58 protein-coding genes, 1 other RNA gene and 3 pseudogenes (1 of these 62 running past the window's edge) are annotated in these 57,671 nt (G+C 39.7%); 41 read left to right on the top strand and 21 right to left on the bottom strand.

Features of this window, described 5'->3' with window-relative positions:
* Both FTU62_RS06195 and FTU62_RS06190 read right to left on the bottom strand, forming a co-directional pair.
* Positions 1-90: the beginning of a phage regulatory CII family protein gene (locus FTU62_RS06195; protein ID WP_111884574.1), read on the bottom strand. 411 nt of this gene lie to the left of the window's left edge; the window shows 90 of its 501 coding nt (coding positions 1-90); the start codon lies at positions 88-90; the stop codon falls past the left edge of the window.
* A 57-nt stretch (positions 91-147) separates the two neighbouring features.
* The gene (locus FTU62_RS06190) at positions 148-378 is read right to left on the bottom strand and encodes a YdaS family helix-turn-helix protein (protein ID WP_180102179.1); all 231 of its coding nucleotides are present in this window, start codon (positions 376-378) and stop codon (positions 148-150) included.
* Positions 379-502: 124 nt separating this feature from the next.
* Between FTU62_RS06190 and FTU62_RS06185 the strand changes: the two genes are divergently transcribed.
* The 15 genes from FTU62_RS06185 (at position 503) to FTU62_RS17380 (ending at position 9,277) form a co-directional block, all read left to right on the top strand.
* Complete coding sequence (locus FTU62_RS06185; protein ID WP_180007948.1) at positions 503-1,174, top strand: S24 family peptidase; 672 nt, start codon at positions 503-505, stop codon at positions 1,172-1,174.
* 2 nt (positions 1,175-1,176) lie between these two features.
* Positions 1,177-1,392: a KTSC domain-containing protein gene (locus FTU62_RS06180; protein WP_180102178.1), complete on the top strand. Its 216-nt coding sequence runs from the start codon at positions 1,177-1,179 to the stop codon at positions 1,390-1,392.
* A 26-nt stretch (positions 1,393-1,418) separates the two neighbouring features.
* Positions 1,419-1,718 (top strand): hypothetical protein, encoded by a 300-nt coding sequence (locus FTU62_RS06175; protein ID WP_180102177.1) that lies wholly within the window; start codon positions 1,419-1,421, stop codon positions 1,716-1,718.
* 66 nt (positions 1,719-1,784) lie between these two features.
* On the top strand, positions 1,785-2,072 hold the full coding sequence (locus FTU62_RS06170; protein ID WP_180102176.1) for a hypothetical protein: 288 nt from the start codon (positions 1,785-1,787) through the stop codon (positions 2,070-2,072).
* A gap of 276 nt (positions 2,073-2,348) precedes the next feature.
* Positions 2,349-3,011, top strand: coding sequence for a hypothetical protein (locus FTU62_RS06165; RefSeq protein ID WP_180102175.1), 663 nt, complete (start codon positions 2,349-2,351; stop codon positions 3,009-3,011).
* A 1-nt stretch (position 3,012) separates the two neighbouring features.
* Positions 3,013-4,149 (top strand): ImmA/IrrE family metallo-endopeptidase, encoded by a 1,137-nt coding sequence (locus FTU62_RS06160; RefSeq protein WP_180102174.1) that lies wholly within the window; start codon positions 3,013-3,015, stop codon positions 4,147-4,149.
* Positions 4,150-4,331: 182 nt separating this feature from the next.
* Entirely contained in the window at positions 4,332-4,685 is a 354-nt protein-coding gene (locus FTU62_RS06155) for a hypothetical protein (protein ID WP_180102173.1), read from the top strand.
* A 202-nt stretch (positions 4,686-4,887) separates the two neighbouring features.
* Positions 4,888-5,313 (top strand): hypothetical protein, encoded by a 426-nt coding sequence (locus tag FTU62_RS06150; protein WP_257223082.1) that lies wholly within the window; start codon positions 4,888-4,890, stop codon positions 5,311-5,313.
* A complete protein-coding gene (locus FTU62_RS06145; protein ID WP_180102171.1) occupies positions 5,313-6,434 on the top strand; it encodes an ATP-binding protein in 1,122 nt (373 codons plus the stop codon). Before FTU62_RS06150 ends, FTU62_RS06145 begins: the two co-directional genes overlap by 1 nt.
* Positions 6,431-7,600, top strand: a complete 1,170-nt coding sequence (locus FTU62_RS06140) for a hypothetical protein (RefSeq protein ID WP_180102170.1) — start codon at positions 6,431-6,433, stop codon at positions 7,598-7,600. Before FTU62_RS06145 ends, FTU62_RS06140 begins: the two co-directional genes overlap by 4 nt.
* Complete coding sequence (locus FTU62_RS06135; protein WP_180102169.1) at positions 7,597-7,854, top strand: hypothetical protein; 258 nt, start codon at positions 7,597-7,599, stop codon at positions 7,852-7,854. Before FTU62_RS06140 ends, FTU62_RS06135 begins: the two co-directional genes overlap by 4 nt.
* On the top strand, positions 7,854-8,237 hold the full coding sequence (locus tag FTU62_RS06130; protein WP_180102168.1) for a hypothetical protein: 384 nt from the start codon (positions 7,854-7,856) through the stop codon (positions 8,235-8,237). Before FTU62_RS06135 ends, FTU62_RS06130 begins: the two co-directional genes overlap by 1 nt.
* Complete coding sequence (locus FTU62_RS06125) at positions 8,237-8,575, top strand: hypothetical protein (RefSeq protein WP_180102167.1); 339 nt, start codon at positions 8,237-8,239, stop codon at positions 8,573-8,575. Before FTU62_RS06130 ends, FTU62_RS06125 begins: the two co-directional genes overlap by 1 nt.
* A gap of 166 nt (positions 8,576-8,741) precedes the next feature.
* Positions 8,742-9,056 carry a hypothetical protein gene (locus FTU62_RS06120; protein WP_180102166.1) on the top strand — a complete coding sequence of 105 codons (315 nt, stop codon included), beginning with the start codon at positions 8,742-8,744 and terminating at the stop codon, positions 9,054-9,056.
* A complete protein-coding gene (locus tag FTU62_RS17380; protein WP_168377601.1) occupies positions 9,056-9,277 on the top strand; it encodes a hypothetical protein in 222 nt (73 codons plus the stop codon). Before FTU62_RS06120 ends, FTU62_RS17380 begins: the two co-directional genes overlap by 1 nt.
* Here FTU62_RS17380 and FTU62_RS06115 read toward each other — a convergent pair.
* Positions 9,187-10,488 (bottom strand): site-specific integrase, encoded by a 1,302-nt coding sequence (locus tag FTU62_RS06115; protein WP_180102165.1) that lies wholly within the window; start codon positions 10,486-10,488, stop codon positions 9,187-9,189. The genes FTU62_RS17380 and FTU62_RS06115 overlap by 91 nt on opposite strands.
* Positions 10,489-10,709: 221 nt before the next feature.
* On the opposite strand from FTU62_RS06115, the gene FTU62_RS06110 reads away from it, so the two are divergent.
* The 4 genes from FTU62_RS06110 to FTU62_RS06095 all read left to right on the top strand — a co-directional run bounded on the left by FTU62_RS06110 (position 10,710) and on the right by FTU62_RS06095 (position 13,746).
* Positions 10,710-11,399: an HAD-IA family hydrolase gene (locus FTU62_RS06110; protein ID WP_218948593.1), complete on the top strand. Its 690-nt coding sequence runs from the start codon at positions 10,710-10,712 to the stop codon at positions 11,397-11,399.
* Positions 11,392-11,832 (top strand): RNA-binding S4 domain-containing protein, encoded by a 441-nt coding sequence (locus tag FTU62_RS06105; RefSeq protein ID WP_168377604.1) that lies wholly within the window; start codon positions 11,392-11,394, stop codon positions 11,830-11,832. The genes FTU62_RS06110 and FTU62_RS06105 overlap by 8 nt, the downstream gene beginning before the upstream one ends.
* 145 nt (positions 11,833-11,977) lie before the next feature.
* Positions 11,978-13,021: a recombinase RecA gene (recA, locus tag FTU62_RS06100; RefSeq protein WP_078193524.1), complete on the top strand. Its 1,044-nt coding sequence runs from the start codon at positions 11,978-11,980 to the stop codon at positions 13,019-13,021.
* A gap of 80 nt (positions 13,022-13,101) precedes the next feature.
* Positions 13,102-13,746, top strand: a complete 645-nt coding sequence (locus FTU62_RS06095; RefSeq protein WP_180102164.1) for a regulatory protein RecX — start codon at positions 13,102-13,104, stop codon at positions 13,744-13,746.
* 107 nt (positions 13,747-13,853) lie between these two features.
* Here FTU62_RS06095 and ffs read toward each other — a convergent pair.
* An RNA gene (gene ffs / locus FTU62_RS06090) (signal recognition particle sRNA small type) lies at positions 13,854-13,950 on the bottom strand.
* Between the two features lie 291 nt (positions 13,951-14,241).
* Here ffs and FTU62_RS06085 point away from each other — a divergent pair.
* Positions 14,242-15,103, top strand: a pseudogene (locus FTU62_RS06085) (YbgF trimerization domain-containing protein).
* A gap of 59 nt (positions 15,104-15,162) precedes the next feature.
* On the opposite strand, the gene lpxA reads toward FTU62_RS06085, so the two are convergent.
* From lpxA to rimO, 12 genes are all read right to left on the bottom strand, one after another.
* On the bottom strand, positions 15,163-15,951 hold the full coding sequence (gene lpxA, locus FTU62_RS06080; RefSeq protein ID WP_180102163.1) for an acyl-ACP--UDP-N-acetylglucosamine O-acyltransferase: 789 nt from the start codon (positions 15,949-15,951) through the stop codon (positions 15,163-15,165).
* The gene (gene fabZ / locus FTU62_RS06075; protein ID WP_171263789.1) at positions 15,948-16,433 is read right to left on the bottom strand and encodes a 3-hydroxyacyl-ACP dehydratase FabZ; all 486 of its coding nucleotides are present in this window, start codon (positions 16,431-16,433) and stop codon (positions 15,948-15,950) included. Before fabZ ends, lpxA begins: the two co-directional genes overlap by 4 nt.
* A 5-nt stretch (positions 16,434-16,438) precedes the next feature.
* On the bottom strand, positions 16,439-17,509 hold the full coding sequence (gene lpxD / locus FTU62_RS06070; RefSeq protein ID WP_180102162.1) for a UDP-3-O-(3-hydroxymyristoyl)glucosamine N-acyltransferase: 1,071 nt from the start codon (positions 17,507-17,509) through the stop codon (positions 16,439-16,441).
* A gap of 3 nt (positions 17,510-17,512) precedes the next feature.
* Positions 17,513-18,013 (bottom strand): OmpH family outer membrane protein, encoded by a 501-nt coding sequence (locus tag FTU62_RS06065; protein ID WP_180023808.1) that lies wholly within the window; start codon positions 18,011-18,013, stop codon positions 17,513-17,515.
* Between the two features lie 41 nt (positions 18,014-18,054).
* A complete protein-coding gene (bamA, locus tag FTU62_RS06060; RefSeq protein ID WP_373886329.1) occupies positions 18,055-20,517 on the bottom strand; it encodes an outer membrane protein assembly factor BamA in 2,463 nt (820 codons plus the stop codon).
* A gap of 85 nt (positions 20,518-20,602) precedes the next feature.
* On the bottom strand, positions 20,603-21,958 hold the full coding sequence (rseP, locus tag FTU62_RS06055; protein ID WP_180102160.1) for an RIP metalloprotease RseP: 1,356 nt from the start codon (positions 21,956-21,958) through the stop codon (positions 20,603-20,605).
* 3 nt (positions 21,959-21,961) lie between these two features.
* A complete protein-coding gene (gene ispC, locus FTU62_RS06050) occupies positions 21,962-23,158 on the bottom strand; it encodes a 1-deoxy-D-xylulose-5-phosphate reductoisomerase (protein WP_180102159.1) in 1,197 nt (398 codons plus the stop codon).
* On the bottom strand, positions 23,159-23,983 hold the full coding sequence (locus tag FTU62_RS06045) for a CDP-archaeol synthase (RefSeq protein WP_078193533.1): 825 nt from the start codon (positions 23,981-23,983) through the stop codon (positions 23,159-23,161).
* Positions 23,984-24,739 carry a polyprenyl diphosphate synthase gene (gene uppS / locus FTU62_RS06040; protein WP_180102158.1) on the bottom strand — a complete coding sequence of 252 codons (756 nt, stop codon included), beginning with the start codon at positions 24,737-24,739 and terminating at the stop codon, positions 23,984-23,986.
* Positions 24,740-24,745: 6 nt separating this feature from the next.
* Positions 24,746-25,300 (bottom strand): ribosome recycling factor, encoded by a 555-nt coding sequence (gene frr, locus FTU62_RS06035; RefSeq protein ID WP_078188724.1) that lies wholly within the window; start codon positions 25,298-25,300, stop codon positions 24,746-24,748.
* A gap of 79 nt (positions 25,301-25,379) precedes the next feature.
* Positions 25,380-26,108, bottom strand: a complete 729-nt coding sequence (gene pyrH, locus FTU62_RS06030) for a UMP kinase (RefSeq protein ID WP_078193535.1) — start codon at positions 26,106-26,108, stop codon at positions 25,380-25,382.
* Between the two features lie 45 nt (positions 26,109-26,153).
* Positions 26,154-27,497 (bottom strand): 30S ribosomal protein S12 methylthiotransferase RimO, encoded by a 1,344-nt coding sequence (gene rimO, locus FTU62_RS06025; RefSeq protein WP_180102157.1) that lies wholly within the window; start codon positions 27,495-27,497, stop codon positions 26,154-26,156.
* A 352-nt stretch (positions 27,498-27,849) separates the two neighbouring features.
* On the opposite strand from rimO, the gene glnL reads away from it, so the two are divergent.
* Positions 27,850-28,956 carry a nitrogen regulation protein NR(II) gene (glnL, locus tag FTU62_RS06020; RefSeq protein WP_180102156.1) on the top strand — a complete coding sequence of 369 codons (1,107 nt, stop codon included), beginning with the start codon at positions 27,850-27,852 and terminating at the stop codon, positions 28,954-28,956.
* On the top strand, positions 28,946-30,421 hold the full coding sequence (gene glnG, locus FTU62_RS06015; RefSeq protein WP_078188728.1) for a nitrogen regulation protein NR(I): 1,476 nt from the start codon (positions 28,946-28,948) through the stop codon (positions 30,419-30,421). The genes glnL and glnG overlap by 11 nt, the downstream gene beginning before the upstream one ends.
* Positions 30,422-30,491: 70 nt before the next feature.
* Here the strand turns inward: glnG and FTU62_RS06010 are convergent, their stop codons facing one another.
* From FTU62_RS06010 to mnmG, 3 genes are all read right to left on the bottom strand, one after another.
* Positions 30,492-30,818 carry a hypothetical protein gene (locus FTU62_RS06010; RefSeq protein WP_180102282.1) on the bottom strand — a complete coding sequence of 109 codons (327 nt, stop codon included), beginning with the start codon at positions 30,816-30,818 and terminating at the stop codon, positions 30,492-30,494.
* A gap of 114 nt (positions 30,819-30,932) precedes the next feature.
* The gene (gene mhpT / locus FTU62_RS06005) at positions 30,933-32,138 is read right to left on the bottom strand and encodes a 3-(3-hydroxy-phenyl)propionate transporter MhpT (protein ID WP_180102155.1); all 1,206 of its coding nucleotides are present in this window, start codon (positions 32,136-32,138) and stop codon (positions 30,933-30,935) included.
* Positions 32,139-32,481: 343 nt separating this feature from the next.
* Positions 32,482-34,362, bottom strand: a complete 1,881-nt coding sequence (gene mnmG / locus FTU62_RS06000) for a tRNA uridine-5-carboxymethylaminomethyl(34) synthesis enzyme MnmG (RefSeq protein WP_180102154.1) — start codon at positions 34,360-34,362, stop codon at positions 32,482-32,484.
* Positions 34,363-34,615: 253 nt separating this feature from the next.
* Between mnmG and FTU62_RS05995 the strand changes: the two genes are divergently transcribed.
* The 10 genes from FTU62_RS05995 (at position 34,616) to FTU62_RS05950 (ending at position 44,128) form a co-directional block, all read left to right on the top strand.
* A complete protein-coding gene (locus tag FTU62_RS05995; RefSeq protein ID WP_180102153.1) occupies positions 34,616-34,966 on the top strand; it encodes a hypothetical protein in 351 nt (116 codons plus the stop codon).
* A gap of 147 nt (positions 34,967-35,113) precedes the next feature.
* Entirely contained in the window at positions 35,114-35,992 is an 879-nt protein-coding gene (locus FTU62_RS05990) for a bile acid:sodium symporter family protein (protein ID WP_180094476.1), read from the top strand.
* 74 nt (positions 35,993-36,066) lie between these two features.
* Positions 36,067-36,954 (top strand): bile acid:sodium symporter family protein, encoded by an 888-nt coding sequence (locus tag FTU62_RS05985; RefSeq protein WP_180102152.1) that lies wholly within the window; start codon positions 36,067-36,069, stop codon positions 36,952-36,954.
* 126 nt (positions 36,955-37,080) lie between these two features.
* Positions 37,081-37,983 (top strand): 50S ribosomal protein L11 methyltransferase, encoded by a 903-nt coding sequence (prmA, locus tag FTU62_RS05980; RefSeq protein WP_078188734.1) that lies wholly within the window; start codon positions 37,081-37,083, stop codon positions 37,981-37,983.
* An 18-nt stretch (positions 37,984-38,001) separates the two neighbouring features.
* Entirely contained in the window at positions 38,002-38,886 is an 885-nt protein-coding gene (locus tag FTU62_RS05975; RefSeq protein WP_180102151.1) for a DUF3426 domain-containing protein, read from the top strand.
* A 392-nt stretch (positions 38,887-39,278) separates the two neighbouring features.
* On the top strand, positions 39,279-39,548 hold the full coding sequence (gene fis / locus FTU62_RS05970) for a DNA-binding transcriptional regulator Fis (protein WP_001086304.1): 270 nt from the start codon (positions 39,279-39,281) through the stop codon (positions 39,546-39,548).
* A gap of 95 nt (positions 39,549-39,643) precedes the next feature.
* Positions 39,644-41,218 (top strand): bifunctional phosphoribosylaminoimidazolecarboxamide formyltransferase/IMP cyclohydrolase, encoded by a 1,575-nt coding sequence (gene purH / locus FTU62_RS05965; protein WP_180102150.1) that lies wholly within the window; start codon positions 39,644-39,646, stop codon positions 41,216-41,218.
* A gap of 130 nt (positions 41,219-41,348) precedes the next feature.
* Positions 41,349-42,632: a phosphoribosylamine--glycine ligase gene (gene purD / locus FTU62_RS05960; protein ID WP_180102149.1), complete on the top strand. Its 1,284-nt coding sequence runs from the start codon at positions 41,349-41,351 to the stop codon at positions 42,630-42,632.
* A gap of 86 nt (positions 42,633-42,718) precedes the next feature.
* Positions 42,719-43,558, top strand: a complete 840-nt coding sequence (locus tag FTU62_RS05955; RefSeq protein ID WP_180007760.1) for a TIGR02391 family protein — start codon at positions 42,719-42,721, stop codon at positions 43,556-43,558.
* A 12-nt stretch (positions 43,559-43,570) separates the two neighbouring features.
* The gene (locus FTU62_RS05950; protein WP_180102148.1) at positions 43,571-44,128 is read left to right on the top strand and encodes a GNAT family N-acetyltransferase; all 558 of its coding nucleotides are present in this window, start codon (positions 43,571-43,573) and stop codon (positions 44,126-44,128) included.
* Between the two features lie 242 nt (positions 44,129-44,370).
* Here the strand turns inward: FTU62_RS05950 and FTU62_RS05945 are convergent.
* Positions 44,371-44,690 (bottom strand): annotated as a pseudogene (locus FTU62_RS05945) (pyrimidine/purine nucleoside phosphorylase).
* Positions 44,691-45,345: 655 nt separating this feature from the next.
* On the opposite strand from FTU62_RS05945, the gene FTU62_RS05940 reads away from it, so the two are divergent.
* The 9 genes from FTU62_RS05940 to FTU62_RS05900 all read left to right on the top strand — a co-directional run bounded on the left by FTU62_RS05940 (position 45,346) and on the right by FTU62_RS05900 (position 57,440).
* On the top strand, positions 45,346-46,218 hold the full coding sequence (locus FTU62_RS05940) for a MetQ/NlpA family ABC transporter substrate-binding protein (protein WP_180102147.1): 873 nt from the start codon (positions 45,346-45,348) through the stop codon (positions 46,216-46,218).
* Between the two features lie 74 nt (positions 46,219-46,292).
* A complete protein-coding gene (locus tag FTU62_RS05935) occupies positions 46,293-47,318 on the top strand; it encodes a methionine ABC transporter ATP-binding protein (protein ID WP_180102146.1) in 1,026 nt (341 codons plus the stop codon).
* Positions 47,315-48,010, top strand: coding sequence for a methionine ABC transporter permease (locus FTU62_RS05930; RefSeq protein ID WP_078188742.1), 696 nt, complete (start codon positions 47,315-47,317; stop codon positions 48,008-48,010). The genes FTU62_RS05935 and FTU62_RS05930 overlap by 4 nt, the downstream gene beginning before the upstream one ends.
* Before the next feature lie 226 nt (positions 48,011-48,236).
* Entirely contained in the window at positions 48,237-48,812 is a 576-nt protein-coding gene (locus tag FTU62_RS05925) for a hypothetical protein (protein ID WP_257223077.1), read from the top strand.
* 204 nt (positions 48,813-49,016) lie between these two features.
* Positions 49,017-52,589 (top strand): DNA polymerase III subunit alpha, encoded by a 3,573-nt coding sequence (gene dnaE / locus FTU62_RS05920; RefSeq protein ID WP_180102145.1) that lies wholly within the window; start codon positions 49,017-49,019, stop codon positions 52,587-52,589.
* Between the two features lie 51 nt (positions 52,590-52,640).
* Complete coding sequence (locus tag FTU62_RS05915) at positions 52,641-53,483, top strand: RNA methyltransferase (RefSeq protein ID WP_180023821.1); 843 nt, start codon at positions 52,641-52,643, stop codon at positions 53,481-53,483.
* Entirely contained in the window at positions 53,476-54,285 is an 810-nt protein-coding gene (cysE, locus tag FTU62_RS05910) for a serine O-acetyltransferase (protein WP_180088464.1), read from the top strand. The genes FTU62_RS05915 and cysE overlap by 8 nt, the downstream gene beginning before the upstream one ends.
* 105 nt (positions 54,286-54,390) lie before the next feature.
* Positions 54,391-55,305: an ABUW_2363 family tetratricopeptide repeat lipoprotein gene (locus tag FTU62_RS05905; RefSeq protein WP_078193555.1), complete on the top strand. Its 915-nt coding sequence runs from the start codon at positions 54,391-54,393 to the stop codon at positions 55,303-55,305.
* 128 nt (positions 55,306-55,433) lie between these two features.
* The gene (locus FTU62_RS05900) at positions 55,434-57,440 is read left to right on the top strand and encodes a triacylglycerol lipase (RefSeq protein ID WP_180094456.1); all 2,007 of its coding nucleotides are present in this window, start codon (positions 55,434-55,436) and stop codon (positions 57,438-57,440) included.
* A gap of 121 nt (positions 57,441-57,561) precedes the next feature.
* Here FTU62_RS05900 and FTU62_RS05895 read toward each other — a convergent pair.
* Positions 57,562-57,671, bottom strand: a pseudogene (locus FTU62_RS05895) (IS5/IS1182 family transposase); the annotation flags it as partial.

Raw genomic sequence — 57,671 nt, 5'->3', positions numbered from 1 at the left:
AGCGATTTCTTTTGGTGAAATCCCCTTGGTCTGATTAATCATTTTAAAAATTGCCGTCTGTGCTTCACGGCTTAGTGTTATTTCTTGCATTGTGAAATCCTTGTTTTATTTCACGTTTATTTAAAACATTGACCGAGTGATAATTGGTTAAACCGAAAGCTTGTTGAATTCCTTAAGCGCAGGACAAAGATCTGATGCTTTGAATTTTCCATCTGTACTTTTTTCAGCACGCAAAGCTACTCGCTCGGACATTTTTTTGGTGCCGCGTACCCAACCAGACACAGCTGGCTGCTTTACCAGCAAAGCCTCGGCAGTGCATTCTTGGCTACCGAAATGTTCAACAAGTGATTGGTAGAGCTTTGTTTGGCTCTGGATCATGGTTATATCTCCATTAATTTATAACCATATTATAACTATAGTTATCATGCGTCAATAACTATAGTTGTTTGAATAAATATAACCAAGGTTATATATTTATTTTTAGAAATGAGAGTATTGATTTATGTCACTTAAAGATCGCCTGAAAGACTCCCGCCGCAAGGCTGGTAAAACCCAAGCTGAGGTTGCTGAGGCTGTGGGAATGAGTCAACCTGCCTATCAAGCACTTGAGTCTGGCAAAAATCAAAAATCAGCTTATCTACCTTTGATTGCCCAATTTTTTAGCGTAGATCCATTGTGGCTTTCGACTGGCGACTCGCCTGATGCATTTGATGCTAATGAGGTCAAAGCACCAATTGTTGTTACTGATGATCTCCGTGATCAATTCGTTTGGATTGATGTGGTCGAGGCTAATTTTTCATGTGGTACCGGCGAATCAATAGAATTTCATTTTGATGCTATTAATGGAAAAATTCCTTTTCCCCCATCATTTCTAAAAGATCGAAACGTTACAGAAAAAACCATGAAAATTATTAAAGCCAAAGGTGATAGCATGGCTGACTTTATTAAAGATGGTGATTTGGTAGGAATTAATTTGCAGCAAACCGACGTTATTGATGGTGAAATTTATGCGGTTTATTTAGCTGGTGAAGGTATGATCAAGCAGGTTTTTAAAGAAGCTGATGGCTCATTGGTTCTTCACAGCCTTAATGATAAATATAGAGATAAAATAGTCACTGAAGAAAATGGTAAAAACTTTAAAGTAATAGGTCGTCAAATCTGGCGTGCAGGATAAGCATGCAAAGAGTTGATGTAAATTCCAGAAATATCAGCCATGTGCTTTACCAGAACTTCTTATTGACGGTAGTACTAAGGACTGGCGAAAGATTCATTTATAGACTCCTTGAAGCCAGTACATTTAAGGATTTTGTTAACTCAAAAGATAGAGATAAATTTTATAAAACTCATATAGAAGCGAATAAGGAATTTAAGCGGATTCAACTTTTTGGGTGATTAAAACCCTGATAAAGGAAAATATAATGATCGCGACACTTAATAAATCCAAAACCGCGCTAACCATTAACCGTCAAGAGTTTAAATTAGCGCTGGGTAAAATCAGTGATGGCATTGATAAACAAATAGCGTCACTTAAGAAAGCCAAACAAAGCTATGACGCTGCAGAAATGGCACTCGAGGTTATCAGTGAGGCAAATATTTTTGAAGCTATTATTGAGGGCTTTAACGAAGCTGAAGGCACTAATTTGAAACTTGCTGACATAACTAATCTTGATGCTGCTCAAGGCTGGGTGGATGAATTTTTAGAAAAGTTTTCTAGGTAACAAGCCTTGATCCCTTAAATACCCTCAATGCCTGCAAGGCTAATTTTACTAACAATAGGAATGGTTATGTTAATTAAACGCCCTCCAAGACAATTTCCAGATTTGTGCACATATGAGCGCCAGTCCAAGGAGATGCAAGTAGCTATGATGCATCATATTGTCTCTTGTGTGCGTAGTGGTGACGAATTCAATATCACTGCAATAAGTGGTGCTCAGTCCTTTAAATTCGTAAAACTTCAGAGTGTGTGTTTTCACCATAACTCAGTAGATATATCTATCAAAAGGAATACTGGTGAAGTAATCAACATCCCCATAGACCTACTTGTTTCTATTGATTTAGCTAATTATGGATAAAGCTACGCTATTGAAAATGGGTGCCTAATCCTTGGCTGTCGCCATTATGTGGATGATGATGTTGAAATAAATAAAACCCTCGAATTCGAGGGTATTAAAACTGCGAACCCGACGCAGGACTTTGGAAAAGAACCTATATGAATTCGGATTTTTTTTATTAAAAGTTAATCAAAGCGTTTATATAGTCAGATGTTTACTTATTTCAGTCTTCTCTCTTGCCTAGTTAAAGATTTATGTGTTATTTTCCGACTTAGTTAAAGTTGGATACACACATTAATGGATAAACTACTTAAAGATAAAATCATAGATACACTCTCTACGGAGTTTAATTCATCTGATTTGGCTCATTTGCTTAATTGCTTAGATGAGAGTATTACTGGTGCTACAAAATTTGCTGTGGAGCTTTGCCCAACAAGGGAAATACAAAAGCCATTTCTTGGTCAAGCTGAGCATTTTTGTATACAGCAAGCAGTTAAAACGGCTGCAGATCACTCTGGGTTTGATTTTGAATTGCGGGAAACAAACCCTCAGGGTGCTCACTATCCTGTAATATCATCCAACTCCTTTGTAATTGCTGTAAAAAAAGCATCTACACCAGCATCGTGGTCAAAAACCAACTATATTAAGGAACTATCAACGCTGAACCTAATTCACGAGGATAGCCATAGTGATTTGTTTAAGTCATCTAATTCAAATAGCTTAAATACAATGTTTATGATTTTGAATGTGTATGTTTTGCCTGATCAACGTGTTGATGCCACATTACTAATCCCAAGCTCAGATCTAAAAAAAGTTCACTTTGCTATACCACTAAATAATGTAATTGAAGCTTCAGCATCTGTAACTAAAAACAAAGTTGTTATACCTGTTGTTAAATTAAAAAAGCAGTTATCAGAGTTAGACAGTCCTAACATTGTTCAGCAAAAATTTGGTAGTTAAAATGAATGCGAAATTTAATCCATCAAGATTGATTGAAGCGCGTGAAGCTAGAGGCATAAAGCAAACCGCACTTTCCTCGATTATTGGATATTCCACAACCTCCATTTCAAAATGGGAAAATGGACATATTGAACCCGACACACAGTCTCTTGATGCTATTTCTAATGCTTTGGGTTTACCAATGGAATGGTTTTATCAACCATCTCTTATAGCTTCATCTGTATATCATTTCAGATCACACTCTGCAGCAACTAAAACTGCTCAAGAGATAGCAAGAATTAGACTTAGATGGACAGCGGAGTTTGCCAATAAACTTGTTGAATGGGTTGATTTACCTGAAATAAATCTGATTCCGTCACCCTCTAGAGATGAAGCTTTAAATCTTACCAATGAGGAAATTGAATCATACGCTCAAAAACTTCGTGAGCATCTAGGGTTAGGTGTTAACCCAATACCTAACTTAACCCAACTTCTTGAAGCCTCAGGCATAATTATTGTTTATGAGGAGTCAGGTTTTACCAATATGGATGGTGTTTCTGCATGGATAGATGGAAGACCTTATATTTGGACTGCATCAGATAAAGCTAGCTGTGTGAGAAGCCGTTTTGATATAGCTCATGAACTTGGACATATTATTCTACATAAGAATCTAACTGCTGAAGATTGCAACTCAATTAAACACAAAAAGATTGAGGATCAAGCACATCTGTTCGCAGGCTGTTTTCTTATGCCACCAATAGCTATCTCCTCCTTGTTTCGGGTGATTACACTTGACACTCTATTGGCTCAAAAGAAGAAATGGGGAATATCTGTGGGAGCTATGATCTCACAATGCTCCAATGCAAATCTAACAAATGAAGATCAAACCTTGCGTTTACGAAAAAATATGAGCTTTAGAAAATGGAGAACAAGAGAGCCTTATGATGACTCTATGACCCCTGAAAAACCAATTTTATTTGAAAAATCTATAAAATTGTTACTTGAGCATGGTGGGTTTAAAAAAACAGATATTATCTCTAAATTTGGACTACCAAGAGTTGATATTGAAAAAATTGCAGCATTACCCAATGGCTTCCTGACTAACAACACTGATCCAGAATTAGTTCAGTTAAGGAGAGCAAATTTAACATTTGTTTAATACAAGAGATTGACAAGGCTCTCTATCCGCTAAATTAGCGGTTTTATTATGTCAAATCCCTCTACTCTAACCCACCCCAGCGGTGGGTTTTCTTTTATGTAGGTAAATGTAATCCACCCTTCAAATGTCAGTTTTGAACGAATAGTATAAATTTGGATATATTCACTTCAAAGGTTTGCTTAATGAAATACTTACTTGGCGCAATATTACTTGGACTAGCACTTACAGGCTGTACATCAACACCTCAAAATGAGGTTGTACAAGATAAGACGACTAATAATACCCCTGCTAATACTCAAGTGATTTACTTCACTGGACCAATGGATCTTACGCTCGAGCTTAAATCCTCTGACAACTTTGAAACTGCAGAATTAGTAGACAACTCAGGTAAAGTTCATCACTTAAAGCAAACTATTGCAGCATCAGGTGTACGTCTAGCTAATGACCAAGGTGTGTCTATTCACTTTAAACGTGGTGACGGTGTTGTGGAATTCGTTAAAGGTAAACCAATCAGCATTACTGAATACAAAAAATAAGCTGATTTCCAAAAATTAACCCACTTCGGTGGGTTTTCTTTTGCATACTATAACTAAAAATATAAATTAATATAACTATAATAATATTTTTATAACTATTGTATTGACTATAAAAATAACTATAGTTATATTTATCTCACAGACAACAAAAAAGCACATCGATCTTCTACCCCCGATGTGCTTTGCAAACTGCGAGATAAGTATGAACAAAACCTTAACCCCTTTCAATAGCCTCAAGGTAACACTTGTCGCTGCAACCGTAACAATCGGTGCATTAGCATTCGCCTACAAGCCGGAAGCTGCCAATACTCAGGTACTTCACAAAAGCATTCCTGAAGTTGCTACGGTCGCAGCAATGCAACTCACTTCTAAAAATTCAGGTAATGCAGTTATCCGTCTAGATAACTTCACCTTAGACGTTACCTTTGATTTTGAGCCTTTTGAAGACAGCTACGGCGTACCCGGAAGTGAATTTGATACGGCTGAAATTACCCAGCTATCTGTAGATCACATCACCGATGAATACGGCAACCCATTCCCCGACTTCACGGACTACAACGACCACCGCAACATCAATGAAATGTTGGTGCAGCACATGATTAAAAATCGTTTGTTGGGAGAAGTGTGATGACTATTAATATTATTCCGGCAGACCAAGCACTAAATGTCAGTGCCATCATCACTTACATCTATGCCGATCCAGGCCTCGGTAAAACTTCTTTAGGTTTTACTGCAGATAAAGCAGTTTCTTTCGACTTCGACCGTGGCGCACATCGTACCGGTGAACTTCGCCGTGGTGCTGTGGTACCTGTTCAGCAATGGGCAGATGTTGCAGGTTTAACAGCTCAAGACTTGGCACCCTACAACACCGTGGTCATTGATACTGTGGGTGCAATGCTTGAATGCATTAAGACTCACCTCTTGCTTCATCCCAATAACCGCCAGAAAGATGGTGCTTTAAAACTAAAAGCTCAGGGTTTGGCGAATCAAACGTTTAAACAGTACGTAAACACCTTGATCAGTATGGGTAAAGACGTTGTGTTTATTGCCCACGCCTCTGAGGATCAAAATAACGATCAGATTATTTACCGTCCTGACTTGGGTGGTAAGAACAGAAATGAGCTGTACCGTATTGCTGACATGATGGGTTACATGACCACTGTTACAACCCGTGAAGGACAGAATGCTCGAGTTATTAACTTCAAGCCATCACCTACTCACCATGCGAAAAACTCTGGTGCTCTTGGTGGTGAAGCGGGTGAGGTTTGGGTACCGGATCTAAAAGAGAATCCTATGTTTTTAGCTGGACTGATTTCAGATGCAAAGGCTCACATCAATACATTAACCCCTGCGCAATTGGCTTCAGCTAAAGCACTTGAAGACTTGGAAAACTGGAAACAAAGCTGTGATGAAGCGCTATATGCCAATGACCTAAACCAGTTAACTGAGTCTCTTGATAAGAGTCATATGTATTACCAAAACATGCGCCAAGCCATGCTACTAAAAGCCAAAGAACTGAATTGTACCTTTGATAAGCATAAAGAAACATGGATTAGTCCACCTGAATTTAATGGCATATCAGATGCGCAACGTGATGATCTATTAGCCTTCATCGATGAGCGTGGATTAGATACAAAAACTGTATGCGAGCATCTGGGTATAGATTCGCTGATGCAGATCGATGTATCGAAAATTCAAGAAGTAAAACAGGAAATAGATCAAATTGCTAAAGCGGGAGTAAATTCATGATTATCTTAAACGGACAAGAAGCATTTGCTGCCATGGCTGCAGGCCAAAATATTGAATGTCGTCATACTGGATCTGATTTAGATTTTGATAGCATTCGTAATTTCCCTGCGACTGTTTTCTTTGACCCTGATCATGAATTCCGCATTGCTGTCGTATATATGGCCATTGGTACCATGCAAGTTCCAGAAGCAATATCCGAAGCACCGGCAAAAGGCACTCCATGTTTTGCCCCTTCACTTTTAACAGCTGAATTGAGTAAATCATTCAAATGGAAAAACTCTGAATCGGACTTGGAATTACTCACTCGTGGCTTAGTTCATCTATATGAAGATAATGCGGTAGTTCATGCTCAGGCATTGATTTCAGTAAGTGGCGGGTCTTTAAATAAAGAGAAACCTGCCTCTGATACATCATTGCCTTGGGAGGATGAATCGGCTACAGAAGCTAAAAATAGCCAAATTCAAACATCAAATGATGTTGAAGAAAAGACATCGGTTGAACCTGCAGTTGAAGAGATTGAAACAGATCCAGTGAAACTGGTTGAAAAGTTCACTATGCAAATTAATGCATGCACCACCAACGAAGCAGTCTTGGCATTACGTCCGGTGTTCATGGCAAATGGTCATTTAGAACGTGAACACACTCAGCACCTATGTAAGTTAACTGAGGACAAGCTGCTTGAACTAGATCCTGAGCAATATACACCTAAGCCAGAACATACGACTGACAACTTAAGTGTTGAAGAACTCAAACGTTTGCAGATTGAGGCTGAAAAGTTAGTAGCAGATAAAAAGTTAGCGAGTGAATCAACAGATGATGAATATCAAAACCTTTTAAATGATCTACTAACACGTGCAACAAATGCTCAAACACCTAAAGAAGCCACCGCCCTTACCGGCTATACACGCAACTGGACAGAAACACAGCGTAAACCATTGTTGGATGCTATTCATAAGCGCCTACGTGAGCTTGCACCTGCAGAAGCTGAAATTAAAACTCCCCCTTCACTTATGGTTCAGATTCAAAATGCACCAGACTTAACTGCATTGGATGCATTGGAAATTGATGTTTCTGCACGTAGTCCTGAAATTCAACCAAAGTTAATGGACTACGTTAAAAAGCGTCGCTTCGAGCTTGAGAATCAAGCAAATGAGGTGAGCTCATGATTTATCCTAAATCATTAGTCCCGGCCTTCACAATGTTTTTAGCAACTGATGGATATCAATGCGTAATTAATAAAATTGTTGGTGAAGCTATTTTCACTAAAGCAAATAAACCTGGTTTGAAGATTGATAATGCGGGAAACATGAATGGTGCTGCTCAAAAGCGTTATGAGCTTTTTCTTAAATTATGGCTAAAGAATGGCAAAGAATTTATTCTTCGCCTTCAAGCCCAGGCCCTTATTTTAAAGGTGGCGTGATGGAAGATGACAAATTGTGGTGCGTAGGAATCTGCCCTGAAGATGATAGTCCTCATGAGCAGTCACCTGCCGCATCAAAAGAAATTGCTGAACGTGCTTTGGCTCGCTACAGAGCTATGACTAAGGCTGAAGGCAATCAGTTTATGATCGAATCATTTGATGAATACTTTCAGGTTCAAGAATGGGAAGGCACAGCTAAAAAACACCAGGAACAAATGTTTTACACAGAAGACTGGTTTAAAGAGCCAATGTATCAGTGCAAAAACATGCAGCAGGCTGAACAAGCTTTTATGTATGGTGAAATCGTGCACTGCTACAAAGATGATGCTGAGTTGATTACTTCTGATTTTGAAGAAGCCAAGCGCTTCTATAAGGTGGCGTGATGGATATTCAGAATTTTATAGCTGAATTTAAGAAAACATTTGTCTACGACATTCTTTCTCAAACGCTTCCTGATGAACAACTATTTGAGCATGTGGTAGATGGTGATGCGGTGCTTTGGTTTAAAGAGCAAACACGCCAAATGTGGCTAATGTGGGAGAAAGCCAAAGCGAATGCGGTGCCGGAAGGGTTTGTTTTGGTGCCTAAAGATCGCTTAACAAAAGCAGTGGATGGTATAGAAGCATTGTTTGAAGAAGATTGCACATTGGCTTTGGGCCAATTGCTTCCGATTCAACAGGATTTGAATGCAATGATCGAAGCACAGGAGCCAGCAAAATGAATGATTTTTACTGCCCTTATTGCGAACACGGCATGAATAAAGAAGACACTCACATCCATGAAGATGATGTTTTGGGTGAATGGGAAGTTGAGTGCCCGGAATGTAAAAAAAACTTTCGAGCTTACAGCAGAACCCGACATTCTTTATTCAACTACCGAGGTGTCTAATGACTGAAATTCAATTAACAAAATCCCAATTCGCTCAGCTCCAAATTGACAACTTAACTTCTAAAGACATGCCCTACTTTGAAAATTGGGATGCGCATGAAGTTGGACTGTTTAATGCGATTGTGAATGCGGTCGATTACGACAATGAGTTCACTTTCAATATGCGTGGGTGGTCTCGTCAGCGTGTAGTGAATGGCACAGGTGGCATGATCGAAGTAAATGAAATGAACGGGGATGAGCTTTATCATTTATTCAGTTGTTATTTAAGCAGGTTGCCAAAAGCAGTTTTTGAAAGTTTGAAGGAGGTGTCTTGATGGGATTATATATTTCAACGCCTGATTTGTTGAAGCGCTACGGTATTACCAAAGGCACTTTGATCAATTGGCGTGATAAACAGGATTTTCCAGAACCATTGATCAAAGCACATGGGCGCTCATGTAGTCGCTATGGCATTAAGGCTGTAGATGCTTGGGAAAGAAGTAAAGGGTTACTTGAGTCATTAGAAATACAGCCTTTAATATCGAAACGCTCGTGATTGTTCAATATGGTGCAGAGTTTATGGAACCACTTCTCATAAGCCTGCGCCTGTTCATCCATGTATTCATGTAAATCATAGGTTCCCCATACAGCAGGTAACCCATGACCCAGCATAATTTCACAAATATGCGGTGGCGCTAATTCGGATATATGTGTTCTCATCGTCCTGCGCAAATCATGCATAGTCCAATGCTGCATCTCTACATCAAATCGCTTACGCACATTGTCATTCACATATGGTGGAATTGTTGTTTGAAAGCTTTTTGAAAGCTTCGTATATGCTTTACCTTTTAAGTTTGGAAAAGCATATTCACAGCTATCAGGCGACAATGAAAAAACATACTTAATGAATGGCACAATATGCGGAATAAGGGGTCGGATAATCGGCTTGTGGGTACGGTCCCCCATCTTGTGATTCTCTGGTGGTACGTGCCAAATCATTTCCTGAAAATCAAAGTCAGATTTCTTAGCCAATCTTAATTCTGATACACGGCAGCCAAAGAACAGTAGCATAATAATAATGGCTTTGTTTTTTGGTGATATGGCATTGGATCTCAGAGAAGAATGCACCACCCAGAATATTTCCTGTTCTGAAAGATAACGGGAACGCTTCACTTTCTTTACGTTTAAATCAGCTGCTTTAAGATGCTGAATAGGCTGATTCATTAATTTCCCGTGTACACACCCCCAGCGCATAATCATTTTGAGATTACCAAGTATTTTCACTGCTACCGTTTTAGCACCATCTGTAATTTCAAATAATAGCGATGACCATTCTTGTAGGGTGACATCGTCACAAATTCTACGACCTATACGTGGATAAACGTGAATTTCAAATGCCCTTAAATCATATTCTTTTGAGACTTTATTTACGGCAATTGTATTAAACCAGAGGTCACATATTTCTTTGACGGTCAGCTGCTTCAGATAGTCGCTTTCCCCTTTTAGCTTAAGTTGCATTGGGTCCTTGCCTTGATCTAGCTCAATTTTATATTTATGAACCTGAGCACGAGCATCTTTTAGACCTAATAATGGGTATGTACCTAGATCTAGTCTTTTGGCTTGACCACCAAAACGATAGCGATATTGAAAAACGACTTTTCCCCTTGGGGATATTCTGACTGACAAACCATCTCTATCTGTTACAACTTCGACTTTTTCTCGCGGTTTCCCATTATTTGATTTTAGCCAACTATCACTTAAAGACATTTAAATTTTCCAGTCCAAATACTTTATACTCTGTACATATTCAAGCAGAGCAAAAATATGTACACACATATGTACATATTTTTTCTTGAAAGGTAAATAACTTTGTTAAACTTTGAAATTATTTGATCATCGTTAATAAACGCGAAAGTTGAGCAATTTCATTGAATCTAAAGCTTTTCTATATGCTTTGTTAAACTTTGAAAATCTTTGGAGAATCTTGAATGCAAAAACCGACTATAATTTTCGATATGGACGGTACTTTACTCGATCTTGCTTATGATGATTTTATCTGGAATGAGCTGCTGCCAATTCGCTATGCTGAACAGCATCAGTGCTCACTCGAACAAAGCAAGCAAACGCTATTTAGTTTTTATCAACAGCATAATCATACCCTAAAATGGTACTCCTCTCGCTTTTGGACCTCACAAGTTGGCGTTGATGTTCTGGAAATGCAGATAGAACAAAAAGCCAAAGTAGCGAAACGCGAAGGCTGCATTGAGCTGCTTACCTATCTTAAAGAAAATGGCTATCCTATTTGGCTTGCGACCAATGCCGACTATGCAGGCTTACAATTCAAACTTGAAGAAACCGGTCTTCGTGATTATTTTGATGTTATCGTCAGTTCAGAAACGCTCGGTCATGCCAAAGAGTTTATTGAGTTTTGGCAAATATTAGCAAGCAAACACCCCTTCGATGCAAAAAACTGTTACTTCATTGATGACACAGAAAAAGTGCTCAATGGTGCAAAACTTTTTGGGATTGAACAGCTCTATTCGATTCAGCAGCCTTCATCTGCCAAAGCGCCTCGCGAGACTTGTAATTATCCAATGCTGTCCGCATTAACAGATTTAATCCCTATTTTAGAAGCTCAAATGATTGAGCAAGCCGAGGAACAGAAAAAATATGCGTAAATCAAATCTAGCCGAAGATGCTGTTGGTATGCGTATAGACAAATGGTTGTGGGCTGCACGTTTTTTTAAAACACGCTCTATTGCCAAAAATGCGATTGAAGGCGGTAAAGTTCATCATAATGGCGAACGCGTTAAAGTTTCTCGTGAAGTTCGTGTAGGCATGGAATTAACCATTGCACAAGGCCTTGAGAAAAAAACTGTGGTGGTGAAAGCACTGTCGGATGTTCGTGGGCCTGCCCCAACCGCTCAGCTGCTTTATGATGAAACTGAGGTCAGTATTGCAAAACGGGAATTGCTCGCATCACAAAGAAAGTTGCATAATCTAGCTCGGCCAGATCATCGACCAAGTAAAAAAGATCGTCGAGATATTGGTAAATTTAAAAGAGAAAATGATCAACAGTTTGACCAGCAATGGTCTTATAATGATGATTAAGTTAAAGCGTCACAACATGTCGCACCTGTTGTGATTTTCATAGAACAAAAGGATGATTTCTGTCACTATACCCTCGTGGAACAGATCTAAACTGAATACATCCACTTGAGTATATTGTTTCGTGACATCGTATTGAGGTTGTAAGATGGATGATAATAAAAGCAAGGCGTTAAATGCGGCCTTAAGCCAAATTGAAAAGCAGTTTGGTAAAAACACCGTTATGCGTCTTGGTGATAATACTGTACAGGCAGTTGAAGCTGTCTCTACAGGTTCTTTAACATTAGATATCGCACTAGGTATTGGTGGTTTGCCTAAAGGTCGTATCGTAGAAATCTACGGTCCTGAATCTTCTGGTAAAACGACTATGACATTACAAGCTATTGCACAATGTCAGAAAGCTGGCGGTACTTGTGCATTCATCGATGCTGAACATGCATTAGACCCTCAATACGCACGTAAACTTGGCGTAGATATTGATAACTTACTTGTTTCACAGCCAGACAATGGTGAACAAGCACTTGAAATTGCAGACATGCTGGTACGTTCAGGTGCCATTGACCTGATCGTTGTCGACTCTGTAGCTGCACTGACCCCTCGCGCCGAAATTGAAGGCGAAATGGGTGACTCACACATGGGCTTACAAGCTCGCCTAATGAGCCAAGCACTGCGTAAAATTACCGGTAATGCGAAACGTTCGAACTGTATGGTGATCTTCATTAACCAAATCCGTATGAAGATTGGTGTAATGTTTGGTAGCCCAGAAACCACAACTGGTGGTAATGCACTTAAATTCTATGCATCTGTACGTTTAGATATCCGCCGTATTGGTCAAGTGAAAGAAGGCGACGAAATCATTGGTTCAGAAACCAAAGTGAAAGTTGTGAAAAATAAAATGGCTCCTCCATTCCGTGAAGCGATTTTCCAAATTCTTTATGGTAAAGGCGTGAACCATTTAGGTGAGCTTGTTGACCTCGCAGTACAACAAGAAATTGTTCAAAAAGCAGGTGCTTGGTATTCATACCAAGGTGACAAGATTGGTCAAGGTAAAAACAATACCATTCGCCACTTAGAAGAACACCCTGAACTTGTGCAAACTATCGAAAAACTGATTCGTGAACAACTTCTGACTACGGGTACAGCACCTGTAGAAGACAAAGACGAAGAAGAACCAGACTTTTTAGATGCTTAATTACAGCATACTTTAATAGCAGACGAAACGCCCTACGGGGCGTTTTGTTTTGCACTCAAAATTTGTATTAAAATGACCCCATGACTAAAGACCATTTTCCACTCTTGCTTGATTATGAAGCACTGAAACAACAGTTTGCAGAAGCTGAAGAAACTGCCTGCGTAAATCATGCTGCACAAACTGACATTTCACATGACAATACTTCGGTGATCGATCACACTGCGTTGCATTTTGACACCAATGGTAAAGAGGTTCATGCTGAAAAAAAACCAGGACTGCGCGGCTCTCGTCTACGCTCATACGCTTTTGCAGTACTCACACGTAAAGAATACTCAAAAGCGGATTTAATCGAAAAATTAGCACTGTATGCGGATAGTCGTGAAGAAGTCATACACTTGGTGGAAGAACTCGCACGTGAGAACTATCAAAGCGATCAGCGTGTAGCAGAGATGGTGCTATCGAGTCAAAAACGTAAAGGTAAAGGCCCTAATCGTATAAAGCTCGCGTTAAAAAATAAAAAAGTAGACAGTGAATTAATTCAGGATGAATTAAAAGAAACAGATTGGGTCACTGAAGCCTACCAGCTCAAAATAAAAAAATTTGGCAAAGCTGTTGAACGTGATCCAAAACAAAAAGCCAAACAAATACGTTTTTTGCAATATCGAGGCTTTGATCTCGATACGATTTTTAAAGTGATTGCATGTAAAGAATTTGATGACGAATAACAAAGATATAGATCTAAATGAAAAATTAATAAAACTAAAATAAAGAAGAATATAGGATTGAAAAAATGAGAGGACGTTTAATTTATTATTATTGAAACTGGTGGCAACCCTACCAGCAAGACTTCGGCACATCATATTTCTACTACCGTTGCTACCTTCCGGTCCTGGCGGGGTTTATAGAGTACAATTGCGAAGTAACCAGCAGGGCTACCATTGCAAGAACAGAGTATAGAGATTTTTAATAAACATGCAAGCCTAAAACCAAGAATTCCTGAGTAGAAAAAACTGTTTGATTATTTATAAATCAATATGATGGTCGATGATGTAGAAAACATGAAACTTCATCACTATATTTTTACTTTAATACACAGCAAGATTGTAAAAGCTTATTGCAATTCAGATCTTTGGCGTTTTTAATGTGCTTATCGTTTTATCTAAAGCTGTCTGTAATAAAACTATTCTATACGGACATGCTTGTAACTACATGGAATTTTTATGATGTTTAAACAGCATGTATTGTGTGCCCTTACATTGACTTGCTCAGGTGCATTATTTGCCAATATTCCAATTGAATCTCGTGGTTTGAGTGGCGCTAATAATGGCACTGTGTATACAGCAAATAATACGGCCATTCAAACAGGTGCTGGCTCTCCCCCTATTCCAACCAATTTGAATTGGCAGCTTATGCAGAAGAACCAACAGCTCGAAAATGAATTGCGTAACTTACGTGGTAAAATGGAAGAGCAAGACAATATTATCGAACAATTAAAAAGTGAACTTACAAACCGCTATGCAGATTTAGATCAACGTTTAGAGCTACTCCAACAAAAAGTAGATCCGAGTGAAGACACAGAAGCTGCGGAGGATAACCAACAAGGTACTGCACCCAGTAACAGCTAATACAGCGCCTACACCTGTTAAACAACCTACGACCCAAGCAACATTAAGCTCATCTGCAAACCAACCTGTAAATGCAGGTGGTGACTCACTTGAGCTTGAGAAAGCAGCTTATACCGTTGCTTTAGATGCATACAAACAAGGTGGTGCAAAGAAAGCCATTGCACCAATGAAAAACTTTATTAAGAATAATCCTAACAGTGTTTATATTAGCAATGCATATTTTTGGTTAGCTGAGTTCAACCTTGCTGTTGAACCGACCAATTACGCAGAAGCGAAAAAGAACTATAGTATCGTGTTAGATCAATACCCTGAGTCGACCCGCGCACCTAGAGCGTTATATCAACTGTATAGCATTGCAAAAGACGTCGATCGAAATAGTAGTTTAGCAACGCAGCTCAAAAGCAAGCTTATCCAAAAGTATCCAAAATCTGAAGAAGCAGGCTTTGTTAAAAAATAGTCCTATTTTTAATGCAAAAAAAAGACACCTTATAAGGTGTCTATTTTTATTCGCAGTATTTAACGAACGATACCGCGCTTAGACTGCTCAAGTGAGTCAATCAACAATTGCGCTTCTGCCACATCAGGCAAAATTTCAGTACGAATACGCTCAATCGCTTCATTCGTCGTTAAACCATCTTTATAGATCAATTTAAAGGATTCACGTAAACCTTGAATCACATTTTTTGACCAACCTTTACGACGCATGCCTTCAATGTTCATGGCAAAAGCATGGGCTGGATTACCAGATACCATGACATAAGCAGGTACATCTTTCAAAATAAGCGATGCACCACCAATCATACTGTATGAATCGATTTTACAGAATTGATGAATACCAGAGTTACCACCTACGATGACGTAATCACCAATGTGGACATGACCTGCAACGCCGACGTTATTAGCAAAAATATTATGATCACCTACCACACAGTCATGTGCAATATGTGTATTCACCATCAATAAATTGTGACTACCAACTTTAGTTAGACCCTGATCTTGAACAGTACCACGATGTAAACTACAGTGTTCACGAATCGAGTTGTGATCCCCGATTTCTAACCACGTTTCTTCACCAGCATATTTCAAGTCTTGGCAAACTTCACCAACACTGGCAAATTGAAAAATTTCGTTATGTTGACCAATACGGGTATAACCACCCACCACAACATGTGAATGCAGTTTAGTGCCCGCTCCAATTGTGACTTTAGGACCAATAATACAATATGGTCCAATTTGCACATCCGGAGCAATTACTGCTGATGAGTCAATAATGGCGGTAGGATGAATTAATTCGTTATTGCTCATGCTGTCTCTGTTTTCTGATGCGAAACCATAATTTCCGCGGTTGCTGCGACTACGCCATCTACAGTGGCAACACAATTATATTTGTAAATGCCACGCTTTTGCATCACTAATTCCGATTTTAATACAAGTTGATCGCCTGCAACGACTTGTTTTTTAAATCGAACCTTCTCTGCACCAGCAAATAAGAACAGCGAACCCGCTGAAGGTTTCTCATTATTCATGATGAAACCTAAAATACCCGATACTTGCGCCAATGCTTCAACAATCAGCACACCCGGCATAATTGGGTATTCAGGGAAATGGCCTTGTAAAAATTCTTCATTAATCGTTACATTTTTATAGCCTACAATCCCGTTGTCAGTCACTTCAACAACACGATCAACCAATAAAAACGGATAACGATGTGGCAAATATTCACGAATAGTCTGAATAGTCATTGGTAATTCAGGTTTTGTGAAAGCTGGGGTATTCGACTCTGTCATCATAATTATTTACGCAATTTAAATGTTGATTCAAGGGACTCAATTTGAGACTGCATATGATCAAGTCGTTTGACCAATTGGGTCAATGGCACATCTGCTAATTGTTTAAAGCGGATTGCTGCCTTTTTCCAAGAACCACTTTCAAGCATTGGCGTACCTGAAGAATAACTCCCAGCAACGGAAATACTTTTTGTGACCATTGACATACCGGTAATTGTCACATTATCTGCAATATTAATGTGACCTACGATACCAACAGCCCCTGCTAGCACACAATTTTTGCCAATAGTTGTACTACCGGCAATACCACATTTCGCAGCCATTGCCGTATTTGCACCAACTTTGACGTTATGCGCGATTTGCACAAGGTTATCAATAATGACACCATCTTCCAAAATTGTGTCATCTAAAGCACCACAGTCGATACTACAATTTGAACCAATACGCACATCATTCCCGATACGTACAGAACCTAATTGAGCAATACGATGCCATTTCCCTTGATAAGGTGCAAAACCAAATCCTTCACCACCGACCACCGTATTTGCATGGATACGTACACGATCACCTAACTTGGCTTCACCGGTAATCGTCACATGCGAATCGATAAAACAATCTTTACCAATTTCAACACCATGATCAATCTTCACTTGTGATTCAATGCGCGTTCCTTCACCCACCACACTATTCGCACCAATCACCACATAATGCCCAATATAAGCAGTATCAGAAATGATTGCGGAAGGATGAATTTGGGCAGTACTTTCAATTCCTATTTCTACAGATTTCTTTTCAAAAACATGCGTTAGAATAGCGAAAGCCAGATACGGATTGGGTACAACAATGAAGTTTTGCTGTGAAGGGATTTGTGACTGCATGTCTGCAGTCACAATCAGCGCACCAGCCTTAGACTGTTGAGCTTCATTCAGATATTTATCTGCGTTTAAAAATGCAAGCTGATGTGGTTGAGCACTCTCCAAACTTGCCATTCCGCTGAATTGCAAGTCTAGCTGACCAATACATTGACCTTGAACAAGTTGAGCAAGCTTTTCTAAACTGAATTTTTGAGAATTCATTGATTATTTAATTGCATTAACCTTTTGAATCATTTTATCAGTTAAATCAAACTTAGGGTCATACGCAAGTGCTGAATTTTTATTCAAAACAACATCTAACTTATTTTCTGTGCGCAATTGTTCTGCAACTTGCTTGATTCGAGTATCCATCGTGCGATTTAAGGACTGGATATTACCTTGAACCGAAGCTTGAACTTTTTGCTGTAAATCAGTCAGCTCTTTGAGTTTAGTTTGATACTGTTGACCCATTTGCTGCTTTTGCGCAGCAGTCAACTTATCACCACCCTGCTGAGCTTTCTGTTGCATTGCTTCCAGCTCTTTAGCCAGTGATTCAATTTTAGTGGTTTGTGGTTTCAACTGCTGTTGAATTTGAGCATTTTGTTGTTTTAGATAAGTGCTTTGATCAACCACCTTTTCTAAATCAACCACACCGTAACCTGCTGCATGTACCACTGCAGAACATGACATACCCAATACTGCCAAACCAGCAAATAATTTATTCATCTTATCAACCTGTAATTTTGTTATTCCCCGAAGGGTCGTACTTAGAACGTACGACCAATCTCGAATTGAATTTCTTTTGTTTCATCGCCAGCTTTGTCATTCAGTGGGAATGCATAACTCAGTGAAATTGGACCAATCATCGTGATCCAAGTAAAGCCTGCACCAACACTATAACGCATGTTATTCATATCAAAGCCGTAGTTATCTTTACAGTATTGACGGTCTTCACTAGATTTAGGAACGTCACATTGGGTGTCAAATACTTGTGCGCCTTCAGCAAACAATACTGGACGAACTTGACGCGCCCAATCGCCTTTAAATGGCACAGGTAAAGCCAATTCAGTACCAAATTGAATTAAAGCATTACCACCGACTTCTTCTGGATCGTAGTCAACCTGATTTTGCGCATCATAATACACACCAGGATATTTCGGCCCTAGAGTACTGTTGTCATAGCCACGTACCGAACCAAAACCACCTGCATAGAAATTTTTGTAGAACGGTAAATCATTACCATAGCCTAACTTACCGTAACCACGTAACACAAAGTCTTTACCTAGTGGGAAATAAGCTTGTGCATCATAAGTGATTTTTTGATATTCAACATCACTGCCCGGTAATGCAATTTCGGCATTGACGCGGTGTGACATACCCGATGTAGGGAATACCGGGCGATTCAAGGTGTTGTACGACCAACCTAAGTTAAGGTTATAAGTTAAGAAATCACCTTTAAATTCATTGTCATAAGTAATTTCTTCAACAGCACATTTATAACCAATTATTTCGTTTTTATCATTATAAACAGGTACAGTATTTTGAGACTCACCATTAGCATCTTTTGGGCAGTAAGAACCTTTCCCTGTAGCTTTACCACCATTAGCAAGTAAGTAGTCACGGACATACGTAGATACATATGGGCCTGTAGTTACATCAGTTTGATCAATATTCAAACCCATACTGATACTCTGGTTTTCATCGATCGGATAACCAAAGTTGATACCACCACCAAAACTATCAGTGACGTAGTTGTTAACGTTATAGTCGTTATCTAACTTGGTTTTACGGTAGTACAAGTTATAACCACGGCGTACACCATCAATAGTGAAGTATGGGTCAGTTACACTGAGGTTGTAATAATCTTGAGTCTCTGAACGAGACAAATCGATAGAAACTGCATTACCTGTACCCAAGAAGTTGGTTTGACTCAAACCTGCTTGGAAAGTCACACCGCCACTTTGTGAGAAACCAACAGCTAAAGTACTTGTCCCCGAATGCTGCTCTTCAACATTTACATTTAAATCAATTTGATCTGGGGTACCCGGAATACGTGCAGGCTTAACATCAACGGTTTTAAAGAAACCTGTACGTTCTAAACGCACTTTAGACAAATCAATTTTTTCGTTACTTGCTAATGCGCCTTCCATTTGACGCATTTCACGACGTAGAACTTCATCAGCTGTTTTCGAGTTACCTGTGAAATTAATACGGCGAACAGTGACTTGCTGACCCGGATTCACATAGTAATTTAAATCAACCAATTTGGTGTCTTTATTGATTTCAGGAACAATGTTCACTTCTGCAAAGTAGTAACCTGCGTTACCGTATTTACGAAGTAAAAGTTGTTTCACACCATTCACTTTTTCTTGTGAATATAAATTGCCATCTTTATAAAGTTTTAAAGCGTTTAAATCTGTTTGCGTATAAAGCGTATCACCTAAGAAATGGGTTTCACCAAACTTAAATTGTTCACCTTCATCCACCGAAACTTCGATAAAGACGTGTTTTTTATCTTCACTCAAATTTAGACTTGAATTGGTAATGTTGAAGTTGATGTAACCTTTGTTGAGATACATCGCACGTAACGCTTCTAAACTCGCAGCCATCTTTTCACGTGCATAGCGGTCATTACGAGAAATGATCGAGTTCCAACCACTTTCTTTTAATGCAAAAATTTGTTTAATTTCGCTTTCTTTAAAGACTGTATTACCAATGATATTGATATCAAATACTTTGGCAGATTGGCCTTCTTCAAACTCAATTAAGACATTGACACGGTTATTCGGTTGAGCGGTTGTAATCACTTTGACATCAGCATCGTAGCGACCTTGCTGCATGTACTGTTGTTCTAATTCAGTTTCAACCGTTTGCAAAGATGATTTCTTTAAAACTTCACCTTCGGACAGACCCATTTTCTTTAAGCCTTCTTCCAAGGCTTCTTTAGGAATAAGTTTATTGCCTTTTAGCTCAACTTTAGAAATTACTGGGCGTTCAACCACTGTATATACAAGGGTATTACCGACTTGTGAAGACTTCACATCATCAAACAAACCCGACGCAAACATGCTACGAATTGAGTTTGAAATGATTTGATCATTGACACGATCACCAGCGGAGAATGGGATCATTCCGGCTACATTGTCAGGAGTTAAACGCACTAAGCCATCAACACGAATATCTTGTACTACAAAATCATCTGCTGCATATACTTGTTGTGCTACGGCCATAGCACTAACCAGTGCCAATGGCATAAATAAATGTTTGTGCTGCATGCCAGTCTTTTCCGCTGTTAATTTATTTCGTATAACGTTCTTATAAACGCATAATGTCATTGAATAGAGCCAGTAGCATCATGCTACCCAGCAATACCATACCAATTTTTAATCCAACCAATTGTATTTGTTCAGAAACAGGTTTACCACGAATTAATTCAATAAAATAGTAAATTAAATGACCGCCATCGAGCATAGGAATCGGTAGTAAATTTAAAATACCCAAGCTTACACTCATCAGTGCCATAAATGAAATGAAGGTTTGCCACCCCATCTCAGCACTTTGTCCAGCCACTTTCGCAATAGTAATCGGACCAGATAAATTATCTAAACCAACCAAACCACGCACCATTTTTACAATAGAATTCAGGATCATACTAGATATCTGACCTGTTTTTTCTACCGCTTTGCCCATCGCCTCTACAGGCGTGTATTGAATGGTTTGTTTGTATTCGGCTGGAATATTGACTTTACCCGGATCACTTTGTACACCTAAAAGCCCTGTAACTTTACCCATTTGGTCACGCTTACCTTGCGGCATCACGCTTAAATGCACAATTTTATTTTGTCGTAAAACATCAATTTTAAGTAACTTTTCTGGAGAAGCTTGTACAACTTGTACAACATCAAACCAGTCTTTCATTTTTACGCCATCGATCGAAACAATTCGATCACCCACTTGCATCCCTTGGCGAATCGCTGCGCCATCTTCACTGAGTTTTGAAACCACTGCAGGAATTTTAGGACGATACGGTGTAAAACCTAGAACATCGAGTGGTGACTGAGTTTGATCACGTAAGAAACTTTGAATAGGTAAACTGAAGTTTTGAATTTGCCCTGCTCGTTCAGCTTGAATTTGAATATTGCCAGTTTCACCTACACGATCAACCAAGGCATAATTCAAGCGCTCCCAAGTGGATACTTGAGTGCCATCTACGGCAGTAATTTTATCACCAGACTGCATTTGCGCAGCCGCTGCAGGCGTATTCGGTAAAATTTTACCTACGCGCGTATTGAGCTGTTCCTGAGCTGGTAAAAATAAAATCCAAAACAACACTACTGCAAAAGCCAAGTTAATGAGTGGCCCTGCCGCAACAATTGCAATACGCTTCCAAGGGTGTTGTCGGTTAAATGCTTTTGGTAAGTCTTCTGCTGCGACATCACCTTCTCGTTCATCCAACATTTTGACATAACCACCTAGTGGTAATGCAGACAGTTGATATTGAATACCCGACTTCTTTGACGTCCACTTAAGTAGTGTTGGGCCAAAACCAATCGAATACACCAAAACCTTTACGCCCAGTTTACGTGCAACGAAATAATGCCCAAATTCATGAATCGCTATCAGCGGTCCAAGTAGCAATATTGCTGCAATAATCATAAACAAGGCATTCATGTCTTAACTTCCTGAATTCAATACTGCTTTTTCAGCAACCATACGTGCCGATTTATCTGCATGCAAAATAACATCAATATTATTTGCAGCTGAGTTTTCAACTTGCCCCAACACATGTTCCACAATTTGAGGGATTTGAGTAAAGCCAATTATCTCATGCAAAAATGCTGCAACGGCGATTTCATTGGCTGCATTTAAAATCGTAGGAGCTAAGCCTCCAGCCTTCATGGCTTGACGTGCTAATTTTAGCGCTGGGAATCGCTGTATATCAGGCTGTTCAAAATTTAACTGAGAATGAACAAATAAATCTAATGGAGGCACATGTGTTTGAATACGCTTCGGCCATGCTAATGCATGAGCAATAGGCGTACACATATCAGGATTACCCATTTGCGCCAAAGTCGAACCATCTACATATTGAACCATTGAATGAATGATACTCTGTGGATGGACAACAACTGTTACAAATTGTTCTTCAACTGCAAAAAGATGACAGGCTTCGATCAATTCCAAGCCTTTATTCATCAGCGTTGCAGAATCAACAGAAATTTTTTGCCCCATCGACCAGTTTGGATGCTTACAGGCTTGGGCAGGCGTCACACTTTGCAATTCTTCTAAACTATGATGCAAAAATGGACCACCAGATGCGGTGAGTAAAATCTGTTTGACACCCAATTTTGGCTGACCATGACGCTCACCTTGTAGATAAGTTTCAGGCAAGCATTGGAAGATTGCATTGTGTTCAGAATCGACCGGCAGCAACAAAGCATTATTTTCACGTGCGGTCTGAATCATGATGTCACCCGACATCACCAGCGCTTCTTTATTTGCCAGTAAGACACGCTTACCTTCTTTCGCAGCAGCCAATGTCGGTAGCAATCCTGCCGCACCCACAATAGCGGCCATGACCACATCAACTTGTGGATGTTCTGCTACTGCGATTAATCCTGCTTCATCATGCAGGATTTCAATATCAGTTAATTTTTCAGCTACGAGTAATTGGCGCAGTTCATCCACTTTATTGAATGGAACAACTGCGATTTTCGGTCGATATTGTTTGCATATTTCGACAAGTTCTACAATTCGGCTATGTGCAGTGACTGCAAAAACTGAATACTCTTCGGGGTGCTGTTGCAGAATCTTTAAAGTACTTTGACCAATGGATCCTGTTACACCCAATATACAAACAGATTGTGACATCTATAAATCTACGCCAATTAATTTTAAAACATACATACCTGCCGCAAAGATAGGTGCTGCAGCAAGCAACGAGTCAATACGATCCAGCACACCACCATGTCCGGGAAGAATACGACCAGAATCTTTGATCCCTGCACGACGCTTGATCATCGATTCAAATAAATCACCAAGTACTGAACTAAATACTGTTATTACTGAAAGTATTAAAAATAAAATATGTTCAGCGATGCTTAAATCAAGATAAATAATTTCAACAACAATAACAATTAGCATTGCAGTGAATAGACCGCCATATAAACCTTCGATCGATTTATTTGGGCTCACATCTGGTGCAAGTTTTTTCTTACCAAATTTACGTCCCACGAAGTATGCACCACTGTCTGCACCCCATACCAACAGGAACAGATACATGAGCCACCAAGGTGAGTTCATCCACACAGAAAAAATAGCAGTTACCGCAGCAGGAACTAAGACTAAACCAATACCACTCAGACTCGGGTTATACCAGTTATCGTAATCAGGATAAGACTTCACCCAATAGACACTTAAGATCCAAGTAAAGATCGAAGCCGCCCAAAGCAGTAATGCAACATCTGTAAAATGCAATGCTAGTGCTGAAAGAATAGCAGTGACTAGACCATAGCCCCAAGCGAAAGGTTTAATCACATTTTGTGTATTCCGCGGCATGAGTTTAAACCACTCATAACCCGCGACAGCTGATGCAATAATCATCAGCACAAGCATTGGGTATTTAGACTCGGTTGCAAACATGCAACTCAGTACAACTGAAACCAGTACCAATGCGGTTATTATCCGCTCTAACATTTATTTATTCTCAAACTGCTCTTGTTGAATCTGCTCTGAAGTCTTACCAAAACGACGTTCACGACCACCAAATACCGCTAGTGCGTCATCAAATTCTTCAATGGTAAATTCAGGCCATAATGTCTGGGTAAAATAAAGTTCTGCATAAGCAGCTTGCCAAAGCAAGAAGTTCGAAAGACGGAAATCACCACCTGTACGAATTAACAAATCTACCGGAGGTAGATCACTTAAACTGACATATTGACCAAAGACTTCAGCATCCACTGCTTCAAGATTTATTTTGTTAGTTAAAACATCTGCTGCGATTTGTTTTGCAGCCTGTGCCATATCCCACATACCACCGTAACTAATTGCAATAGTTAAAGTCATGCTGTCGAAATTAGCAGTCCTTTGTTCGGCTTGCAACATTAAGTCACGTAAGTTAGCAGATAAACGAGAACGATCACCAATAAAACGTAGGGAAATGTCAAATTTTTCCATACGCGGCAACTGCTCATGAATGGTTTCTTCGAGAAGAGCCATCAACAGATCAACCTCAAACTGAGGACGATTCCAATTTTCACTCGAAAAAGCAAAAACGGTCAGTGCTTGGATATTTCTTTTACGACAATGTTCAACGATGGGATCTAGGATGTCCTTTCCAGAACGATGCCCTTCACCTTTTTGCATTTGATTCTTTTTGGCAAAACGATTGTTGCCATCCATAATGATGGCAACATGTTTTGGAAGACGGGAAGTTTCTTCAGATGAGGTCATTAAAACTTAGACCTTCATCAATTCAGCTTCTTTTGCAGCCAGACGTTTTTCAACTTCAGCAACGAATTTGTCTGTAATTTTTTGAATGTCATCACCCGCACGACGCTCATCATCTTCAGAAATTTCTTTTTCTTTCAACAATGCTTTGATATCACCTAAAACATCACGACGGATGTTACGGATCGCAACTTTTGCATTTTCAGCTTCGTTACGTGCAACTTTCTGCATGTCTTTACGTGTTTCTTCTGTTAATGCAGCCATAGGAACACGGATCGCATCAGCAGTAATCGGGTTTAAGCCCAAGTCAGATTCACGGATTGCTTTATCAATTGCAGCAACCATTGAACGTTCAAAAGGTTGAACAAGTAAAGTACGAGAGTCTTCTACACCCACGTTCGCTACTTGGTTTAATGGCACATCAGAGCCATAGTAAGGAACCATAACACCATTTAAAATTGATGGGTGCGCGCGCCCTGTACGAACTTTAGCAAAACCATGCTCTAGAGAATCTAGAGATTTGTTCATACGGTCTTCTGCGTCTTTTTTAAGATCGTTAATCATGTGATCTTCCTTACTTAATTCGAAAAGATGTAAATTCTAAAATAGCTTGTAGTATAAAGAGCTTTAGGGCCCACGTACATTAGTTAGTAACGTGAGTACCCTCTTTTTCACCCATTACCACTGAAAGTAATGAACCTGATTTGTTCATATCAAATACTTGAAGTGGAACGTTGTGGTCACGGCATAAGCAGATCGCAGTTAAATCCATCACACCCAGTTTTTCATCTAAAACTTGGTCAAATGTTAATGCATCGTATTTCACTGCATCTTCATATTTGCTTGGATCTTTGTTGTATACGCCATCAACCTTCGTCGCTTTAAGGATAAGATTGGCTTCAATCTCGATACCGCGTAAGCATGCCGCTGTATCTGTCGTAAAGAATGGGTTACCCGTACCTGCGACAAATACACACACTTCGCCACGAGTTAAATGACGAATAGCATCACGGCTAGAGTATGATTCAACTACTGCACCAATGGGTAAAGCCGACATTAGACGAGTTTTGATATTACGACGCACCAAAGCATCACGAAGTGCCAAACCGTTCATCACAGTGGCCAACATACCCATTTGGTCACCTGTTACACGGCCAACCAAACCATCTTTTTGTAATTGGCTGCCACGGTAAAGGTTACCACCACCGACAACGATACCCACTTGAACACCCAAACCAACAAGGTGCGCAATTGCGAGTGACATTTGATCGAGCACTTGTGCATCGATACCCATCTCTTTATTGCCCGCTAAAGCTTCACCTGAAAGCTTAAGCAGGATGCGACCAAAACGTGGTTTTTTAGAATCAAGCATCATCAACTCCGAATTATTTAATTTCAATTATTTTTAATGAATCGTTTAAACAGACTTAACCGAGATCAGTTTTGCAAATAAGTCATATTCATCTGCATCTGTGATTTCCACTTCAAGTAAATCACCTGCTTTAATCACTGACTTATCGATATCTTCAACAAATACATTACCGTCAATTTCAGGTGCATCTGCATAAGAACGTGCAACAGCAACTGGGAACTCTTCTTCAAGATCATCCACCAGTACTGTCATTTTCTGACCAATACGACTTTGCAATTTCGCAGCAGAGATTTCTTGCTGAACTTGCATGAAACGTTCATAACGCTCTTGTTTGATTTCTTCAGGCACATGATCTGGCAAATCATTTGCTGTCGCACCTTCAACTGGCGAGTAAGTAAAACATCCCACACGATCAAGCTGCGCTTCTTTTAACCACTCAAGCAACATTTGGAAGTCTTCTTCAGTTTCACCCGGGAAGCCCACAACGAATGTAGAACGAATCACAAGATCAGGACATTTCTCACGCCAAACTTTTAAACGCTCTAGTGTATTTTCACTGTGCGCAGGACGTTTCATGAGTTTTAAAATCTTAGGACTTGCATGTTGGAATGGAATATCCAAATACGGCAGGATTTTGCCTTGTGCCATTAAGTCAATCACAGCATCCACATGTGGATATGGATATACATAGTGCAGACGCACCCAGATACCCAATTGACCCAATGCTTCACACATGTCATAGAATTTGGTTTTAACGGGCTGACCGTTCCAGAAGTCCAATTTGTATTTGGTGTCTACGCCATAAGCCGATGTATCTTGAGAAATCACAAGGACTTCTTTTACGCCTGCTTTTTTCAGCGCTTGAGCTTCAGTCAATACTGAACCTACTGGACGAGAAACCAAATCACCACGCATGCTCGGAATAATGCAGAATGTGCAACGATGGTTACAACCTTCTGAAATCTTCAAATAAGCATAATGTTTTGGTGTTAATCGAATACCTTGTTCAGGTACTAGATCAATAAACGGATTGTGTTTCGGTGGCTCAGGCACGTATTCGTGCACAGCTTCCATCACTTCTTGATATGCCGCAGCACCTGTCACTTTTAAGACATTTGGGTGCATTTGGCGAATTTTGTCTTCGTCTTTACCTAAACAACCAGTCACAATTACGCGACCGTTTGAACTCATCGCTTCGCCAATGGCATCTAGCGACTCTTGTACTGCAGATTCAATAAAACCACAGGTATTTACAACTACTAAATCGGCACCATCATAATCTGATGCTACATCATAACCTTCAGTCTTTAACTGAGTTAAAATTCGTTCGGAATCTACCAATGCCTTAGGACAACCTAAAGAAACAAAACCGACTTTGGGGGATTTCATGAATCTGCGCTCCACTATAATCCGCGTATTGTATGTCTTTTCAAAACATAAAAACAGGTGAAAAGGCCACTCTTTATATCACGCACCAAAATAATGCTATAAATTCATCCATATAATTTCATTTGCACCATTTTAATGCATTTTAGATTTACAGCCTGTTTTTAATCAGCTATACACTTTATTTAAAGTCTTAAATAAGCGCATTTATTCAAATAAGCATCAAAACTTAGCGTATTTCTGAAATAGTTGGCTTATATCTTGCATAACTTGCATCAATTCGAACCTTATTAGATTGAACGATTTGCTTTATGAAGATGCCATTGCGCCATTTTAAGACAGGAACCTCTCGCTAATGGATCAGACTATGACGATTGATTACCGGCTTTTAGTGGATAATTTAACCACTGCCATTTTATTGGTCGATAGCAACCTGAATATTTTTTATTTAAATTCATCTTGTGAAGCGCTTTTTGACATCAGCTTACTTCGTGCATCAGGTCAGCCTGTATTAAATTTACTCCATATGCCCGATGATGAATTCAATACGCATGATGCATTAATGAATACATTAACTTCTGGTCAACACTATACGCGCCGAGAAGCAACGATTAATGTCAACTTTAAAGACATTCATGTCGATTACACTGTGTCACAGCTCAACTCTGGCAAACCCTACCACCCGTTGCTATTGATTGAATTGAATCAAATCGACCGGATGTTGAAAATCTCTAAAGAAGAAAACCTGATTCAACAGCATCAAGTCGCACGACAACTGATTCGTGGTGTTGCTCATGAAATTAAAAATCCACTTGGTGGTATCCGTGGGGCGACACAACTTTTAGCGCGTAGTTTAAATGATCCGAAGTACAGCGAATTCACCGACATTATTATTAGTGAAGTAGACCGATTACGTAATCTTGCTGACACTATGCTTGGTTCAAGACAATTACCAAGTTACGAACCAGTCAATGTCCATGAACCCCTTGAACGTGTTCGTTCACTGATCGTCAACCAAACCAAAAAGAAAATTAAAATCACCCGTGATTACGACCTTTCTTTACCGGATGTATTGGCAGATCGTGATCAATTGATTCAGGTCATGCTGAATATCAGTGTCAATGCTGTTCAGGCGATGACGGAAAACAAAGAGTTCTTTGTTGAGCACCAACCAGAACTCACTTTGCGCACACGTATTCAACGTTTAGTCACCATCAACGGTGTATTAAAACGCTCTGCGGTACGCATTGATATCGAGGACAATGGACCAGGTATCCCACAAGAAATATTAGAATCCGTATTTTACCCTTTAGTGACAGGACGAGCGAAAGGTACAGGCCTCGGCCTAAGCATTGCACAAAATATTATGCATCAACATAACGGAATGATTGAATGCCAATCAGTTCCTGGAAAAACAGTATTTAGCCTATATTTACCTTGGGAGTCAGATCATGTCGCGTAATAAGATTTGGGTCATCGATGATGATCGCGCCATGCGTTGGGTGCTGGAAAAAACATTCAAAGAAGAAGGTTTTGATGTTACCAGTTTTGAAGAAGCACAATCCGCTTTAGATCAGTTAAGTGTCGATGCGCCAGATGTTATTTTGACAGACATCCGTATGCCGGGTATTGATGGACTGACCTTTTTAGGCAAAGTCAAAGGCAACTACCCTGACTTACCTGTGATCATCATGACCGCACATTCAGATTTAGAATCTGCTGTGTCAAGCTATCAAACGGGTGCATTTGAATATCTACCAAAACCTTTTGATATTGATGAAGCTTTAGCACTTGTAAACCGTGCAATTTTGCATATTGCCAAATTACAACAACAAGAATCTGCTAAAACCGTTCAACCGATTCAATCTACAGAGATTATTGGTGAATCACCTGCTATGCAGGAAGTCTTCCGTGCCATTGGTCGTCTTTCTCAATCACACATTACTGTATTAATTAATGGTGAATCAGGCACAGGGAAAGAATTGGTTGCGCATGCGCTGCATAAGCATTCACCACGTGGCAACAAGCCTTTTATTGCGCTCAACATGGCGGCAATTCCAAAAGATTTGATCGAAACTGAATTATTTGGTCATGAAAAAGGAGCGTTCACCGGTGCCAACACACAGCGTCAAGGGCGTTTCGAACAAGCCAATGGCGGGACTCTTTTCCTTGATGAAATTGGCGACATGCCATTTGAAACCCAAACACGTTTACTGCGTGTTTTAGCGGATGGCGAATTCTACCGAGTCGGTGGTCACATCCCAGTCAAGGTGGATGTCCGTATCGTTGCGGCAACACACCAAGACTTAGAAAAGTTAGTACATGAAGGTCGCTTCCGTGAAGACTTGTACCACCGTCTAAACGTGATTCGTATTCATATTCCAAAACTTGCACATCGTAGTGAAGATATTCCGATGCTTGCACAACACTTCCTAGCAAGTGCAGGTAAAGAACTTGGGGTAAGTCCGAAGATTCTGCGTCCTGAAACGCAAGAATACATGCAAAAACTGCCATGGCAAGGTAATGTGCGTCAGCTTGAAAATACCTGTCGTTGGTTAACGGTTATGATCACAGGCCGTGAAGTTTATCCAGAAGATTTACCATCTGAATTAAAACAGATTCCAATTCAAGGCACAGATGGCAATCCTGCTACTCAAGGGATTGATCGTATTGGTGTGCATCACTGGGATGAGCTACTTGGTCAATGGGCAGTACAAAAACTTAAAAATGGTGAGATGAAAATTCTCGACATTGCAACACCAATGTTTGAACGCACCCTCATCAATGCAGCACTACAGCAAACACGTGGGCGTAAGCGCCATGCAGCAGAACTTTTAGGTTGGGGTCGTAATACCTTAACTCGTAAACTTAAAGAACTCGGTATGGACAGTGCCGAAGATGATGTCGAAGAAGAATTAGAAAGTTAATTTTCTGATTTTCATTAAAAAAGCCAGTCACTTGACTGGCTTTTTTATTTTGAGATTTTTTAGCAATATTTTATGCCGTAAGGCCGACATAACGTGAATAACCTTCCACCCCTAAATCAGACTTATAAATGAGAAACTCAGGGAAGCTCGAGGAGGCAATTTCAGTAAACATATGATACTGATCATCATTAGCATGCAAGTCATCGACTGTATGCTGCATAGTTTGCTCAAATTCATCGGTAATAAACTCAAAACCAATATCCATTGCAATAAACAGCACATGCTCACATGGCTGCACATACTGTTCTTCTGACCAATCAATCACTTGCTGCTGACAATGTGGACACTGAATGTTATCTGAAGGAGAAATATCAAGTTCGATCAATTGATAAGACATAAAAGTAAATTTATTCATAAATATTAGATTTATTCTAACAAAACTTAGTTTCAGCTAAAGATATTTATTCAATAAAAAAGGAGCCGTAGCTCCTTTAAATATGACTGGTTTTGACTATTTCTTAAGGGATGACTTATAGGCTGACAATGCAGCCACTGCGATAGCTGACAAAGCAATACCCGGCGCACTTGCAATTAAAATACCTGTCGTTCCTAGACCTAGCGCCAAAATCTTACCTGTGAGTAATGGACCTGTCATTGCACCCAAACGACCCCATGAAATCGCACTCCCCACACCTGTTACTTTCCCAGCTGGTGTATAGAAAATTGGAGAGATCCCATACAAAATCGATTGACCACCTGTAGAGAAAATCCCGCCCATGATGCCTGCTGCGATAAGTACAGGAATTGAATTTGTTGTGAACAGTACAAACAATGCTACAAACAAACCTGAATAGATAATCACTGCCATTTGCCATAATTTTAGGCGATCAAGTAAGTAGCCTAAACCCAGCGTACCAATCACTGCGCCCACTTGGAACATCAACATGATCATGAAAGCTTGTTGCTTTTCCAGCCCTTGCCCCATAAGCAAGTTAGGCAACCAACTGATCAGAATATAGTTCACCATTAAGGTAAAGAAGAAACTCAGCCAAAGCGGCAATGTATACTTATAACGCTGTTCAGCAAAAAGGATTTGCCCCATCGGTGGAACCGTTTCCTTGGTTTCTGCCTGAACTTTTTCTGTACGCTTATCTTTTAAGATAATCGCCATGAATGGAATCAAGATTAAAGGCGTTAAACCACCAATTAAAAATAGTGTATGCCATGAGATATCTTTAAAGACAATACCCAAGCCAGCAACAAAGATTGCACCTACGGGTAAGCCACAGTACATCAAACTATTTAAGCGCCCACGGTTAGCATCCGTCGCTTCATCACCCACCACCGAGATCATCGTTGGCATCGCAGCACCCAAACCTAAACCTGTAAAGAATCGTGCGATATATAAAATTTCAATACTTGGTGCAACTGCCGTAATCGACATAAATACACCGAAGATAAAAATCGACAGCATCAGGACTTTCTTCTGTCCCAAATAGTCAGCGACACGCCCCCCAAAGAACGCGCCAAATAACATACCAAACACACCTAAGCTAAACACATAACCCATTTGCACTTGATCTAAGGAAAATGTCGCTGCGATTCCTTTTGCTGCGATACCGGGCGCTTGCAGGTCAAAACCTTCAAAAAATGCTACCCAGAAACACAAAAATACCGTTAGAAATTTTTGAATTTTTCCCGATTGTTGATTTGCCATAATCAAACTCCATTCATGTAGCGTAAACCCACTTGTACGCCATGCCCTGAAGTTTCGGCTTTATTGGGTAGAATAAATACCACTACAAAGGTCGGAATTCACACGACCAAAAGCCCACCATTAAGACCTAAAACTTTGTATATCAATAGTTTTTAGATCTTATTTTTTGTATTTATAACTAATTATCAATCACTTAGGTTTATGAAAGATTTTAATAATCAAACCATAGCTAAAACTAATGATGATCAAAATATTCATTTAATCCGATCAAATACCAACAGCCAATAATTTATTGGCAATAAAAAACCCGCAACTGAGCGGGTTTTTTATTTAACTCTAAATCTTATGCAGATTTTTTCGCTTGGTTATTCTTACGGATGGTAATCATCACCAATTGAACAGCCGCAGGTGTAACACCCGGAATACGACTTGCTTGTGCCAATGTTTCAGGCAATACATTTTTCAGCTTCATGGTGATTTCACGTGAAAGACCAGAAACTACATCGTAATCAAAATCAGCAGGAATACGTGTATCTTCCAAACGTTTCATTTGCGCAACGTCTTCTTGCTGACGGTTAATATAACCCGCATATTTCACAGCAATTTCAATTTGCTCTCCAACAAATGCTGAAACTTCTGAACCAGTCAATTCAGCAATTTGCGCAAAGTTGATATTTGGACGTTTGAGCAAATCAATTGCATTGGTTTCTTTTGACAGGTCATCGCCAGTCATTTCAACGAATTTTTTGCCTAGTGGATTGTTTGGCGCTGCCCAAAGGTGTTGTAAACGACCTTTCTCCGTTTCTACAGCTTCCATTTTTTGGCAGAACGAATCCCAACGCGCATCATCTACCAGCCCCATTTCACGACCAATGGCAGTTAAACGCTGATCCGCATTGTCTTCACGAAGCATCAAACGGTATTCCGCACGTGACGTGAACATACGGTACGGTTCTTTAGTACCGAGAGTAATCAAGTCATCAACCAACACGCCCATGTACGCTTCATCACGTTTTGGTGTCCATTGCTCTTGATCCCATGCACGACGTGCTGCGTTTAAGCCTGCAAGCAAGCCCTGCGCACCCGCTTCTTCATAACCCGTTGTACCGTTAATTTGACCTGCAAAATACAGGTTATTAATCGATTTGGTTTCTAAAGAAAATTTCAATGATTGTGGGTTGAAATAATCGTACTCAATCGCATAACCCGGACGCAAAATGTGCGCATTTTCCATACCACGAATCGAGCGAACCAATTCAAACTGAACATCGAATGGTAAAGAAGTTGAAATACCGTTTGGATAAAGCTCATGTGTGTCCAAACCTTCAGGTTCCAAGAACACTTGATGCGAATCTTTATCGGCAAATTTATGAATTTTATCTTCAATCGATGGGCAGTAACGTGGACCCACACCTTCAATCACACCAGTATACATTGGTGAACGGTCTAAGCCGCCACGAATGATATCGTGAGTTTTCTCGTTGGTATGTGTGATATAGCAATTGATTTGCTCAGGATGCATCGACACATCACCCATGAACGACATAGTCGGAGATGGGAAATCACCCGGCTGTGGCGTCATCACAGAGAAATCAACTGATCGTGCATCGATACGTGGTGGTGTACCAGTTTTTAAACGACCTACAGGTAAGTTCAATTCACGAAGGCGCGCAGCCAATGAAATTGAAGGAGGATCGCCCGCACGACCACCTGAAGCATTATTTAGACCTACGTGGATCACTCCACCTAAGAATGTACCTGTAGTCAATACAACAGTTTTCGCATCAAAGCGAATACCCATTTGGGTGACTACACCTTTAACGGTATCGCCTTCAACAATAAGGTCATCAGCGGCTTGTTGGAAAATATCCAAATTCGCCTGGTTTTCTAAAGTATGACGGATCGCAGCTTTAAAACGTACACGGTCAGCTTGGGCACGAGTCGCTCGTACTGCTGCACCTTTACGTGAGTTTAAAATACGAAATTGAATACCACCTTTGTCGGCAGCCAATGCCATAGCACCGCCAAGCGCATCAATTTCACGGACTAAATGTGATTTACCAATACCACCAATGGCCGGGTTACAGCTCATCTGCCCTAAAGTCTCAATATTATGAGTTAAGAGTAAAGTCTGTCGACCCATACGTGCCGCAGCAAGAGCTGCCTCAGTACCCGCGTGACCGCCGCCGATAACAATGACATCGTAAACTTTAGGATAATGCATAGTGGTAAAGGAGATTAAAAAAGGATGACGGAAGATTATAGCAAAAATTCACCGATAAGTTGACTGATTAACTCGATTTTATTGTTATTGGCTACTGTTTTATGCCTATATATTTCTTTAAGAACATACATACTTTGCATATTCCACATAAAAATATACATTTCTCAAGCAAATGTTACTCGAAGATTGTTGTTTTATTCTGATTATTTTTTATTCTGTTATAGATCCCATGAGAATCATAAGGACTATAAGCATGAATAAGAATATTTTGCTATCCACGGTTTTATGCGGTTTATGTTTATCACCATTTGCTGCCTCAGCCAATGATAAAGTTGAGAAAGTGTATGATGCACAGCGATATCAACAAGTCTGTAAAGGTAAAAGCCAAGGCGCTCAAGTATCATTCGCCTATCGCGGTATTATCTGGAATGGTACCTGCGAACCACAATTTTTTAGCTCTTCCAAAAATGCAAATCTTCATGGTGAAGAAGCCAAATTATTAAGCACATGTAGTGCAGATGCAAAAGCCACTACTGCAACGATTAATGGACAAGAAATAAAAGGAAAATGTGCTTTAGGGTTCACTCCTCCTCGTCCTAAATAAACAGTTGTCGATGAAAATATCGACCAATTAACAGATCAAAAATAAAGCGGGTAAAACATCAGTTTTTACTCGCTTTTATTTATTGCTTATTTATTAAACTGAGATAAACTCAAAAACACTATAAGGATAAAAATATCAGGAAATTCCATGGATTCGGGATTATTTGCATTTTTTCTACCCATTGCTTTAGCCATTATGATGATGGGTTTGGGACTTGAACTTTCAGTCAAAGACTTTTTACGCGTTGGACGCTATCCAAAAGTTATTTTCATCGCTTTATTTACTCAGCTTATTCTACTGACCAGCATTGCGTTTTTCCTGTGTAAGTTGCTTGAGTTACCCCCTTTACTCGCGGTCGGACTCATGTTGCTTGCGGCTTCACCCGGCGGCCCCACAGCAAACCTATTCAGCTACCTATATAAAGGTGACGTTGCATTAAACATTAGCTTAACGGCCATTAACTCAGTTGTTTCGTGCTTTACATTGCCTTTTATCGTCAATCTATCCATTTTGCATTTTGTTGGTGAAAGTACCAGTATTGGCATGCCTATTGATAAGATCACACATGTATTTCTGATTATTTTGATACCGGTATGTTTCGGTATGTTTATTCGCAACTCCTTTCCGACCATTGCATATCACATCAACAAACCGATGCGAATGTTGTCTATTTTCTTATTAATTCTTATCTTTACACTCGCAGTTTTGCGTGAACAATCCAACATTATTACGTATTTTGCCAGCGTCGGCATTGCAACCTGTTTACTCTGTTTCAGTGGACTATTTTTGGGTTACTTAATTCCATTCCTCTCGGATGTGCCTGAAAAGCAGGCTCGTGCGTGTACCTTTGAGATTGGTATTCATAACACCAGTATCGCGCTAACCATCGCACTGAGTGTGCTTGAAAACACCACAGTCGCAATACCTGCCGGTGTTTATTCTATTTTTATGTATTTATTGGCAACCTTATTTGGTTTTATTTTGACACGCCGTGGCAGCCACCTAATTCAACAAGTGAAAACCTAAACTATTTTTCAAACGTAATCACCATAAGGACTTTGGTGAAAAACCATTAAATATGCTCAAGGAGAATAAATAAGATGGATTCTGGAATTATTACGGTTCTTTTGCCATTAGCACTGGCCTTTATTATGATCGGGCTTGGGCTAGAACTTACCCCCAAAGATTTCGCACGTGTCACCAAGCACCCTAAAGCCGTGTTGATCGCATTATTTTGCCAGCTCGTGTTGCTTGTCGGTATCGCCTTTCTACTATGTAAACTGCTAGCATTACCACCACTGCTTGCTGTCGGCTTGATGCTACTTGCAGCCTCACCTGGTGGTAGTACAGCGAACTTATTTAGCTATCTATTTAAAGGTGACTTGGCTTTAAATATTACCCTGACCGCCATCAACTCAGTCATTGCAGCATTAACCCTTCCATTGATCGTGAATTTTTCGATAATGCACTTCATGCAAGAAGGGCAACAAATCAGTCTGCAGTTTGGAAAAATCCTCCAAGTTTTCGGCATCATTATCATCCCCGTCTGTATAGGTATGTTACTTCGTCACTATTCACCTAAACTAACTGAGAAACTGCATAAACCACTCCGTATCTTTGCTGTGGTCTTTCTCATCTTAATAATTATTGGTGCTATTTACTCTGAACGACATAATATTGCAGCTTATCTAACTCAAGTTGGCTTAGCAACGGTTCTATTCTGCATCTTCAGCTTATGTATCGGTTATTTTGTTCCCAGACTATTCGGCATCAATAGTGCTCAGGCACGTGCTTGTGCATTTGAAATCGGCATTCATAACAGTACGTTAGCCATGACCATCGCCTTAACAGTGATGGCCAGCTCGGCCGTTGCAATGCCTGCAGCGGTTTATTCAATCTTTATGTATATCTTTGCCGCTGTATTTGGCTTCCTAATTACACGTTTCGCACCGATCTCGACAACTACAACAGAAACAATTAAAAGTTAAGTCGCTGAAAAGTTAAAAGGATGCCACGTGCATCCTTTTATTTTTTGTCAATTTTGATAATCGCTAGCTGCAAGTTGCCGAGTTCCGTTACAATAGCTTTTTATAAAACTCATTTAGGTTATGTCCGTGAAGTGGTTACAAATTCATATTACTGTTGAAAAAGCTCAAGTTGATTACACTGAAACGCTGCTCAGTTCTTTAGGTGCAGTCAGTGTCACGCTAGATGATGCAGAAAATCAGGATTTACTTGAACCACTTCCAGGTGAAACACCACTTTGGAATAAAGTGATCGTAACTGGTATCTATGCACAAGAAGATGATGAAGAAATTGATGTTGCCGCATTAGAAACATTTATTAAAGCTCAACTTCCAGAAGCACCAATGCGTAGCGAATTCATTGAAGACCAAGAATGGGAACGCACATGGATGGATGCTTACGAGCCTATTCAAATTGGTGAAAAATACTGGATCGTCCCAGAATGGATGGAAGCACCTGAAGCAGACGCCGTTAACATCAAACTAGACCCAGGTCTTGCATTTGGTACTGGTAACCATGCATCTACATTCTTATGCCTACAATGGTTAGGTAAAGTTGATCTTAAGGATAAAATCGTCATCGACTACGGTTGTGGTTCTGGTATTTTAGGTGTTGCCGCTTTACTTTTGGGTGCAAAAAAAGTTTATGCCACTGATATTGACCCACAAGCCGTTTTAGCAACACAACAAAATGCAGAATTGAATGGTGTACTGGAAAATCTGTATGTAGGCCTACCTGAAGAGTTCAACCAAGAGCTCGCTGGACAAAAAGCCGATGTGTTTGTTGCTAATATTCTTGCAGGCCCTCTAATGGCCTTGGCTGCAGAATTCTCAACTTTAATTAAATCTGAGGGCGAATTCGCACTTGCAGGTGTAATTGAAGAGCAAGTTTCTGATGTTTCTAGTGTTTATTCTGAATTTTTTGATATATTAGACGTAGAAAAACGTGACGAAACATGGTGCCGAATTTCGGGTAAACGCCAACAGTATTAAAATTTAAAATGTGTACTTATGAGCGACAAATTAACTAACTGCCCAACTTGTTTTACAACATATAAAGTAACTGTTCCGCAGCTTACTGTCGCTCAGGGCATGGTTTGTTGCCCAAAGTGCTCTACATCTTTTAATGCACTGTCTCATTTGGTGGTAGATAAAGCGTTGTCTTTTTCTACCCCTGAGCAAGAAAATGCACCGCAGAAAAACTCCAATACTATTATTAATGTCAGCGAATTTAATAATACGCTTACACCAGTGACTATTGAAGAAACACCAACCCACCATTTATTAAAACTATTTGATCAAAAAGTCGAAAACTCTAATATCGATCTAAAAACTTATTTAAATAACTTAAATTATTTCAGCACCGAACCGATCGGCAACCTGCCTGCTGTAAATTGGGCAGAACAGGCTGAAAAAGATAAAAAACGTACACCACTGAATTATTTTATGTGGTTCTGTATTAATGCTTTCTTATTTGGTGCACTTATATTCCAGTTTTTCTGGTTCAATCCTCAATATTTAAAAAACAGCCCAGTAATGGGTGCTGCATTCACAGCGGTCTGTGATGTCTTTAATTGTTCACGTCTAGAGGAACATTACAGTTTAATTAGTACCAAAAAAGTCAAAATTCGTAGCATTGGAAATAATGAAACACGTTTTACAGGTGAAATGATCAATTTTCATGACCGTAGCCTTGCCTTACCCAATATGAAAATTTCACTAAAAGAAAATGGTACTGAAATAGCAAACTATACGCTTTTACCTGAAGAGTATTTGGACAAAAGTCTGCATGGCATCCAACGGATCCCCAAAAGTAGTCCTTTTAAATTCCAATTTAGCCTACCAATTGCACGCAAAAGCTTCGATAATTATTCAATTGAGTTGATTCGCCCCTAATATTGGAAAAAACTATTAAAAAAGTAAAAAAAACATAAAAAAAATGCAGTTTTCTTGCTCACTTTTTCCTAGACAATGGTATGATACGCGCCACGAAAGCTTTGTGCTGCAAACTCCTCGCTAATTTTTCACAACAAATACAATCCCAACCGTGCGCTTTAATATTTATTGCGTATTGAGTAGATTTTTTGTTTGTTTTTTAGGCTGTAACAATTATTAATCTATTGTTACGCTTATTTTTCGAACAATTTTGCGAGTTGTGTCAAGCTACAAGTAATGTACAAGTTTTAGAACTCCGCATTAGGAACTAAAACGGAGTTCATTCAAGTTTATAGACCACTTTTAACAAATCACTTTACCCAAGTGATATTTGATTTTTCGGATTAATTCGCATGAATAGCAAATCTCCTATTTTTACTGCACAATCTGATGTCGCTCTTCGTATTCACGTAGATCGCGCAGTTCGCCATTACTTTGCACAATTGCAAGGCGAGCAACCATCTCAGGTATACGATATGGTGCTGGCGGAAATGGAGAAGCCTCTTCTATCTGTAGTTCTTGAATATACACGTGGTAATCAAACCCGCGCTGCTGAGATTCTCGGCTTAAACCGTGGTACTTTACGTAAAAAGTTGAAAGCTCACGGTTTAATGAGTGAATAAATGATAAAATGCTTGCGGCTTCCGCAGGCATTTTTTTTAACCTGCATTTTGCTAATTTTGTTTTAATCTGTTCCTTGAAAACTGTGACGAAGATCATGACTATTAAACGCGCTTTAATCTCTGTGTCTGACAAGACTGGAATTGTTGAATTTGCACAAGAACTTGCTGCTCTAGGGGTAGAAATTTTATCTACTGGCGGAACATACAAATTGTTGAAAGACAATAATGTTGCCGTAGTTGAAGTTTCAGAGCACACAGGTTTCCCAGAGATGATGGACGGCCGTGTAAAAACGCTACATCCGAAAATTCATGGTGGTATCTTAGCTCGTCGCGGTCTAGACGAAGCTGTGATGGCTGAACACAACATCGATGCAATCGATTTAGTTGTGGTAAACCTTTATCCATTTGCTGCAACTGTTGCAAAACCAAACTGCTCACTTGCTGATGCAATCGAAAATATCGACATCGGTGGTCCAACAATGGTTCGTGCTGCTGCGAAAAACCATGCATCTGTAGGTATCGTGGTAAATGCTGCTGACTATGGAACTGTTGTTGAAGAGTTAAAAGCTGAAGGTTCACTTTCACATGCAACTCGTTTTGACTTAGCGGTTAAAGCATTTGAACATACTGCACAGTATGACGGCATGATTGCATCTTACTTAGGCGCTCGCGTAGGTAAGGAAGAAGGTCAAGCAGATAAATTTGCGCGTACTTTCAATACTCAATTGAACAAAGTTCAAGACTTACGTTACGGTGAAAACCCGCATCAATCTGCTGCTTTCTATGTAGAAGACACAGCAACTGAAGCATCTGTTTCTACTGCGAAACAACTTCAAGGTAAAGAATTATCTTATAACAACATCGCAGACACTGACGCAGCACTTGAATGTGTAAAATCATTTGCTAAGCCTGCATGTGTCATCGTAAAACACGCAAACCCATGTGGCGTAGCAGTATCTTTAGACGGCATCCAAGCGGCTTATGACCTTGCTTATGCAACTGACCCTGAATCTGCATTCGGTGGCATCATTGCATTCAACCGTGAATTAGACGTTGCAACTGCTCAAGCAATTGTTGACCGTCAATTCGTTGAAGTGATCATTGCTCCTAGCGTTGCTGAAGGCGTGCTTGAAGTGACTGGTGCGAAGAAAAACGTACGCGTACTGGTATGTGGCGAACTTCCTGCGATCACAGAACGTAAAGCTCAGTTAGATTACAAACGTGTGAATGGCGGTTTGTTGGTTCAAGACCAAGACTTAGGCATGATCACGAAAGATGACCTTAAAGTTGTGACTAAACGTGCGCCAACTGAAGCAGAAATTGATGACTTGATCTTTGCTTGGAAAGTTGCGAAATACGTTAAATCTAACGCGATTGTTTATGCGAAAGGCCGTCAAACCATTGGTGTTGGCGCAGGTCAAATGAGCCGCGTTAACTCTGCACGTATTGCAGCAATTAAAGCTGAACACGCTGGTTTAGTTGTTGAAGGCGCTGTAATGGCATCTGATGCATTCTTCCCATTCCGTGATGGTATTGATAACGCTGCGAAAGCGGGCATTAAATGCATTATCCAACCGGGTGGTTCTATGCGTGATGAAGAAACAATTGCTGCTGCTGATGAAGCTGGTATTGCAATGGTCTTCACTGGCATGCGTCACTTCCGTCACTAAGCACAGCGCTTAGAATGTAATGACAAAGTCATACATGTGGTTTAAAACAGATTTCTAATCTTGCATAAAGTCCTCTCCTATTTTTAGGCTGAGGACTTTATGTCATTTTCGATTCATGGAGTATGAACCGATGAATATTTTAGTTTTGGGTAATGGCGGTCGTGAACATGCATTAGCATGGAAAATCGCACAAGATGACAAAGTCGCAAAAGTATTTGTAGCACCGGGTAATGCGGGTTCTGCAACTGAAAATAAATGCGAAAATGTTGCACTAAATATTTTAGACAATGCTGCGATTATCGACTTTGCAAAAAATAATGCAGTTGATTTGATCGTGGTTGGCCCCGAAGCACCACTAGTCAATGGTGTGGTGGATGCTTGCCGTGAAGCGGGTGTAAAAATTTGGGGCCCAACTCAATTTGCTGCACAGCTTGAAGGCTCTAAAGCATTTGCGAAGCACTTCTTAAAACGCCACAACATTCCAACTGCTTTCTATGATGTATTTACAGAAGTAGATGCAGCAAAAGCATTTGTTGAAAAAAATGGCGCGCCGATTGTAATCAAGGCTGACGGCCTTGCTGCGGGTAAAGGCGTGATCGTTGCCATGACCAATCAAGAAGCATTTGATGCGATTGATGACATGCTTGCAGGCAACAAATTTGGTGATGCTGGCTCACGTGTAGTGATCGAAGAATTCCTTGCGGGTGAAGAAGCGTCTTTCATTTGTATGATTGATGGCGACAACATCTTGCCGATGGCGACTTCTCAAGATCACAAACGTATCTTTGAAGGCGACCAAGGTCCAAATACGGGCGGTATGGGTGCTTACTCTCCTGCTCCTGTGGTGACGGCTGACGTATTTGAAAAAACCATGAATGAAGTGATGCGTCCTACCGTTGAAGGTATGAAAAAAGACGGTCACGTGTATACAGGTTTCTTATACGCAGGTTTAATGATTGATGAACAAGGTCAGCCTAAAGTGATCGAGTTCAACTGCCGTTTTGGCGACCCTGAAACTCAACCAATTATGATGCGTTTAAAATCATCTTTAGTTGACCTTGTTGAAGCTGGTATTGCAGGTAACTTACCAAAAGAAGCAGATTGGGATGAGCGTAAGACTGTAGGTATCGTACTTGCGTCACGTGGCTACCCTGAAACTTCAAGCAATGGTGATGTAATTTCAGGTTTAGACACTGAAATGGCTGATGCGAAAGTATTCCATGCGGGTACAAAAGCACTTGAGAATGGTGACATTGTGACTGCTGGCGGTCGTGTGCTTTGTGTGACTGCGCTAGGCAACACCATTGGCGAAGCGCAAGCGAAAGCTTTAGAGCTGTGCCAAAAAGTAACGTTTGACGGCGTTCAATACCGTAAAGATATTGGTTACCGTGCGATTGCGCGTGAAAATGCTTAATCTTAATTTAAATTAAATAAACAACCCGCCGAGTGCGGGTTTTTTTTGATATATTCAATTAAATATCAAACAAATACTTTATTAAAATGATCTTTAATTTATTTAATCGACCATCTGAAGAAATACAATATTTAGGGACACCTTATACTCAAGATTGTTTAGACGCTATTGGTGTCATTCTCCAAACTCAAACATATATTGAAAAAGCATTACTTTTATCTTGCAATCAAATACATGCATATTTAATCAAATCTAATAGAAATACTTACATTATCAGATCAGGCTTTAGTTCAGGCTATTCTGGTGAAGGACCTAAAGGATTAGCATCATCACTGCAACTTCTTTTAAAGCACAATATAGAAGTTGAAGAAATTAATATTTCTGAAAAATTAATGAAGAAAGTAAATCATAGTTCATTATCAGATGCAGATCTTGAAACAATGTTCACAGCTAGAGTTGTAAGGCCAATTAACATATACGAATACATCTATGCAATTTATAAAACTACGGAATACCAAATCAATAATGACCGTTTCTATCCAACAGAATTACCTTTCCACTTGGTTGATTCTCGAATTTTCGATCTTGCTCTTAAATTTAATGATGATCCCAATTACTCAATCTTAACGGCATATACAAGATTAGAAGATATTGTCAAAGATAAAATTAATGATCATAGTCTGTTTTCTAACAGTCTTTTAAAAACCGCATTCATTTCAGATAAACAACGCAAATCAATTTATTCATGGGATACAAACAATGAAAAGGTTTCAAATGCCCTAGGTTGTCTATTTACCAATATATTTACTGCTTATAGAAATGAACGTGCACATAGTGAAGTTGATAAGCCTTATTCACAACAAATACGTGAATTTTTATTGATTAATGAACTATATTTATTAGAAAGCAAAGCAATTAAAAGATAAAGATGAATTAGCATGAATCAGTTTATCGCAACGCCTCGCCTCATCCTCCGCCAATGGAAAGACTCCGACACTGCCCCATTTATCCAAATGTGTGCAGATGACGACGTCATGCGTTATTTTCTAAAAAAACTCGATGCTTCAGAAGCCACCACATTTATGCAGCGCCTACGCGATGCAATAGAAACACGTGGTTGGGGTTTATATGCCGTTGAATTGAAAGCCACAGGCGAATTTATTGGTTTTATCGGCTTACATGTACATCCCCCTGAGTTTGAAATAGCCGATGCACCAGAAATTGGTTGGCGCTTACTGCCGCAATATTGGCATCAAGGTTATGCCACTGAAGGCGCAAAAGCTGTACTCAAGCATGCTTTTCGAAACTTAAGATTAGATAAAGTTATTTCCTTTACAGCAAGTTTGAACACACCATCAGAACATGTCATGCAACGCATTGGTATGCAAAAAGTCCGTGAATTTAATCATCCGCATGTACCAGCGGATCATCCATTAAACCGTCATGTGCTGTATGAAATACAGCGTAGTGATTATTTGCACATCCCCTTTTGCTAATTCAATAATTATTCACGGCAAAACCAAAGCACATTAACTCTGCCAAACAGTGACTATAGGTGATGTTAAATTCTTTAATTTTAGTAACTACAGGATTTCGCATAAGAAAGCTAAATCATTCATTAAATCATATAAAAAACCCTGCTAAATGCAGGGTTAAGAAAAAATATCAAATTCGATCACTAGCGATTAAAACATCTTGAGGTGTAAGCTGAAGCAACTGCAAACTTGTCTAAGCATGCTTAATCAAAATGGCATACATAGTCGACAACATCGGTACATTGCACTTTAAAAATTGAATCTTGTGGAACAATAAAGCTTTCGCCAGAATTATATTGAACAAACTCGCCCTGCTCCCCAATTTGCACAACACACTATCTTGATGTGATTTCAACACGTTCTTTCACATGCGCCTCAAACGTCATGGATTGCTCTGAAGGTAAAAATACACCGATGGTTTTTTGACTACCATCTTCCATTTTTAAAACATGGCTCACCGATCTACCGCCATAATGTACTGTAGGCTTTTTACAATTGAGACGAAATCAAACTGATTTAACATAGCGTGCCGCACATAGCAATTTATTATGATCAATTATAAAGCAGCTTATATTAAACAATGTAGCGGATTCAATCTTCCTCAGATTTAGATCTAAGATTTTGAAAAACCATGAATCAGAGTTGAACTGTAAATGTATCAATAAAGATTTCAATGCAGATTAGATTGGAGCACTTCGTTATTTTCACACATGAATGTTACAAATTTTGTGTATGACAGGACTTTTTCATTTTTATCATTTTTTCAGCAATACATTTTAAAATTTGTTATATAGACCTAAACTTATACAAATGACGCACTTAAATAGTTTAATTATAAATAATATATTGTTTTTACTTATTAAATTATTTAATTAAACATATTCCATATACATTTTTGGTGCTAAGCATAACTTTTTAAATCACTATATTGAATAATAAAAAATTGATATGATGCCTAGCGAAATATAGAGATTTGCTTTATTAAATCTTTTGTTTACAGCAGCTTGCAATGGCTATCTTTTCCCATTTGGAAATAGATTCAGATCTAATTGTATAAGTCTGTGTAGCATTTTAAATTATTAAGCATCTATCAGCCTGTCTGATAAAAGACTTAAGTAAATCTCTCCATAATATGATTTGTGAATTTATTAATTTTATAAATTTACTCGGGTGAATATATGAAAAAGCTCCTAGGATTAGTTCTCGGTTTATCTGTGGGCCTTTCAGGCTGTGGTAAACAAGAAGCTCCTGCAACTGACGCCGCACAACAAAAAGACACTGCAGAAGTGCAAACTGTTACCATGGCTTCGACTGGTTCAGATGCTGATATTTGGCGCTATATTGCTACGCTTCCTGAAACCAAAGAAGCTGGCATTAAACTTGAAGTGAAAAACTTTACTGACTATGTGTCTATGAACACTGCTGTAGCGAACAAAGAAATTGATGTTAATGCATTCCAGTCATATGCCTATATGGTTGCGTTTAATGACAACAATAAAGATAAAATCGCACCGCTTTCGACTACTTATTTAGAGCCAATGGGTATCTATTCAAGCAAAGTCAAAAAACTTGAAGAGTTCAAAACAGGTGCAACAATCGCGATTCCAAATGATGGCGCAAACGAATCGCGTGCATTGTTACTACTTCAATCTGCTGGCTTAATCAAACTTAAAGCTGATTTTGACGATGTAAAAGGTACACCTGATGACGTAACTGAAAATGCGAAGAAAATCGTAATCAAACCAATTCAAATGGCGACTGCTGTTCGTGTTAAAGACGAAGTTGATGCGATTGTTTTGGGTAATACCCTTGCGATGGAAGGTGGTTTAAACGTACTGAAAGATGCGGTTTACTATGAGCCAATCGACCAAAGTACAAAAATGAACGTGAACATTCTTGCTGTTGCTGCTGACCGTCAAAATGACCCAGTTCTACAAAAAGTAGGCGCGCTTTATCACACTCCAGCAGTTAAAACTTACATCGATGAACATTTTGGTGGTACTAAAATTGATGTAAACAAACCAACTAGCTACCTCACTGAAGCAAAATAGTAATATAATTTCTTCAAATAAACAGGCAAAGTTTACTTTGCCTGTTTTTTCATTTCTGAACCTTTTTTGACGCTATGATCCAATTTAAAAATATCTCCAAGCATTTTGAGCTTAAAGGCCAAACCGTTACAGCACTGGATCAGATTAATCTGGACATTCCAGATGGCTGTATTTTCGGTCTAATTGGCTACAGTGGTGCAGGCAAAAGTACCTTAATCCGTTTAATTAATTTGCTAGAACGTCCTAGTGAAGGGCAAATTATTATTCATGATAAAGACTTTACTGCTTTAAATTCGGCAGAGCTACGTCAAGAAAGAACCAATATTGGCATGATCTTCCAGCACTTCAATTTACTGCAAACCAAAACAGTTGCAGAAAATATTGAAATGCCGCTTAAACTTTTAGGTGTGTCTAAAGCTGAACGCCAAAAACGTTTAGAAGAGTTGCTCGAATTTATTGACCTAAAACATAAGAAAAATGCCTATCCAGATGAGCTCTCTGGTGGCCAAAAACAACGTGTCGGGATTGCCCGTGCGCTTGCCAATCATCCTAAAATTTTACTGTGTGATGAAGCAACATCAGCTCTCGATCCGCAAACTACCAAATCGGTATTGGCGTTATTAAAGAAAATCAATCAAGAACAAGGCATTACTATTGTGATGGTCACCCATGAAATGGATGTGATTGAATCTGTTTGTGATTATGTTGCGGTGATGGAACAAGGGAAAATCATCGAACACGGATCAACATTAGAGATTTTTAGTCAGCCAAAACACACTACAACCAAAAACTTTATTCAAACTGTATTGCAGCAACAGCTTCCTGTTACTATTTTAAATAATCTAGAAAATCAAAACCATAACAGTATTTATTGTTTAAAATTTCTGGGCAGTTCGGCACAAGAAACTGTCATTCAGGCGGTAATTAAACAGTTTGATATTAGCCTGAATATTTTGTTTGCCAATATGACTGAAATTAATGGTGCGGTAATTGGGCAAATGTTCGTTCAGCTATTAGGTGATGCAGCATTGATTCAACAAGCGGTGGCGTTCTTAGAACAACATGGCGTTGAAGTCACTCAAGCAGGAGTTCAGCAATGAGAGATTTAATTGTTCAATGGCTGACTCAAATTACAGCACCCTTTTGGAAAAGTTCTTTGTCCATGGATCAGTTCGTCACTGCCCTACAAGAAACTTTTCACATGGTGTTCTTTGCCATGCTCTTTGGCTGTATTTGGGGTTTTATCCAGGCCGTGATTTTATATGTCTCACGTCCACAAGGCATTTTGCCTAACCGTGTCATCTACCATGGTTTGAACCCGATTGTGAATGCGCTGCGTTCATTGCCATTTATTATCCTCCTGATTGCGGTCATCCCTTTGACCAAAGTCATTGTGGGTACTTCAATTGGTACTTGGGCTGCAATTGTTCCTCTCACAATCTATGTTGGTCCTTACATTGGTCGTCTGATTGAAACTTCGTTGCTTGAAGTGAATGACGGCATCATTGAGTCTGCTCAAGCGATGGGTGCATCTCCGCTGCAAATCATTACTAAATTTGTCCTACCAGAGTCTCGTAGCTCTTTAATTTTAAACTTAACGACTGCAACCATTAGCTTAATTGGTGCAACAGCCATGGCGGGTGCAGTAGGTGCAGGCGGTATCGGTGATCTTGCCATTTCTTATGGTTATCAACGTTTTGATAGTAGCGTGGTCATCATGACCGTCATTGTATTGTTGATTTTGGTACAAATTGTTCAAAGTCTGGGGGACTGGTTATCAAAACTGCGCTAAGCCTGCATAATTCATATATTTAAGCTCTCCTCGGAGGGCTTTTTAGTTTCTTAGATTCTAAAATTTAGTTTTTAATACCGCAATTAAACCAAAATTCTTTTTAATTTTAAATTATTTTGACGGCAAATTAGCAACACCATAAAATTTAAAATATAACCTTCAATATTACGTTTACAAAAACTTGAATGAGTACAAAATATCAAAAGAATAGAATTTTATATTCTCCATGCAAACAATACTGCTAACACAAATTTTCCGCTTAACTTTTTACACAACGGGGATATTCATCACTTCAGCAGCATCTGCATCCATTGCTGATTATGACTATCTAACTAGTATTAAGGTAAATGATGTTGACTTAGCCTTACCCTTGCCTGCATCAAAAGCAAATGCATTAATCAGCAAAAATCCAGTAAAGCTTAAATATGAATATTCAGAATGTACCGGCAATACTGAATTTCATGTCACATCAAAAGGTAAATTTCTAAAATTTGAAATTTATGCTGAGGACAATCCTCAAGTTAAAAATGATTCATTCTATAAAAATAAAAGCAGCTTCGCCCAACTTGGACAAACCAAAGGGGATGTTTGGATGGAATGGGATAACTCCACGCAAATACGCGATAAAATTCAAATTGGGTCAAAACATCTGATAAGCCAATATGACTATCAACAATTTGTAAAAGACTTTCCCGAAAGTGCAAAATTGGCCAATCCAAATGAAGTTGCATATGTGATTTTACTCTCATCGACTCATGCAAAATCCGTGCTGAAAGAGCCGCATAACTATGATTTACCCTAAATTGGCAATCTAGTCTTCAACTTTAAAAATAGCAAATTAATAGCTCTTTCAGTTAATCAAGGTATTGCTTGCTAAATGGTGCTTGTCATACAGCGTTTATTGATTAAACAGTGAATTTATAAATCTGCATAAAGCCATGCAATAAACGCAAGTTTGATCTCAGAGCATGCTAAAATCAGCAGCTGTTTTCGCAGGGACTCATCTATGCACTTTGTACATCTTGGTATTTTTACAGAATTTTCCATTACTGAATCTATTGTACGTATACCTGATCTTGTAAAAGCTGCAGCTGCAGATGAAATGCCCGCTCTGGCCATTACTGACCTTTCAAATCTACATGCTGCTGTAAAATTCTATAAAAAGTGCTTAGATAAAGGCATTAAACCCATATTTGGTTCAACCATTCGTCTGAATGATGCTGAACACAAAGCTACTCTTCTAGCGATGACCAATAAAGGTTGGCGCAGTCTAACAGAGTTGGTTTCTGAAGGTTATATTTCAGGTCAACAGCTTGATATTCCTTGCGTAAAAAAAGATTGGATTTTAAATCAACACCAAGACTTGATTGTTTTACTGGGTATGCAAAGTGATGTCGGCAAAATGCTTTGCTCTTCCAACCCGCAAAAAGCTGAACCACTGTTAGCTGAATGGGTCGAAAAATTTGGCAATCGTGTTTATCTAGCGATTACACGAACTGAGCGCTCGGGTGAAGAAGACTTTATTCACGAAGCAGTAAAACTTGCGAAGAAATTTAACATTGGTGTGGTTGCTCATAACGATGTGCATTTTATTCGTAAAGAAGATTTCGAGGCACATGAAGCACGCGTTTGTATTGCCGATGGCTATGTCCTCGGTGACAATCGTCGCCCTAAAAATTACAGTCCTGAACAGTATTTTAAAACTGCCGAGGAAATGACGGAGCTGTTTGCAGACATTCCAACGGCTATAGAAAATACCTATCACATTGCGCGACGCTGTAATGTGTCATTACGTTTAGGCTTCCATGACCTTCCCGATTATCCAATTCCTGAAGGTCATACAATTGACACCTATTTTGAACATTTATCAAAAGAAGGTTTAGAAGAACGTTTAGCGCATTTGTACCCTGTCGAACAACGTGGTGACGACTGGCCAGAAATTCGTAAGCCTTATGATGAACGTTTGGCTTATGAAGTTGGGATCATCCTGACCATGCAATTCCCAGGTTATTTCCTAATTGTCATGGACTTTATTCAATGGTCTAAAGGTAATGGCGTCCCTGTTGGTCCAGGCCGTGGTTCGGGTGCAGGTTCCTTGGTTGCCTATAGTTTAAAAATTACCGACCTAGACCCACTACGTTATGACCTACTGTTCGAACGTTTCTTAAACCCTGAACGTGTATCGATGCCCGACTTTGACGTCGATTTCTGTATTGCAGGTCGTGACCGTGTTATTGACTATGTTGCACGCACTTATGGTCGAGATGCGGTCTCTCAGATTGCAACTTTCGGTACCATGGCGGCAAAAGGTGCAATTCGTGACGTAGCCCGTGTCTTAGGTAAATCTTATGGTTTGGCTGACCGTATTTCTAAAATGATTCCGACCAAGCCTTTAGGTTTAAGTTTGGAAGAATCCATTGAGGCCGAACCACAGCTAAAAGATATTGTCACCAACCCATCAAATCCTGATAACGACGATGCAGCCGAAATTTGGGAAATGGCACTCAAACTTGAAGGCATTACCCGTAATACAGGTAAACACGCCGGTGGTGTGGTAATTGCACCAACCAAGTTAACCGACTATTCCGCTGTACTGTGTGATGCAGATGGAACTAACCGTGTAGCCCAATTCGATAAAGACGATGTGGAAGCTGCAGGCCTAGTAAAATTCGACTTCTTGGGCTTACGTAACTTAACGGTAATTGAAGATGCCATTAAGCACATTAATGCCCGTCCAGATATCACTACACCTGTCGACATTTCCTTGATTCCTTTGGATGACAAACCTGCCTATGCTGTGTTCGCAGATGCAAATACCACAGCAGTCTTCCAGTTTGAATCCGTCGGCATGAAAAAAATGCTGAAAGAGGCACGTCCAAGTAAGTTCGAAGAAATTATTGCTTTCGTGTCTTTATACCGTCCAGGCCCGATGGATCTGATTCCTGACTTTATTTACCGTATGCATGGTGGCGAGTTTGAATACTTACATCCATTACTAGAAAGTGTCCTTGAACCGACATACGGCATTATGGTGTATCAGGAACAGGTAATGCAGGCAGCGCAGTTCTGTGCTGGCTATAGCTTGGGTGGCGCGGATTTACTTCGTCGTGCCATGGGTAAAAAGAAAGTCGAAGAAATGATTAAGCACCGTCAGATCTTTACTGAAGGTGCTGCAACCAAAGGTATTGATGCAGATACGGCCAACCATATCTTCGATTATATGGAAAAATTCGCAGGCTATGGTTTTAACAAATCCCATGCCGCAGCCTATGCCCTTGTTGCATATCAAACCGCTTGGTTAAAAGCACATTTCCCAGCTGAATTTATGTCAGCAGTGATGACCTCGGAAATGCAGAATACCGATAACGTGGTGTTCTTGATCGATGACTGTCGTATTAATGGTCTTGAAGTCTTGCCACCTTCGGTCAATATGTCTTTATATAATTTCCATGCCAGCGATCCAAAAACCATCGTCTATGGTTTAGGTGCGATCAAGGGTGTCGGTGAAGCTGCCATGCAGTCTGTGATTGACTCACGTATCCAAGATGGCCCATATAAAGATCTGTTTGACTTCTGCCATCGTATTGACCTAAAAAAAATCAATAAACGCACGCTTGAAGCATTGATTCGTGGTGGCGCATTGGATTGTTTAGGATTAGAACGCGCTGACTTGATGGCGCAATTACCAGAAGCTGTACAAGCGGCTGAGCAAGCCCGTTCAAACCGCGAAACAGGGATGATGGATTTATTTGGTGAAGTTGAAGAAGTTCAGCGTAAACCTTCTAAACCTGTTAAACCGTGGTCTGATGAAGTTCGTCTTAAAGGTGAAAAAGATACTCTCGGGCTTTATCTAACAGGTCATCCGATCGATGTGTATCGATCAGAGCTAAAAGCCTTTATTTCACAGCGCATTAATGAGCTTACGCCTACACGACGTGGTACCACTACAGTATTTGCAGGCCTAGTCGTCGATGTTGCCAACTTCCCGAACCGCATGATGGTGACGCTCGATGATGGTACTGCACGTATTGAAGTGTCTGCGAATCACGAACGTTTTAACCGCTTCAAAGATGTGATTCAAAACGAAAAAGTGGTGGTGATTGAAGGTGAAATTTATGAGCGTGAAGGTTTTGATCGCCCAATGGGTCGTCTAACCAAAGCCTTCAGTTTGAATGAAATCCGTCAAAAACGTGCCAATGCCATTCAAATTAAATTAACACCTGAACATTTTAGTAAAACGCTATCACGCGACATCCAAAATATTTTACTGCCTTTCTGCAATGTCGATATGTGTACGCATATCCCTGTGCAGTTATATATTGACTATCCATATGCGACGGCCGACATTCATTTGGGCTTAAACTGGAAAGTTGCCCCACTAGATGAATTACTGTCTAAGCTGCGTGACTACTTCGGTAAAGAATCTTTGCATGTCGAATATCATGTCAAATCCAAAGCTGCCAAAGCGGTAAGTTATGAACAAGCCTCTATTCCTGCGCAGGTTCCGCCACCGCCAGATGGGATGAGCATGGATGATGCCATGGATTTATACCAAGCAGAAGCCAATCAATTTTCTTAAAGTTTAAACGCTGTTTGAACTGCTTTTTTAAATAAACATATTGGAAATATCATGAATCAAACTGACAATGCTGCGGTTTCAGCACATCTCTCCCATGTGCGTATTGTCATGGTGAATACAACATTACCCGCAAATATTGGTAGTGCATTACGTGCCATGAAAACCATGGGACTTTCAAAGTTGGTCTTAGTTGCACCGAAGACTTACCCGCATCCGGACATTAATGCTTTGGCTGCCGGTGCTGTCGATTTAATTGATCAAATTGAAATCGTTGAATCATTAGAAGAAGCTATTAAAGATTGTCATATTGTCTTTGGTACTAGTGCGCGTAGTCGTACCATCCCATGGCCATTACTCGACGCTCGCCCTGCTGCCGAAATGTCTCTCAAAGCGGTCTGTGAACAACAGCAAGAAATTGCCGTGGTGTTTGGCCGTGAAGACCGTGGTTTGACCAATGAAGAATTAGCAATGGCCAACTACCATGTCACTATTCCAGTAAATACTGAATATGGCGTCTTAAACGTTGCCCAAGCGATTCAAGTCATTTGCTATGAAATGCGCATGGCCGCCCTTGCACATACTGAGTTAACTGCAAATCCTGATGCCAATATGCATGTTACCAATAACATCGATATGGAATGGGACGAACCTTTGGTGACCCATGAAATGATGGAACAGTTCTACCCGCATATTGAAAAAATGCTGGCAGAGATTGAATTTATGGATCCAAAAAATCCAAGATTATTACCTTTACGCTTGCGTCGCCTATTTGGACGTATACAATTAGATCGTATGGAATACCACTTATTACGTGGCATCTTTAGCCGAGTACAGGCTTTAAATAACGGAACATGGAAAAAATCTACAGACAATGAGGATCAATCTAATGCTTAAGCAGCTCAAAGAAGATATACAGGCTGTATTCGCGCGCGATCCTGCTGCACGAAATACGCTCGAAGTCTTAACGACTTATCCAGGAATTCATGCCTTAATCATGCATCGTATGGCACATGAACTTTGGAAAAAAGAGTGTAAAGGCTCAGCTCGTCTATTGTCTTCTTTTAGCCGCTTTGCCACAGGCATTGAGATTCATCCGGGTGCGAAAATCGGTCGTCGTTTCTTTATTGACCACGGTATGGGTGTGGTGATTGGTGAAACAGCTGAAATTGGTGATGATGTCACCCTCTACCATGGTGTGACCTTAGGTGGCACGACTTGGAACAAAGGCAAACGTCACCCAACTTTGGAAGATGGTGTAGTGGTTGGCGCTGGTGCAAAGATCTTGGGCCCATTTACGGTGGGTAAAAATGCCAAAGTCGGTTCAAATGCCGTCGTGACTAAAGAAGTTCCTGCAAATACTACTGCTGTGGGTAATCCAGCACGCTTTATCACCAAAGATAAACCAAAAGATGAAGCGGAAACACGTCGTCGCGACTATGCAGAAAGTATTGGTTTCCAGCCTTATGCTGCAACCCAAGACCAAACTGACCCGATGTTAGAAGGTATGCGTGTATTGTTAGATCGTATTCAGCACAATGAAAAACGTATGAATAATTTGTGTCAGCGTTTGTCTCTCCTTGACCCAACGTTCAAAAAGCAACAGCTTAATGAACAACCTTTTAGTCAGGAAGAACTTAAAATCATTGAAGATGTGCGCCGCGAATGCGAAGCTCAAAGTAATCAATCTAAAGCTTAACCAAAAGCAATCAGAATAAATTGCCTTTAACTTGCATGTTGTTCAGAGTTTTTTTAGACTGACCAACATGCTTTTTTTATAAAATAAATTTAATGGATGAATCATATGACGCTTAAGCCCTTGGCAGTTGCTTGTATTGCTTTAACCCTTGCCGCTTGTGGAAGCGCCCCAACTAAAAATAATGCTCCTAAAGATGCCATGATTTTTGTAGAGCCTGAACTGACTCCACCTTTCTACGCACTCAACCCATTTAACTACGATGCACCACCTCCTTTTGAATTAAATTTACAAAAAGCTGCAGCACAGCCTGTGACTAAGATGGTGGTAACTAGCCCAACCGACCCATCTAAGCAATTAACCCTAGAAGAAAACCGCCTGATTATCCCCACTGTTGACAGCAAAGAACGTTCGATGAAATTTGCTGCTTTAGCAGGTGATAATGAAATCGACATTACTGAAATTGATGATTTCTTACAGCTTGTTGAAGGTAAAGCACGTCACTATCCACCACGTTTTGTTCAACGCCAAGAACGCAAAGGGTTTGAGCTTAAACTCAAGGAAGTTACGCAAAAATTAGATACGCTTGCGTCTAAAGACAATGCTTCTTTTGATATTTTAGTTCGTGCATTTAAAGCCAGTGTGATGGCACGTAACCTTGATTTGGGTTCTGTGTACACAACTAAATCATTAACTTACGCACAACGTATTTTAAAAATCAACCAAGATGATGCAGAAGCAAACTTCTGGTTCGGTTTTGGTTTATCTGAAGGTGGTGGTCAACGTGAAGCGATTCCATACTTAGACAAAGCAATGAAAGCCGGTGTTCAAGAAGCGTATCTTTCTGCAGCAAATAACTATATTGCCATGGAACAAAAAAAGAACGCCATTCAGGTTTTAAAGAACTATAAAGTTAAATATCCACAAGAAGCAGAAGTTGCTGATCGTTTAATTCAAGAAATTGAAAAGCAAGGTCGCTGGAATGTTTGGCAAGTTTTAAATCCACCTAAAGCTGCGTCTTAAATCTGACGATTTAAAAAATTCTTTTGAAAAAAGACCGTTTTAACGGTCTTTTTTCATTTAAGGTGAATTGAAAATCCTGACAATTATCGTATGATTTGAAAATACTTAACCTTATGCGCGGCCTCTTTATGCAGCAAAATATTAAAAAAATACTGCTCCTTGGAATCATAAGTACAAGCGTACTGAGTGGATGTCAGGTCGTCAGTGTCAAAAATCAAAAACTCAATGTTTCGATTGCCAATGAACGTGAAAGTATTATTTCTCGAAACAAACTTAGCGAAGCCAGTTTAAATGTCTTGTCGATGACAGGTCGGGAAGCCAAAGCCTGCACAGAAGACCCGAAAGCCTGTGTTGATGAGTTACAACAAATTCCTCAGATTCAAGATGAACAATTACTTTCTACAGCAAGTGAATTATATTTAGCTAAAGCTATAGAATATGAATCTTCTTCAGCCTGCAAGTTAGGTGTGCTCAGTAGTCACAAATCTGAAGAAAAACAAAAAATTGAACAAGACACTTATAATAAGTGCTTAGATCAACAATTGATACTTCTCGATAAAAGTATTCGCTATAGCTATGCGTACATGTTTAAAACCAAACGTGCGCCTGCTGATCGTATTTTTGATAACCGTCAAGTTCAAATCCGTGATTTCTATAATCAAGGGATTGCCAAATTGGTTAGCAGCTATGCACTACGTTATAAGCCGCAAGAAGTCACCCAACAGATTAAAGTCGGACAAACCACCTATCACATAGACTTCAGCCACTACCCAGAACTCAAAAATCGTAAAATTGAACAATTGATGTCAACCTATAACCTTAACTTCTCAGGTTTACGTTCAATTACCCGTCGAGATGGTTTTGGCTCCGAATTTCTTGTGGTTTTACCCGAAGAACATACGATTGAAACAGGCAAAGCAAAATATATTATCAACCCGATTGATTTTAAATATCCGTCTGGTTCAAATCCTAATATCCATCAAGCGCGCTATTTAGCTGCAACCTTAACGGCTGAACCACTAAGCGCTACAACTACAGTTGATCAAATTTTGAATCAACATGAGTTTCAAATTAAAGCTTACGATCCGTATAAATATGAACAGGTCAATATTGCCAATAAAAACTATGCGCTTGCTGCCAATTTTTCTGCTCCATATGGTCTTTGGTTAGCACAAAATAACTTGGGTAAGGCAGCTTATTTATCACTGATTGACCGAGATGAAAAACTGACGATGCCGCATCTCTACATGCTTGAACCATATAATCCTGACAAGAAAGTTATCGTCTTGGTACATGGCCTTGCTAGCAGCCCTGAAGCATGGATTCGTCTGACTAACGATATTATGGGCGATTCAGTGCTACGTGAACATTATCAAGTGTGGCAAGTCTTCTATTCAACGAATATGCCGATTATTGAAAGCCGCTTCCAAATTTATTCCATTTTGACTCAGACCTTTAGCAAAGTAGACGCCAATGCCGCAGCTAAAAAAGATGCTGTTCTAGTCGGTCATAGTATGGGCGGCATTATTGCACGACTACTGGTCAGCCAAGCCGATACCACGCAAGCAGCTTTGAAAATGATGAATTCACGTCAATTAAATCAGTACCGAAATATTCCAGTAGTGAAGCAGCGTATGGTGATTGATGATATTCCAAATTTCAGCCGCGCAATTTTTTTAGCTGCACCTCATCGCGGTACAGAATATGCAGATCGCTGGTTTACCAAAGCCGCTCGAAAAATTATTAAACTCCCAGGAGCTTTTTTATCGGCCATGGGTGATGTGTTAACTCAAGAAGAAGACCTGAAAGATTTATTTCGTGAAATTGACCATGGCTTGATCCAAAATGGACCAAGTGACTTAAGTCATCAATCAAAATTTATCGCGCTCACTGAAGATATTCAGCCGCGTAAGGGTTTGAAGTTTCATTCAATTATGGGAAATAACACCAACAGTCAAGATAAAAATATTATGACGGATGATATCGTACCATACACTAGTGCTCATCTAGAGGGTGCTGTTTCAGAAAAAATCATTAAAGGGGGTCATTCGATTCAAGAAACCCCTGAAGCTGTACTCGAACTACGCCGTATATTACGTTTGCATTTGATTGAACTTGGCCTCTATAAACCATAAGGCAATACAGCATTTAAATCGATCTACATATTTTAAAACCGATCTCAGGATCGGTTTTTTTTATTTCTGCATTTACTTGAATATGCCATTATTCAGGTAATTACTAGACTTCTTTCATAATTCATTTTTTGCTCAGCTCTAAATTATAGATTCCTGCAATTAAATTGAATCTTAAGCCCAGTCTTTTTCCTCGATTACGATATCGCTCGGCAAGGATTTTGAAAGTTTTTA

Origin of the sequence: Acinetobacter sp. YH12126 (assembly GCF_013418745.1) — a bacterium.
Classification (GTDB): Bacteria; Pseudomonadota; Gammaproteobacteria; order Pseudomonadales; family Moraxellaceae; genus Acinetobacter; species Acinetobacter amyesii.
This window is presented reverse-complemented; position numbering and strand designations above follow the sequence as displayed.

Bases quoted from the DNA above. Each gene is read 5' to 3' on its own strand.
- FTU62_RS05935 (WP_180102146.1), top strand. From the start codon at position 46,293: ATGATCCAATTTAAAAATATCTCCAAGCATTTTGAGCTTAAAGGCCAA.
- ispC (WP_180102159.1), bottom strand. From the start codon at position 23,158: ATGTCACAATCTGTTTGTATATTGGGTGTAACAGGATCCATTGGTCAA.
- pyrH (WP_078193535.1), bottom strand. From the start codon at position 26,108: ATGCTTGATTCTAAAAAACCACGTTTTGGTCGCATCCTGCTTAAGCTT.
- glnL (WP_180102156.1), top strand. From the start codon at position 27,850: ATGGATCAGACTATGACGATTGATTACCGGCTTTTAGTGGATAATTTA.
- FTU62_RS06150 (WP_257223082.1), top strand. From the start codon at position 4,888: ATGAACAAAACCTTAACCCCTTTCAATAGCCTCAAGGTAACACTTGTC.
- purD (WP_180102149.1), top strand. From the start codon at position 41,349: ATGAATATTTTAGTTTTGGGTAATGGCGGTCGTGAACATGCATTAGCA.
- FTU62_RS06175 (WP_180102177.1), top strand. From the start codon at position 1,419: ATGATCGCGACACTTAATAAATCCAAAACCGCGCTAACCATTAACCGT.
- FTU62_RS06095 (WP_180102164.1), top strand. From the start codon at position 13,102: ATGACTAAAGACCATTTTCCACTCTTGCTTGATTATGAAGCACTGAAA.
- FTU62_RS05990 (WP_180094476.1), top strand. From the start codon at position 35,114: ATGGATTCGGGATTATTTGCATTTTTTCTACCCATTGCTTTAGCCATT.
- FTU62_RS06105 (WP_168377604.1), top strand. From the start codon at position 11,392: ATGCGTAAATCAAATCTAGCCGAAGATGCTGTTGGTATGCGTATAGAC.
- fis (WP_001086304.1), top strand. From the start codon at position 39,279: ATGAATAGCAAATCTCCTATTTTTACTGCACAATCTGATGTCGCTCTT.
- FTU62_RS05975 (WP_180102151.1), top strand. From the start codon at position 38,002: ATGAGCGACAAATTAACTAACTGCCCAACTTGTTTTACAACATATAAA.
- FTU62_RS06145 (WP_180102171.1), top strand. From the start codon at position 5,313: ATGACTATTAATATTATTCCGGCAGACCAAGCACTAAATGTCAGTGCC.
- FTU62_RS05915 (WP_180023821.1), top strand. From the start codon at position 52,641: ATGAATCAAACTGACAATGCTGCGGTTTCAGCACATCTCTCCCATGTG.
- recA (WP_078193524.1), top strand. From the start codon at position 11,978: ATGGATGATAATAAAAGCAAGGCGTTAAATGCGGCCTTAAGCCAAATT.
- FTU62_RS06010 (WP_180102282.1), bottom strand. From the start codon at position 30,818: ATGTCTTATCAATTGATCGAACTTGATATTTCTCCTTCAGATAACATT.
- FTU62_RS06125 (WP_180102167.1), top strand. From the start codon at position 8,237: ATGGATATTCAGAATTTTATAGCTGAATTTAAGAAAACATTTGTCTAC.
- FTU62_RS06185 (WP_180007948.1), top strand. From the start codon at position 503: ATGTCACTTAAAGATCGCCTGAAAGACTCCCGCCGCAAGGCTGGTAAA.
- FTU62_RS05985 (WP_180102152.1), top strand. From the start codon at position 36,067: ATGGATTCTGGAATTATTACGGTTCTTTTGCCATTAGCACTGGCCTTT.
- FTU62_RS06155 (WP_180102173.1), top strand. From the start codon at position 4,332: ATGAAATACTTACTTGGCGCAATATTACTTGGACTAGCACTTACAGGC.
- mhpT (WP_180102155.1), bottom strand. From the start codon at position 32,138: ATGGCAAATCAACAATCGGGAAAAATTCAAAAATTTCTAACGGTATTT.
- frr (WP_078188724.1), bottom strand. From the start codon at position 25,300: ATGATTAACGATCTTAAAAAAGACGCAGAAGACCGTATGAACAAATCT.
- FTU62_RS06170 (WP_180102176.1), top strand. From the start codon at position 1,785: ATGTTAATTAAACGCCCTCCAAGACAATTTCCAGATTTGTGCACATAT.
- FTU62_RS06160 (WP_180102174.1), top strand. From the start codon at position 3,013: ATGAATGCGAAATTTAATCCATCAAGATTGATTGAAGCGCGTGAAGCT.
- FTU62_RS05940 (WP_180102147.1), top strand. From the start codon at position 45,346: ATGAAAAAGCTCCTAGGATTAGTTCTCGGTTTATCTGTGGGCCTTTCA.
- FTU62_RS06165 (WP_180102175.1), top strand. From the start codon at position 2,349: ATGGATAAACTACTTAAAGATAAAATCATAGATACACTCTCTACGGAG.
- FTU62_RS05925 (WP_257223077.1), top strand. From the start codon at position 48,237: ATGCAAACAATACTGCTAACACAAATTTTCCGCTTAACTTTTTACACA.
- lpxD (WP_180102162.1), bottom strand. From the start codon at position 17,509: ATGAATTCTCAAAAATTCAGTTTAGAAAAGCTTGCTCAACTTGTTCAA.
- FTU62_RS06110 (WP_218948593.1), top strand. From the start codon at position 10,710: ATGCAAAAACCGACTATAATTTTCGATATGGACGGTACTTTACTCGAT.
- FTU62_RS06130 (WP_180102168.1), top strand. From the start codon at position 7,854: ATGGAAGATGACAAATTGTGGTGCGTAGGAATCTGCCCTGAAGATGAT.
- FTU62_RS06190 (WP_180102179.1), bottom strand. From the start codon at position 378: ATGATCCAGAGCCAAACAAAGCTCTACCAATCACTTGTTGAACATTTC.
- FTU62_RS06135 (WP_180102169.1), top strand. From the start codon at position 7,597: ATGATTTATCCTAAATCATTAGTCCCGGCCTTCACAATGTTTTTAGCA.
- fabZ (WP_171263789.1), bottom strand. From the start codon at position 16,433: ATGACAGAGTCGAATACCCCAGCTTTCACAAAACCTGAATTACCAATG.
- dnaE (WP_180102145.1), top strand. From the start codon at position 49,017: ATGCACTTTGTACATCTTGGTATTTTTACAGAATTTTCCATTACTGAA.
- FTU62_RS06120 (WP_180102166.1), top strand. From the start codon at position 8,742: ATGACTGAAATTCAATTAACAAAATCCCAATTCGCTCAGCTCCAAATT.
- lpxA (WP_180102163.1), bottom strand. From the start codon at position 15,951: ATGAGCAATAACGAATTAATTCATCCTACCGCCATTATTGACTCATCA.
- FTU62_RS05950 (WP_180102148.1), top strand. From the start codon at position 43,571: ATGAATCAGTTTATCGCAACGCCTCGCCTCATCCTCCGCCAATGGAAA.
- FTU62_RS05930 (WP_078188742.1), top strand. From the start codon at position 47,315: ATGAGAGATTTAATTGTTCAATGGCTGACTCAAATTACAGCACCCTTT.
- uppS (WP_180102158.1), bottom strand. From the start codon at position 24,739: ATGACCTCATCTGAAGAAACTTCCCGTCTTCCAAAACATGTTGCCATC.
- FTU62_RS05905 (WP_078193555.1), top strand. From the start codon at position 54,391: ATGACGCTTAAGCCCTTGGCAGTTGCTTGTATTGCTTTAACCCTTGCC.
- FTU62_RS05955 (WP_180007760.1), top strand. From the start codon at position 42,719: ATGATCTTTAATTTATTTAATCGACCATCTGAAGAAATACAATATTTA.
- FTU62_RS05900 (WP_180094456.1), top strand. From the start codon at position 55,434: ATGCAGCAAAATATTAAAAAAATACTGCTCCTTGGAATCATAAGTACA.
- purH (WP_180102150.1), top strand. From the start codon at position 39,644: ATGACTATTAAACGCGCTTTAATCTCTGTGTCTGACAAGACTGGAATT.
- FTU62_RS06180 (WP_180102178.1), top strand. From the start codon at position 1,177: ATGCAAAGAGTTGATGTAAATTCCAGAAATATCAGCCATGTGCTTTAC.
- rimO (WP_180102157.1), bottom strand. From the start codon at position 27,497: ATGAAATCCCCCAAAGTCGGTTTTGTTTCTTTAGGTTGTCCTAAGGCA.
- cysE (WP_180088464.1), top strand. From the start codon at position 53,476: ATGCTTAAGCAGCTCAAAGAAGATATACAGGCTGTATTCGCGCGCGAT.
- FTU62_RS06115 (WP_180102165.1), bottom strand. From the start codon at position 10,488: ATGTCTTTAAGTGATAGTTGGCTAAAATCAAATAATGGGAAACCGCGA.
- rseP (WP_180102160.1), bottom strand. From the start codon at position 21,958: ATGAATGCCTTGTTTATGATTATTGCAGCAATATTGCTACTTGGACCG.
- glnG (WP_078188728.1), top strand. From the start codon at position 28,946: ATGTCGCGTAATAAGATTTGGGTCATCGATGATGATCGCGCCATGCGT.
- mnmG (WP_180102154.1), bottom strand. From the start codon at position 34,362: ATGCATTATCCTAAAGTTTACGATGTCATTGTTATCGGCGGCGGTCAC.
- FTU62_RS06045 (WP_078193533.1), bottom strand. From the start codon at position 23,983: ATGTTAGAGCGGATAATAACCGCATTGGTACTGGTTTCAGTTGTACTG.
- FTU62_RS06140 (WP_180102170.1), top strand. From the start codon at position 6,431: ATGATTATCTTAAACGGACAAGAAGCATTTGCTGCCATGGCTGCAGGC.
- bamA (WP_373886329.1), bottom strand. From the start codon at position 20,517: ATGGCCGTAGCACAACAAGTATATGCAGCAGATGATTTTGTAGTACAA.
- FTU62_RS05995 (WP_180102153.1), top strand. From the start codon at position 34,616: ATGAATAAGAATATTTTGCTATCCACGGTTTTATGCGGTTTATGTTTA.
- FTU62_RS06065 (WP_180023808.1), bottom strand. From the start codon at position 18,013: ATGAATAAATTATTTGCTGGTTTGGCAGTATTGGGTATGTCATGTTCT.
- FTU62_RS17380 (WP_168377601.1), top strand. From the start codon at position 9,056: ATGGGATTATATATTTCAACGCCTGATTTGTTGAAGCGCTACGGTATT.